Raw genomic sequence first — 57,671 nt, forward strand, 5'->3', positions numbered from 1 at the left:
TATGGCAAGCCATAAGGCGATCCCTAAGATAGCTTTCCATTAAACTTTTTTCGTTGTCGGTCAACAAAGGAAATAAAGGCACTTTTCGAAGCGCAGAGTCGGTTTTGTTATGCCCGTGGCGGCTTTCACGAATAAATAGCCAGCCGATAGAGGAAGGCTCAATGTCTTTTAGACGCAGTTTGGCGACTTCACCGGGTCTAAGACCTGTACGATAGGCTATGAGCAAATAGCACTTTAACATCCGTTGGGCTGCATGGTCTAAATCGTCTATGTAATCGATTTGGCGAAGCAGGGCTGAAAACAATGGCTCATCAACAATTGCTGCACTTACATGGGGAGTAATATTGCTACCTTCGCTGAGTGGCTGATTAAGAGGAGGGAGATCAAATCTCTGTTGTGCGAATAAATGTAGGTTCTCAAACCGACGAGCTTTATAGTGCAGTTCATGTTGACTATCAGTACGATTCATAATTTCTTGATAAAGTTCGATAAAGTCTTCACTGCTCAGGCTGTATAAGTCAATGTCTGCGGTCGCAGCCAACCAGTGGCCTCCAATTGCTCCAAAGTACCTATTCGCTGTTGATACTTCATTTTTCTCAGTAGTCAGGTGGTGAATGAGCCATTGAAGCAGGATCTCTTCGTTAGGGCAGAGGCTTGCTTGTGTTAGTTCTTGTAAATGAAGAACAACTTGGCGATTTCCTTGGGGATTGGCGTTATTCTGCTTAAATATTTCTCTTATTTGGTTAAGCAGGTATCGGTTACCTAGCTTAAAACGGTGTGATGGCGATGTTACTGAAGAGTCTGTTTGTATTGGATTATACCATTTCTTGAATTGAGCAAAGCTTCTTACGTTGCAGGGTCCTGTTGCACCTTTAAATAATCTGAACCAGTAGGCATTGGGTAGGGATGCGCTTTTTTGACGTCCCAACGAATACTCTACCAACACTTGTGGTAACTCGACATTAGGCTGAGCCTCTGCAAAACAAATCCCACCTTGTTGAAACTGTTTTTTTGGAAGAATGAGTTTAAGTTCTGACTTAATTATCTCTAAACATTGATTGATTGATTTTGGGGGCCGCCAACTTCTTGTTCGGCTGTTTAGAAATGGCTTAATTAGCCCGAGACTTATTGGATCGGGGAAAAAATGAACCTCAACCTGAGCTTTATTGGGTCCCAAATCGTCTTGAACGGTGTAGACGTTACTGGCAAACTTATGTCCTGGGGTTGGCCTCAACGTTAGCCAGCATAGGTCCTTATTGCCATTTAACGGTCTATAGTCGGTTAATGCTTTCGCCAGCGCGGGCCAAAGTGCAGGTCGATTCAGGCCCCCATAGCAAATGCAGCTCATCAGCAATCTGGCAAAGCATTGTTGGGGATCGGATGTTTTATCAAGCTTGTCTAGCAAACCGTCAATTTTTGATGCGAAGACAGAAGTATTGTGTTGCCAGGTCAAATTTCTAAGCGGTCGAACTCTACGAAGCGTGAGATAGTCTGAGGGAGGGTTGATCTGCCAAAGCCCTTGTCGGTTACCCGTTTCTAGTTGCCTGCAGATAAAAGCATATCCTCGGCGGTAAGCTGTTTCCGATTTGAGGGCCTTTCGCAGTTCTGAGTCAACCTGTGGCCAAACTGCCGAAAATCGGTCGTATTTTGGTGGTGTTTCAAACAGTTCAGGTAGATAATGTTCAAGTACGGCCAGAGCTTGTTTTATTATCGTTATATGACTTTTTTGCCGAGCAGCAGTTCTGGACTGATGCCCCAATAACCGTACTAGGGATTTCTGTTCATGTGGAAGGATCAGCGGGTTTTCCATGCGTCAACCACCGTAATTTCATGAGTGTTCAGTAGCGTTTCGATATGCTGAGCAATACGGTTGAGGTATTGAGTTGATAGCATGCTATGACGACCCATTGATTCTTCTCCAATATCTTCGTGTCCCATCCAACCATCTATTTCTGCCGGAATAACACCGAGACGCTTTAATTCGCTACGCATGTGATGCCTCCCCCAGTTGCCAGGCCAGGGTAACTGGTCTCCAAGAAATGCTTTTACTCTGGCAGGCGTGAGTTCTTGCATAATTTGGGGGATGTTGTCCTGTTCTTGATGTTTTATAAAAAATAGAAGATTTCCGCTGCCTGTCATTGCCTCGTCTGCACGTTTGAAAATATCTTTGGCGATGAGTTGACTGCGTTTTTTCAACTCTTGAAGATGTTGTAGATAATGTTCAAGTTGCTTCACTGCAGTCTGTGGAAGTATCAGCGTTCTAGCAGATATCCCATGTCGGTTTTCTTTATCGCTAATCCACCAGGTATTGTTATGGCTGTTGAAATCGGTACGTTGTCCCATTGGTGCATTAACATCGCGGTGACCGGTTGCAAACGTCAAAAGCGCCCATACGTAGCAGACATAGTGATTATGTAGTGTCGTGAGTTCTTCCAAAGATTGCTTTCGCGGGCGAGGAATTTGGCTCCTCAAAACGCGAAAAAAATTGTGTAAAGTCGATGGAGGGAGATGTAATGCACTTCCCAGTTGCTTTTTGATGGGCTTTACGTCGGGGAGTTGCGAAGCGATCTCAGCCATCTCGAAGATTGAACTCACGTATCTGTGGTGGTTTTCAATCAGTTTATCTGCATCGAAATTTGAATAGCTCAGTGCAGGCTGGTTTCGGGGAGCTCGCCCCTTTATGAGTCCGACTTCGGCACGATCTAGTCCATTATTGATATACCAGTGTTCAAGAAAACGGGTGATTCTTCCGAGACTTAAACGACATCGGTGTTGCTTGTTGATGTCATTAATGACTGACTTCAACTCTGCCGTGTCCACGTTTTGAGTAAGCTTATCTTGTAAACATTGAGGGAGCGGCAGCACCAAATGGTTTGTTATATTGTTCAAACATTTTTCTAGTCTTACATCTTGTTTGCTTGCTGGCACTGTGTGGGTTAGAGATATGCAAGGGCGATTTTTGTAATGTGTGAGACAAAATGTATTTGAAGATTGTCCTAGTGAAATAGGATCTCGACCGCATAGCAGGCACAGCAGTAGAGTTGAGCAGCTATCTGGGTTTACTCCAGTTTTAATTCCATTGGTCGTAAAACGAATGAGTTGACATATATCCCATTCGGTCAGTTGATTGTAACTGCAATTTAAAGATAACTGCATAATGCCGAGTTTTTCGGTCAAACACTTATGCTGTATAGCCCGTACCGCTCTTGAGGATGGGGAAGGAGTTGTTTTTAGTTTATTCGTTAAGGGTTTATCTTCAATACGAAATGTTCGACCAGCTGTTACCGATATAGCCTCATCTCGTTCTTGAGCCGTCGTCGGTTTTGTGGATGCGACACATAGTTCTTTAACCTCAAGGCCTGCGTCTTCAAATGCATCAACGGGATTAAGTTCGATGAAGGTGTCAGGGTCTGAAATAGGAGGTATTCTAATTCTTCTTCGTCGTCTTTTGCTCCCTGATACTGCTTCTCTAAGCACTAACTCCAAGTAGCCAAGGCCGTACTCTTGCGGGGCAGGATATTTTTCCTTTCGTAGTTCTTTAAGTTTTGACACCAGTCGTTCAACTGATGATGCGTCATCCAATTCTGGCAGTATATCTAATAGTTTTCGATGCTTGGGGTCCATCGCTACCAGACGTAGCTCGCGTAATGCATTTTCATTTCCTGAGGTTGCGAGTTGCTGGTCATGGGTATAGCGTATGAAACAACAGATAAGAACAATCGATTGGTATGCTGTGTATTTCGTTCTCCATTGTGGTGTGGCATTGGGGGGTAACACTGCACAAATGGTGGCAGCAAATGGGTATGATGTGAGAAGCTTATTTTTCTTTAAAATACCAAATATTTCAGTGTTACTGACAGAGCCTGGAGACATTTTTGTTATCAGAATTTTTACTAGCCTATCTATTAGTTCGAATTGCTCCCAATAGCCTGCTGGAAATGCTTGAATACTATAGGCTAGTTGCATTAACAGCGTTTGCTTGAGCTCTGGATTTAAATGCTCTGGCGCAAAATATTTGCTTAAAAATTCCTTTAATTTTTTGCTGGTGTTGCGTGCAGGAGGAGTCATTATTTGGGCTCCCATGGCATTGCTAATTCGGCGAGAATATCGACAGAATCAGATATTAGGCATTTAGGAAACTGGCGCTGCCGCTGCTGAACCAGAGTGCCTCTCGATATAAATAACAAATCACAAAATAGCTGGTCAGGTAGTGTATCCTTCCCAAAGAGTTCTCGTGAAAACTGCTCTGGCAGGCCTTGGCGCCAAGCATCAATAAAAGCGGCAACATATTTAGAATTGACGGATAGACTGAGCACTTGCAATAGTGATAACCATGCTTTTTTCTCGACGCTTTCAGGTGTCAATTGGCCTTGAGTATTTGTTTCTAAAACCAGAAGAGTACCTTCTGGTGGGCGACCATTTTCCCAAAAAAGAGCTGCCCAGATAGGACTATAAAACTGAAATGTTCTGGTATAGTGTTTTGCTTTATTGCTGCTTGCTTTCGAATCTATGTACTCCAAACAATATATTGTTTGGGAGGCAAATTCAGACCTGATTATTGCAGGTAAGGCATGTAGATTACATAACCCAGGTAATGATTGCATTACATCGAAAGCTTTTCTCGCTGCTGGATGTAAGTTCACCTGATGCTTCTTTTGGAGCTTCAAAATTATTTGAGCCATCAGAAATCCATTTCCTGTGATTGCGTCCTTCCTTTAATATAGGGCTCACTTTTTCATATCCCAAGTGTGATCAAAAGTTGATCAGTAAAAAGATCGATTTATGTGATCGTGATCTGATTTGTTTCCTTAATCGAATTTATAAACAAGCCACTGAAATTTTTGAATATTGAACTTCGAAATGATTTTCAGCATTCCTTGTCCTGCAAGCTGGTTTAAATCCTTAATCGTGGCGTGCGTTGTATGCTGTTTCCGTATACGCGAGCGTTGCTGTGAATTGACTAACTTTTGCCCCAAAACGGCTTAGAACAAAAAATAATTCAAATTTTGTTTAAGTACACTCCCCAAATAAATGTTATCCGAAAAACAAACTGAGAAATCTATTGATTCTAAGGGTTAGTAGGAAGAACATATCAACTAACTAAAACCCAAAATTACCAATGAGTTATGCCAAATTCTCTTTATCATTATACTGACATCAACGCTGTGCGAGGGCTACTAGAGCACAAAAAGCTATGGCTAACTGGTCATGAATTTTTGAATGATGAGCATGAGTTTATCGACGGCTATAATATGCTCCAACAGGATATCGAACAACACCTCGTAAACATCAACGCAAATAGCACCCAAAGAGCACAAGTTGGCGTTATTCTTCAGTATCTCAATGACACATTAGCCCTATCCTGTTCATTTTCTAAATCGCCTGACATGCTATCGCAATGGCGTAGCTACTGCCCACAAGAAGGTGGTTACTGCATAGAATTTGACGATGACATACTCAGAAGTTCTGTCATTAACCCTGGTATTCAGCCTGTTAGAACCTTCGAAGAATGTATTTATGATCAGAGTGAAAAAGCTCGTCAATCTCAATTGCATGCCGAACATTGCATTAACGGATTATTCCAAAATCACTCGTCGAACGCCGACCGAATTTATCAAACGTATCTGAGTTTCCTACATTTTTGTCTTAGATGTAAAAACGAACACTTCCTCGAAGAACAAGAAGTAAGGCTATGCACATATTCAAACAGCAATAGACATAATACCAATATAGTGCAGGTTGGTTCAGGTGGAACTACTCATACGACACCAATTTTTGTTAATGATCCACTCAGGTTTCGTACTAGCAAAAATCTATTGATTCCTTACTTAGAGTTACCTTTTGACATAAGAGCAATCAAATCGATCACAATTGGCCCTAACAAGAATATGGACACAGCTCTTCAAGGTTTGGAGCTTTACCTTAGAGAGCAAAGGCTCGCAGGGCAGATTATTGTTAACAAGTCAAAAATACCTTACCGTAATTGGTGAGGATTAAACTCAATATGCTCCAAAAGCTCTCATCATCGGTAGCTCAAATTAAGTTGCCGATTTTCATTTTTGGGATACCAAAAGTTATCTGAACGGTAAATTGACTCCTCTGCGGCTAGCTCAGAATTGTCCCCAAACGAGTCAATATTTGCACTAAACAAACAGTATTTGGGGTTAAAAGTATCAAAATTTGGTTGACTGCTTGTTTCTTCCGGTTGAGCAATTTGTCACCGGTGTGTTGGTGCGGTTGATGGGTTATATAGAGGTGTTCTATTACTACAGCTTTATTTCAATGTTTCTATCGATTTCAGAGACAAAGTCATGAATACACTCCTCGCTGCAGGATATGGAAAACTCATCCTTTTTGCTGCTTTAAAACATTTTGGCTACAGAGTGTAATTTCGAGTGAGCACATATTTGCTTTAAATATGAAGTTAACACTATTTTTAGCCATCAAATTGATCAAATGTTGATCAGTGAAAAGACCGTTTTTCGTGACCGTGACCATCAAATTGTTGTTAATAGTCGTTAATGTTTAGTCCGATTGTCATTCGAATAATGCTAATTAAATCAATTGACAACAATTTAGGCAAAATAGGTAACGCACTAAAATCCATATCTGCACGGCCTGTCACGCCGGGGGTCGCGGGTTCGAGTCCCGTCCGCTCCGCCAAATTGCAAAAGCCCCATCGAAAGATGGGGCTTTTTGCTTTTTACTGATCTCCTTAATTTCTGCGCTGTTCATCTTATTAGCGATGAGACTCGATTCAAATGTCAGCAAGGATCACGCTGAAATCTTAATATGATTAAGTGATAGCTACTGTGGAGCCTGTGCGGTGTCGGTGAGGATGACTTCAACCCGACGGTTTTGCTGGCGGCCACTGGCGGACTCATTATTGGCAACAGGTGAGCTTTCACCTTTACCTAGGCTACTGAGCCGATTGGATTGGATCCCTTTTCCCTGTAAAAAATGGCTAACACTATCAGCTCTTTGCTGCGATAAACCCAGATTGTATTGCTCACTGCCTACGCTATCTGTATACCCTTCAATCATGGCACCACGTGCGGGATACTTGTTCAGAAAGTTGGCTAGGTTGGTTAAATGTTGACTGGTCGATGACTTAAGATCCGCTTTGGCAGTGTCAAATAAGACATCACCTAAGGTTACGACCCAACCACGTTCTGACTGACGGGCATTCAGCAATGTGAGCTGGGCTTGCAGTTCGGTCGTTTCCTGACGCGCATCTGCAGCATCAGCACGGGCTAGGCGCGCATCTTGATGGGCTTGATTGGCCTCAGTGGTGCGAGCATCTAATCTGGCGTCATCGCGTTTTTTGGCGAGGACTTTGTGTTGATCCTCGGCAAAGCGGCTCTGCGCTTGAGCTAAGGCAATATTGACTTTTTTATCGGCAACAAACACTAGGTGCTGTGATTGTTGCTCATCTTTTACCGGTTGTTCAGCAGCGCGAACGGCTTCTTCAGCTTGTTTAATGGCAGCAGGGGCTAAAATTGCCAGTTCATTATTCGCTTGCAGTTTATTAAGTTCTGTACGGATATCACCGATGCCTTCAGCTATTTTGGGCGTACTGCTACAAGCTGCTACTGTGGTTAGGATTAGGCTATATGCCAGTAGATGGCGGCTAAAACGTAAAGGCAGACCCGATGAAACGATAGGTTTTTTCATTACTGAATTCCTCCTGAACGGCGCAACATTTCTTGCTGCAGAATGCTGATATTGTTTTTCATTTCATTATTGACGCTATTGGCTTGTGCCAGCTCAGCGCGAGCTTGTGCCAGTTCGGCCTCAAGGCTCGCCTCTATGGCGTAACGATCGGCGCTGACAGTGTCCATATTGAGTAATGCGCTGCTTGCAGATTGAAGTTTAAGTCTGGCCTGTGCCAGTTCATTTGAGGCATATTGGCCGACTCTTGCTTGCTCAGCGCGGGCAATGGTGTGTTCAGCCCGTTCCATTTCTGCGGTCTTAGTCAATGGCGTTGAACTGCAGCCCACGAGCGCTGTCGCAATACAGCCTGCCAATAAGAAGTGCTTGGCTCGCTGCAGGCCGATTGAATATTGCTGTGGTTGTTGATTTTTATTGATGTTCATTTGAAATTCCTTTCTCGGAAACAGTGTCCAGAGTGTGGTCTTTAGGTTTGTTATTCCACCATGCACAGTTAAATATGCTGGTGAATAGCCTCATTTTTGAGCCAGTTGGTATGAGTGAGTAATTTGACGCCACGGAAATTCATGATCTACTCCTCTGAGTTAAAGAGGGCCGACACAGTAAGGATTGCATCGGCTTGAGCTAAACGCAGTGTGTTACTGCAAGGTTTAGTTTTTGCACTTAATCAATGAAACTTTTCCCTGTTTGTTCGTCACGTCCTAGTCTAACGAGTGATGATTTGGCTCTTTTTCAGTCCAGTTACCTTCCTTGTCGTTTGATTTAAGTTCTTCAACCTCGCTTATTTTGTGTGCTTTTACTGGTATCCACGTCTTGTTTAGCTTTATCCGCAACTGTGGTTTTGATCATCTGACGGTTGCGGGCTACGACGGGAGGATTGGCTTTGTTGGTGTCGGAATTCTGTGCATCGTTATCGACGGATTTATGTTGTTCTGTGAATTTTTTCATATAAACCTCAAGTAACCCGGTGTAGTGCAAGAGTGCATGAACCGTACATTCAGCATGACCTGCTAAATATTGAACGTCTGTGCGTTAGCGCGCATGGGATTAGTGATGGCAATATTGGCCGCTCGGCACGTTTTTTGTTTGCTGGGTGGGTCGATACAATCAATAGTAATGCATTGATTATAAAGGTAATATTTCGGATATTAGGCAGCATCAGTTTGCGCCATGTTGGGTTGATGACTGCCTGTTTTGTTTATGCTCTGCAGTACCAGTGTGGGTTTAGTACTGAAGTGGCATATGGGATAACGATAGAATGGCTGTTGTACGAGTGGTCTAGCCATCCGTTATGTGCACAGTACGTTTATGTTTGCTGCGCTTGTTGAGGTGGCATCAGCCGTTCTGATTCCTGTCTAACGACCGTGTAACATTCACAACAGGTTTGTTCTAGTAACGCGCGATCGACCACTTCAATATTCCCACGACTGTAATTGATAATTCCCATGCGCTGCAGTTTGCCTGCCGCATCGGTGACACCTTCACGGCGTACGCCGAGCATATTAGCAATCAATTCCTGCGTCATTAACACGCGATCATCGGGCAGCCTATCTATCGAAAGCAGTAACCAACGACACAGTTGCTGTTCAATACTATGGTGGCGATTGCAAACCGCGGTCTGGGCCATTTGGGTCAGTAGCACCTGACTGTAACGCAGTAACAGGTGGAGCAGGGCGCCATGACGGTTAAATTCGTCTTTAAGCCGCTGACCAAGCAACGCCAGCACTTTGCACCACAGCGCGACTCGTGGTGCTTTCTCCTCCCATAAACAGTGCAACGCCGACCATACCATCATTGCCAACGACGGCAATTTCAGCGGATGCCCCATTTTCCATCACATATAGTAGCGAAATAATCGAGTCCAGCGGGAAATACACATAACGCTGCTTTGAGCCTGCTTCACAGACTACTTGTCCGAGTTCTAATGGAACCAGTTCCAGATGCGGGAAAATACGTTGTTTGACTTCTTCTGGCAATTCACATAACAACCGATTGGATTCTGGCGGGAAGTGAGTTTCCGGTGGCGGGCGCTCTGATACAGATTTCAGTTTTAGTGTGTCCATTATGATAGCGTGTCCTTGTTTGGTGATGTCGCTAACTCAGGTTACAGCGAGAAACACCTATGCTATGTACGGTAGCGAACATAATGGCAGGTTTTTTGAATTGTTGAGTGGAAAATATGCACTTAAGTGCGCATTGAGTGATAGCAGCTACAACAACGGGCAAGTAGAGCTTGCCGATCAAGAATATGTAATCGCCCACGATTATATGAAATGCTGCCGCGGATCTGTAAATTGCCTGCGGCCTCGGTAATACTGCTTCGCCTAACACCTAGCATGTCGGCTAAAAATTGATGGGTTAGATATAACTCATCAGTCTGAATTCGGTCGTGACTCATTAGCAACCAACGTGCTAGCCGAGACTCAATGGAGTGAAAATGGGCACAGACTGCATTTTGTGATAATTGGCATAACAAAGTGTATAGATAAGTCTCTACTATTTGCTTCAGATTGGTATTTTGAGCGAGTAAGCTTTCAAAGGATTCAATGGGGAGCCGCCAAGCTTGACCAGAACCTTGGATGATCGCCTCGGAAGGCTCTTGCCGAGTGCCCAGCAAAGTCGTCGCTCCAAGCATACCTTCGTAACCAATCAAACCCATTTCCAATGCCGGATGTTTGGGGAGTTTAGCAATCAAAGAAATAAAAGCCGTTAAGGGAAAATAGACATATTGATATGACTCGCCAGGCTTGCACAGTAAGTCGGCAAAGTTAAGTTGGACTAACTCAGCTTGCGATAATAAATCCGCTTGTTCCACCACTGGCAGATGACGGATTAATCGGTTCTGAATTTGTGGGGCTAATGTGTCTTGGTGTTGAGTGGGCATAGCGGTTCAACCTGTGGTGGCATTGACTTGGCACCAGAAAATCTGCTGCAAAAAGAAGGGCCGCAGCCCCTGAACGGGGGCTACGGAATGATGGAGATTAAACGACTAGTTGTTTAGTTGCTGTGAAGGTGCAGCTGATTTCAGTTGCATATCGTTTTTGACTGAAATGACGCCGGGGACTTTGCTTGTTAGTTTTACCGCAGTATTGATATCTTCACGCGATTTCACAAACCCGCTGAGCTGGACCACGCCTTTAAAGGTTTCAACATTAATCTCGGCCACACTTAAGTTTTTATCACCTAAAATGGCAGCTTTCACTTTGGTGGTGACCACACTGTCGTCTAAATACTCGCCAGTACCTTCTTTGTTGTATGCAGAACTGCAACTGGCCACGGCGACTAAACCTAGAGCCAGCAGGAAGATACTTAACATTTTAATTGTTCTCATCAGGTTATCCTTTTTGATAAAGAGTAAAAATGGGGCGCATTAGCTAACGCGTCCCGTTAACAGCAATATAATCAGCACCAGTAGCACTATGCCTATAAGGCCACCTGGACGATAACCCCAGTTTCGGCTATGGGGCCAAGTGGGGAGCATGCCGAGAAATAACAAAATTAAAATAATCAATAAAATAGTCGCAATTGACATGGCTAATCTTCCTGATACCGGGGCAATTTTGCACTGGGTAACATGAGTCTGTGCCGTAGCAAATGGGATGTCGGTACGCTGGCGCACTTACAGGGATCTGACGAGTCGATGTGTTTATATTCGCATTACCTGATAAGCGGTATGCCGAACAGAGCGAGTGATTGTAGAGATGCATACTCTACTTATGTCCAATGACGGACATGTTCAATTCGAAACCAACGTTTGGTATTTCACTTATTCCGTTGTCCAGTTTCATGGGCTGCGCTAATAAAGAGGTCAACAAAATGAATTATCATGATCGCGATGTTTACGGCATTTACAACAATCCACAGTTCGCTTCTCCATCATTGGCACAAGGACCCGGCCCATATCTGATGGGCGCTGAAACACTGATCGGCAATAATGTTGTTAATAATTCTGGTGAAACCTTAGGGGATATCAAAGAAATTATGCTTGAAGTGGAAACGGGCCACGTCGGGTATGCGGTACTGTCGTTCAGTACTTATTTTGGTTTTGGAGAAAAGCTGTTTGCAGTACCTTGGAAGATGCTGACACTTAATCATGAGCAAAAATGTTTTGTCATGGACATATCATTAGAGCGACTCAAAACGGCGCCGGGGTTTGATAAAGGCCATTGGCCCAATATGAAAGATGTTGAATGGGAAAACGAACTGCACGATTACTACGGTAGCCGTAGGGATTAATGGTGTTAAGCAGGGGATTTATCCCCTGCGTTATTATTTGGATTCAGTAAATATGTATAAGTGTGGTTGTGTCTATCAAGTGAGTACCACACGCATTTTAGTTATTAGGGATTTGCTCATCGCCATGGTTGACACCTAATAACGATAAAAGTTTGAGCTAGCGTATTATCGAAAGTCACTAGCGTGTATCGCTGATCAATGTCTTCGCTTCATCAAATGATTAAAGCCTTGTCGAAAGATAAGGCTTTTTTGTTTTTCTATTTTAAGTTTAAATCCCTATTTAAGGTAAATCTGATGTTTTCGGATTTGTACTACAGCTTATTTTACTTGATGTCGCTAGATTGCTCCGTTTTCTTGATTTTTCTCCATAGGTGATGAGGGAAGAGTCATATTTAACAGTGGATATATCGAATAGATAATTTCAGCTTACTGTTCATGCTGTTGTCATCTGCGTCATTAAAGCTAAGCTCATTAGTATTTAGCTCAGTTATCTAAAGGATTTATATGGTTGAACACATTACTGGCATGCTAGCGCTAATTGGAGTGCTATCGTTATTTTGTCAATGGCTTGGCTGGAAACTGCGGTTACCAGCGATTTTACCCTTGTTGCTATGTGGGCTCACTTTAGGCCCTGGGCTTGGTCTCCTCAATCCTGATGCGATTTTTGGTGATTTGCTTTTTCCGATTATTTCCCTCGGGGTCGCCGTGATTTTATTTGAAGGTGCTTTGACTCTTAACTTCAAAGAAATCAAAGATCATGGTCGTATGGTGACGCATCTTGTGACTATCGGTACCGTGATCACTTGGGCCTGTATCAGTACGGCCACCTTTTATTTACTGGATTTTAGTTGGGAAATTGCATTGCTCTTTGGGGCGCTAGTGGTGGTGACTGGGCCTACGGTTATCGTGCCAATGCTCAGAAGTGTGCGTCCTAAATCCCAGCTGGCGAGTATTTTGCGTTGGGAAGGCATAGTGATTGATCCAATAGGCGCGCTGCTCGCAGTGTTAGTCTTTGAATACATAACCGTTGCCAGCGATCAAACGACGCATGTGCTCTATGCCTTAGGCTCTATGTTGTCCCTCGGATTAGGACTTGGCGCAGTAGCGGGTTATCTAACGGGACAAATCTTAAGACACAACCTATTGCCACACTATCTGCGTAATACCGCTGTTTTGACCTTAATGCTGGGTATCTTTGTCGGCTCGAACCTATTACAAGAAGAATCGGGTTTATTGACTGTGACGGTTATGGGCATTTGGCTTGCGAATATGCGTGGTGTGGATATTGCTGAAATCCTTGAATTTAAAGAAACATTAACCGTACTGTTAATTTCTGCACTGTTTATTTTACTGGCGGCGCGATTAGATTCTAATGCCATGCTCGGCTTAGGCTGGGGTGGACTGGGTGTTTTAGCTGTGACCATGTTATTGGCACGACCGCTGAGTATTTGGGCTTCTGGTATAGGCACATCTCTGTCGAAAGCGGATAAGTGGTTTTTATGCTGGATTGCCCCTCGAGGTATTGTGGCCGCGGCGGTATCTTCTTTATTTGCAATCAAGTTAGAAGCCAACAATGTGCAGGGCGCAGATGCAATTGTGCCCTTAGTGTTCTTAATTATTATCGGCACTGTGGTGGTCCAAAGTTTAACGGCGGGACGTTGGGCACGATTTCTTGGGGTTAAAGCCGATTCTGCCCAAGGTTTATTGATCTTTGGTGCCTCTAAATTTTCCAGAGAGTTAGCTAAAATTTTAAAAGCCAAAGATGTCAAAGTGCTACTGGCTGATAATAACTGGGATAACATTCGCCTTGCGCGTATGGATAATATTCCAGTGTATTTTGGTAATCCTGTTTCGGAACATGCTGAAACTTATATGGATTTAACTGGAATTGGCCGCGTGTTGATTATTTCACCTTACCGACAGTTAAACCCGTTAGTGAGCTTTCATTTCCAAGACTTTTTTGGTGCTAAAAAAGTTTTTGGTCTTAATAATACCGAAGTTGGCAGTGCGCGCCACCAGCTCTCTGAAAGTTATAAGCAACGTTTATGTTTGTTTGGTGATGCAGTGTCTTATGCCAAGATAGCCAGCCTAATGGCGAAAGGCGCTCAACTTAAAGTAACGAATTTAACCGAAAACTTCAGCTTTGAACATTTTCGTAAACGTTACGGTGAGACGGCAATACCACTGGTTTACCTGACGAAAGAAGGTAAGGTCGTCGTTGTTTCGGGTAATGATACCGTATTTCCTAATGGCATTGAGCTTATCAGTCTATTGCCAATTGAAGCCTTAGAAGAAGCCAAAGTGCAGCAAGCGATTGCAGAGCTGGAAGCCCAAGAAAAAGCAGCAGAATCTGCTTTAGCAAAGGTAAAAGCGGAAGAGCATGAAAGCGAAGGTGATGACGCTGTTGGATAAGTTAAAGTTACCAAAAGATTTATTATCGAAATATTTTTTGACTAGCTGAAGAATATTTCTCAAATAGCACATTCAAGGCATCATAGCTGCGTAAGTTTTATGGCAAATCTTACTGCAGCTATAGATTACAGCCCAAAAAAGAGTATTAAAATGACTTTGCTAGAAAGCCATGTTTATGCAGAAAGGTCGCTGTTATACAAGCAGTCATTACACTACTGAATAAGCATTTTGCACTAAGGAACGTATGGTCGACTCTATGCATTCAACCGCGATATTGAATTGAGTGTCGTTTTCGGCGCCACCAAGGCTCAAGCGGATAAAATTGTCATGGCAATTAAAGTCATCACCATTACGGACTAATATGCCTTTTGCGGCCAGTGCGGTAACGAGATGATGGGCTTTGATATCTTCTGGCAGTTGTATCCAACCGTTTAACCCTCGCCAAGTTTGGGTTAATCCCAGCCGTTCGCCCATGGCGATACAGTGACGTTGGCGTTGACGTACGAGCGTATCTCGTTCTGCAGTGATATGACCTTTCTTTATCAACTGACAGGCTATTTCAATATTCAGCGGCGACACCATCCAGCATTGGCTATGAATAGCGAGTCGCACTTGGGCGATAAGGGGGTCAGGAACCAGAATAAAACCTTGCCTTAAGCCGCCAGAAAACAATTTTGACAGGCTGGAAATATAAATCACCCTTGGGATCGCCAGCTGTTTTGCTAATTGCCACAGGGGCGAATGCCATTCTTCAGGTAAACAATAATTCACGTCATCTTCAATGATATAGAATTGATATTGCTCTGATAATTCAAGGATTTTCTGCCGCTGTGATTCACTGTACTGAATGCAAGTGGGGTTTTGATTATTCAGTGTGAGATAGACTAATTTAGGGTTGTGGATCTGTAATAGGGCTTCAAAGCGCGGCAGATCTAATCCTTCGTGGATAAGGGGCACTCCAACGCTAGTGACACCAAGCTGTTTAGCACAAATTCTCACGCCTGGATAACTGTATTGCTCGTGTAACAGTACATCGCCAGTTGATAAAAATGCGCTCAAACAGGCAAAAATGGCTTGCTGGCCGCCATGGGTAAAGACCAGTTGCTCGGGCGTTTGCGGTATGCCGCGTTGGTTTAACCATTGGTGGAACACTTGTTGGTGTTGATCTAATGGACTGGCGCGATAACCGAGTAACTGACTCAACTTAGTGGGGTCTTTCGCTAATTGGCTGAGGCAATCGCTTAGGGTGCTGATTTGATCTGTGAGTGGCTGCTGACAGGTCGCCATATTCAATTGTACGTTACCCATTTCAGGTACAGGGGAGGCGTTGACATAGGTGCCATCTCCCACTCGTGCTTCGACGTAACCCCTTTGTTCCGCCAATGCATAGGCGCGGGTCACAGTGCCAATAGTGATGCCTAATGCATCGGCTAAACGGCGCTGCGGTGGCAGTTTACTACCTTGGGTTAACACCTTCTGCAAAATGCCTTGTTCTATGGCACTGACTAAGCGCTGATATTTCGGGCCTGAAAAAGTCGTTAGGTCTGGTGTCCAGATTGTACCCATGACAATAAATCCATTGATCTCTAATATTCTCCGTATATTATTTATTGCATCTTTTTATGTCAACAAATGTATGCATACAATTTAAGGCGAATATGAATACTGCACTGCTTTATGATCCACAATTATGGACTTTAATGGCCTCGACCGCGCTGTTTTGCGCGACGATGACAATGACTCCTGGACCGAACAATATTCTCTTAGCTAGCTCTGGAGCGCATTTTGGTGTGCTGCGTACCGTGCCACATATTGCAGGGATCCGCTTGGGTTCGACCTCTTTACATCTTGCGGTATTATTCGGCCTCGGTACCTTGTTTGAAGCATTACCGGTATTGCACCAAGTATTGAAATATTTCGCTTTAGCATATTTGCTGTATCTCGCGTACAAATTAGTGACGTCGCCAGTGCAGAGCACGCATTTGGATGATGGACGAAAACCTATGACGCTCATTGAAGCTGCATTATTTCAATGGATTAACCCTAAATCTTGGATGTCGACGATTACCCTGTGTAGCGCTTTTACATTAAGTGGCGATGGCTTTTGGTTGAGTGCGTTTCTTGGCGTATTAATGTTCAACATAGTGGGATTTCCTGCATCATTTACTTGGGTATTTGTCGGTGCCGCGATCAGTAGGAAACTCAATACCGATAGACGTAAGCGCCATTTTAATTGGTTTATGGGCAGCTTGCTCTTAGTGTCATTACCTATGATATTACGCTAGCTTGGCTTGAATTAAGTGCTAACCCTATAAATATTCTGAGGAAGACACTCGCGTAATGATTGGCTTTATGCCATAACCAACATACTATTGATGGCTTTTTAGGTAATGGCCTTTTAGCTGAACATTTTCAGTCTCAGTTATACTTGTTGCTTATCTTGATAGTGTGTATATGGAGGTTGCCGAGTGAAGTTCCCTAGTTTGATTTCGTTTATGCCGGGATTGGCGCAATTATTACAATATGAAAAGCAATGGCTTAGGGATGATGTGCGCGCAGGCTTATCCGTTGCCGCTGTGGCATTACCTGTAGCGATTGCTTATGCCCAACTCACAGGAGTGAATGCTGCCGTGGGTTTGTATTCCTGCGTATTGCCAATGTTGGTATACGCACTATTTGGCACCTCAAAACAATTAATCGTGGGTCCAGATGCGGCGACTTGTGCTGTTATCGCCGCGGTTGTCACGCCCCTAGCTGCAGGGGATAGCATGAAGCACTGGCAGTTAGTGATGACCATGACGGCCATGACAGGCTTTTGGTGCTTGATTGCGAGTCGTTTTAGGCTGGGGGTGCTCGCCGATTTTCTATCAAAGCCGATTTTGATGGGGTTGCTTAATGGCGTTGCAATTACCATTATCGTGGGACAGTTTTCAAAAATCTTCGGTTTTACCTTCGATGAGCGTTATCTAATCGAACGCCTCAGCGGTGCGCCTTCCTACTTATCCAAAACCCATTGGCCGACATTGACTATGGGGATTGTGACGCTAGCGACTTATGCCTTAGTGAAACGGTTTCGTCCCCAATGGCCAGCTTCTATGTGCGCCATGGCGATGGCGGCTTTCCTTGTTTGGGTGTTTAACCTGACGAGCTTTGATATTAGCGTCGTCGGAGAAGTGACCTCAGGATTACCTTCATTTCAAGCGCCTGTATTTGATTTAGGTATCGCCCGTGAGCTTGTGGTACCAGCGCTTAACTTAGCCATGGTGAGCTTTGTGAGCATGATGTTGACGGCTCGAAGTTTTGCGGCAAAAAACGGTTACGATATAGATGCCGATAAAGAGTTCAGGGCGTTAGGTATAGCCAATATAGCGTCAGCTATATCTCAAGGTTTTGCGGTGAGCGGCGCGGATTCCCGTACTGCGGTTAATGATGCCAATGGTGGTAAGAGCCAGTTAGTGTCTATCATTGCAGCGGTATTGATTGGTGTTGTGGCGCTATTTTTCACTGCGCCTTTGAAGTTCATCCCCAGTGCCGCCTTAGGTGTGGTGCTGGTGATTGCCTCAATCTCGCTTATCGATTTAAAGTCACTGTGGAATCTACGAGTGCGGGATAGGTCTGCTTTTTTACTTGCCTGTATCACCTTGTTCTCCGTGTTGTTTATTGGGGTTATCCCTGGGATAACCTTGGCTGTATTACTGGGTTTATTCCAGTTCCTTGCTACTGTGATGCGGCCTACGGATCAAGTGCTTGGTTTAGATCATAAGGGCGTTATCCGCAGTGTCGATGAATCGGGTAAAGCTAAATCGGTTCCAGGAGTATTTATATATCGCTTTAATTCACCGTTAACTTACTTTAATGCGACGTATTTTAAGCGCCGTTTACTGGAAAAGTTTATTCGGGAATCTGAGCCGGTCGATTGCATCATTATTGATGCAGTGCCTTGTTTTACCCATTTGGATTTAAGTGTGATGGCCATGTTGGCTGATTTACATCAACTGCTTAAAAAACGTGGCGTTCGTTTAGTGCTTGCGGGACGTAAACGGCAGATGCTGAGTTGGTTTGAGCAAGCGGGCATGCAGACAGGGGAAGGTGGTATTTTGATCCGGCCAGATTTGTATCTCGCCCTTAAAATGAATCAAAGCTATAAACAAGCCTTGGCTGAAGGGCAAGCGCCTGTGATCCAAAAAGTTCCTGATGACTCGGTATTGTTGCACAGTCATTTGTAGTTAACTGTAATGCCTTGTTTGATTAAACTGGGTCATAAAATAGCGCAGCTTAAGGTTGCGCTATTTTTTGTCTTAATTTGATAAGTAAATCAATGGTATGACTAGCTTTTTGAAGGTATTCAGTTTTACCGTTTAGTCTTTGAGAATTCTATCTAGGGGAATAAAACCGTGAAAACCATAATAACCCATAGGGCCGAGTATCAGACTCAGTAGGCACCATAAGCACTTTTTGTTGGTGCTGAGATCCACTTTACTTTTGAAGGCCCGAAGGGCAAATAGACAATGCAATAGCACCAGGCCCCCAAGCATAATAACGATATTAATATCCATATTTTCCAACTGTCTTATCCTTGTGTTCTATCATTCACGTCCTTGAGTCTTTAGGCGTGGTTACTTTTCTTGAGAATATTGTCTAGCTACGATTAGCTAAATTAGGTACCTAGTGGCAAATACCTTACTCGAATATTTTACCGATGGCTATAACATAAAATAAAAATAATCTTTAAATCTTATTGGCTTACACGTCTCCTAACAAGCAAATTGGAGAATGGCTAGCGTCCCAGATCACATATTTTTCCATCGCACGAATAAATATTTCACTCGAAATAAGTCGATTTAGCCAAGCGGCGACTCGCGGAAAATCATCACTCAGTGCACGTTTAAGATCCACTGCGGCAAACTGGCGTACAAAAGGTACGATTGCGTAGTCGGCAAGGCGAGGTGTATCGGCGACTAAAAAGGGGTGTTGCCCTAAGCATGTTTCAAGTTGCAGGAGGAAATGACTCGCCTGCTGATAATAATAAGCTTGCGTTTGCTCAGGGTAACGGTCGGCATATTTATAGCGGTCAAGCCATGGTTTAAATTGTTGATCATTTTGCGTGATAAGCTGTGCCATTTTATCTTCAATAGCAGGATTTTGCTGACACAATAGATCTAAGGGGTCTGCTTGCGTGAGTGCCCAGCGCATGATCTCAAGACTTTCGGCAATCACCTCGCCGTTTGCTAGCACTAATACCGGCACAGTACCCTTAGGTGAGGCAGCTAGCATTTGTGGTGGTTTGGCTTTAAGGGTGATTTCACGGACTTCAACATTGCATTGGGCTAACAAGAGTCCCAAACGTGCTCGCATTGCATAGGGGCAACGGCGAAAAGTGTATAAGACGGCTAGAGTCATTCGGATTTCCTCTACTGTGCGGCGCCATGCGTGGAAGTTGATGCGACTAAAGCTGACGTCAGCATGTTTATGTATGCTTATTGACGACGCGAGTATGCCAATGCGAATGTTGCGTGCCAATCATGCAATATTCAAAGGGCGCAGATGGTAACGCTTTCATACTGGGATTTCTGCTTAATTTGCCATCATAGAATGATTTTTCTCACCACTGTGCGTAAAGAATTAAAGACCCTGTATTTTATCTGTGTTTATCTTGCTGTGACTCAGGTAGAATTCCGCGCTATTTTTGGGATCTGCAGCAAGGCTGCAGATGATTGATTTGTTTATGCACTGGAAATTAAGTTCCAGCCAGCAAAGAGGGTGTTATGGCTAAAGTTGTCGTATGTGCGTTATATAAATTCGTGTCGTTACCGCATTTTGAATCTATCCGAGCGCCATTACTCGCTATGATGGAACAGGCCGAGATCAAAGGCACTCTGCTCCTCGCAAGTGAAGGGATCAATGGCACAGTTGCTGGCACTCAAGAAGCAATTGAAGCGTTATTAGTGTGGCTTAATAGCCAAAATGGCCTAGACAATATCGTTCACAAGCTGTCATTTGACGATGAAATGCCGTTCTACCGCACTAAAGTCAAGCTGAAAAACGAAATCGTGACTATGGGCGTCGAAGGTATTGACCCACTTAAAGTGGTTGGCACCTATGTGAAGCCTCAAGATTGGAATGCGCTGATTTCTGATCCGGACGTGATTTTAGTCGACACCCGTAACGACTATGAAGTGCAAATCGGCACCTTTAAGAATGCCATTAATCCTGTGACTGAAACCTTCAGAGAATTCCCTGAATATGTGAAGCAGAATCTTGATCCTGCTAAACATAAGAAGGTCGCCATGTTCTGTACTGGCGGTATTCGCTGTGAGAAATCAACTGCTTATTTAAAAGAGCAAGGCTTTGACGAGGTCTATCATCTCGAAGGTGGTATTCTTAAATATCTCGAAGAAGTGAAAGCGGAAGAAAGCCTGTGGGAAGGCGAGTGTTTCGTATTCGATAACCGCGTTGCGGTAAATCATGACTTGAAGAAAGGCCAATACGATCAATGTAATGCTTGCCGTATGCCAATCACCGAAGCTGAAAAACAGAGTCCTGCCTATGTGCAAGGCGTCAGTTGCCCACATTGTATCGATAAAATTTCTGACGAGCAGCGTAAACGTTTCGTTGAGCGTGAACGTCAAGTGAATCTGGCAAAAGCCCGTAACGAAGCGCATATCGGTAGCGATGTAAATCAAGTGATTGAAGCGCGCCGTGAGAAAAAAGAAGCGCAGCGTCGACTCGCCGCCGAGAAAAATAACGTGAAAAAATCGCAAGCGCTTTAACTTTATATGCCATTAGATGGGTCGTGAGTGAGTTAGTCATGAGTTCGTACTGAACTCGTTTCTCACTCAGGCCGCTTTCACATGGCTCTCACAGTGAATATGACTTGCACTCTGGCTCGACTCGTTCGGGCCATTTTTTTATATAGATTTTAGTTTTAGCGTGAATGTGCTTTTAGGCCATTATTTAACTCATTATTTAACTTATTATTTATCATAGCGCTATGCCGAAAACCTTAAATTTATGATAACTTTCAGTCGCTAGTATTAAAAACGTTAGTATTAACAACGCTAGCATTTCAAAAAAGTCGAGTGCTATATACGAAGGGAGCGATTCAGTGCAAGGTAGGCAAAGCGCATGAGCATTTGGAAAGAGCTATACGATATTTTCGATAAGGAACGCAGTCGCTGGCAGCAATCGAGCGCCAGTAAGCAGGCGATTGCCTTTGAGTTAAAAGCCAATTTGGGTTTTCTGGCCGATGCGTTAAGCAGCGGTTTGTCGCAAAGTGCGATCGCCAGCGGTTTAGAATGCAGTATTTTTGAGGCAAAACTGAAAGAGGGCGCAGCACTCACTGCGTTAAATCGCCGTAAAGTGACACTGAAATTTATTGGTGAATTTGCCGAGTTTAATAAATATGTCGGTAAAGAGAACGACGCTTTAGTCGAGAATGCTTACGCTAGAATCAAATCGCTGCAGAAGTTAGTCGCGGCTGAGCTCAATAAAAATCATGATCTTAAGATTAAATCCCTGTTTCGCTTTTTAGTCTTTTTAGTGGCGCACCTTGAGGAGCTGCCATTGAGTCGCACATCAGCGAAAAAAGCCTAAGGCTGATGAGTGGCATTGGCTAGCTTGTTATTTGAGAGACAAAAAAGGCGCCTGTGGCGCCTTTTCTATGTTTGCGAACGTCATTGCTCAGTGTTTATAGCGCAGTCTTTAAAAGGCGTGTTCAAGAGCCATCTTTAGACTCACTTTTAAAAGCCGCCATTGAGCTTAGCCTCTAGGTGGTTCAGTTTTGCTTTGATCTGCTTTTTTGGGTTCTGAGTCCGCAGAACTTGGCTTGCTTGAAGCCGCATCGGCATCATTCTCTGCTGCCGAAGGCTTGGCAGTATCTGACTTTATCTGCTTATCTTTACCATGTTGACCGAACTGCGGCAGTTTGAACTTAGCACTGTACTTCAACGCAGCAAGATTGCTGGCGATGACACCGACGATCAAAATAATAATGATCCAGACTTCTAAGGTCGACATACTCAGCTCCTGTTTCGAATTGACTCGCGCACACCTAACGGGCGATTAATCAACCGCTAAACGTTGCTCACATTTACGAATGTCTTCTGGCGTATCAACTTCAATAGAATCAAAGGCGCTAATGGCGATTTTGATTTTATGGCCGTACTCTAATGCACGTAATTGCTCGAGTTTTTCCAGATCTTCTAGACGACCTAATGGTAGGGCGGCGAAGGCCTGTACGAATTTGCGTGTATAAGCATACACACCTAAGTGCTTATAAACGGGGTAATCTTGAGTATCGCGGCCAAAAGGAATACGCGAACGAGAGAAATACAAGGCGTAGTTGTTGTTATCGAACACCATCTTCACATGCATAGGATCGTCAAGCTCGGCTTTATTGACGATTTCAAAGCCTAAGGTGGCCATTTCAAACTCACCAGGGTGACGCTCGAAGAGGCTGATGACTTGCTCGATAGAGGTTGGGTCAATTAGAGGTTGATCGCCCTGTAGGTTGATCACTAAGTCGTCATCTTTCAGTCCCAGTTGGTTTATTGCATCATTGATACGATCTGTACCCGAGGCAGCATCTGGGCTGGTCATGACTACTTTGCCGCCAAAACTTTCAACGGCCGCTTTAATGCGATCATCATCGGTAGCGACGTAAATATTGGTGAGGCCTTTGGCTAACGACGCGCGTTCATACACGTGTTGGATCATTGGCTTGCCGTTAATCGGGGCTAAGGGTTTGCCCGGGAAGCGGCTTGAACCGTAACGAGCCGGGATTAACAGAGTCACATTCATCAAATTATCCTACTTTTATCAAAGATATACAGTGTAGATATACAATGCATATAGACAAAAGGGCTCACAATTGAGCCCTTTTAACATGTGTTAGAGCTTAGATGCGACGGAACAGTGCAGTCAACATTTCATCTGTGACTTTCTCTTCCCAACCCGCGCCGTAAACGTTAGCCCATAATGGACCCATGCTCTTAGTCACGGCAACCATTTTCGCTATGGTTTCGTCTGGCAGATCTTTACAGATGTTCTTCGGCAGCGTGATGTTATGTTTCTTCATCATCAGACGGAACTCTTCAACGCCTTCTGGATAGAATTCTTCTAACACATCAAAGGCGATACAGTTGCCGATACCGTGGTGGTAACCTAGGATGTAAGACAGACCGTAAGATACCGCATGACAGGCACCCACTTGGCTATAAGCTATGCTCATGCCGCCCATGAAAGACGCCATCATTAGCTTGTCGTCTTTTTCTACGTGGTCGTCTAAGTACACTTGGCGACATAAATCCATGGCTTTTTCAGCGTAGGATTTAGAGAACTCGTTTAAGAAGGTACCTTGTAAAGATTCAACACAGTGGATATAGCAATCCATACCTGTATAGAACCATTGGTCCGTTTCTACGCCTTCGATTAACTCAGAATCCATGATGATTTGATCGAATACTGTGTAATCTGAGTTCAGGCCTAGCTTACGTACTGGACCACATAATACGGCGGTGCGTGACGCTTCTGCACCAGTACCAGAAATCGTTGGGATACCAATGTGGTGTACCGCTGGGTTCTTGATTAAGTCCCAACCTTGATACATAGCAGAGCCACCTGGGTTTGTCAGCATCAGCGATACTGCTTTAGCTACGTCCATGGTTGAACCGCCACCTAAACCGACGACGCTCACTGGCAGTTTGCTATTGAAAGCTTGAACTTGTTCAGTCAGGGCATCGATTTGAATTGTGCTTGGCTCTTCATCAACGTTAACCCAAATTATCATGTCTTGTGCTTTAGCTGGAATGCGGCCCTCAAGGGCTTTGCCTTGATGCACGTCATCGACTAAAAACACCACGAAGTCGTCGGCGGTTTTACGTTCAGCAGCTAACACTTCATCCAACTGGACGAATGAGCCACGGCCGAAGATCATTTTTTCAACTACTTTAAAATTCTTAAAACTCATTGCAACAAACTCCCGTAGAATTATTGGGCAAATGCTTTCTTGATGTTTTCGATACGCTCGGCGATCTGAGCATCGGTCCAAGACAACTTGATGAGCATAGAAATCGTGCGGCTCATAATGGCATCGGATTTAGGCACAGAAACTTGAGTATAGTCAGGTCTGTCGGCGATTAATGTGATTGGCAACGCAGCAGATGCCTTAAGCTCCTGAATGTGTTTCCAGTTTTTCAAATAATGCCAGTTGTTTACATACCAGTAGAAGCAGCCATCAACGCCGTTTTCAGCCAGTTTTTTGCTGATTTCTTGCGTGCGCGCTTCGGTTGGCAACATAAAGGTTAAGAAGCCAGCCGAGTCGCCTTCTGGATCTGGGATCTGGCGGAAGGTGACTTCTGGGATAGCGGCCATTGCATCTTTAATGGTCTTTTTGTTTTTACGTTGAATATCGATAATGGTATCGAGTTTACGTAACTGCGCTAATCCTAAGGCGGCATTCATTTCCGAAATACGGAAGTTCAAGCCAATAATAGGGTGTGACTCTGCACCGCGGTCTTTACCAATATGGTCATGGCCGTGATCTGAGAACATGTGCGCATTGTTGTAGATTTCTGTGTTGTTAGTGATCACAGCGCCACCTTCACCACAGGTGATGGTTTTGACTGAATCGAATGAGTAACAACCCACATCCCCGATAGTACCTAGGGCTTGGCCCTTGTAGCTACCACCGATGGCTTGGCAAGCATCTTCTAAAATCAGTAAGTTATGTTTTTTACAGACGGCTTTGATCTCGTCCATCTTCGCCATAGAACCGCACATGTGCACTAAGTTAATCGCTTTAGTGCGTGGGGTAATCGCGGCTTCGATACCTTCTGGAGATAAACACAATGTCTCATCGATTTCGGCAAAAATCGGAATAGCGCCTGCCATAAAAATCGCTTCAACTGAGGCTACAAAGGTAAAAGGTGGCACGATAACTTCATCGCCAGCACCAATGCCTGCAGCCATCATGGCCGTTTGCAGCGCAGCAGTACCGCTTGATAAAAGGTGAGCATGCTTCACGTTCATCTTCTCGCACAGTAGTTGCTCCATATCGCGCGTCTTCCAGCGATCATTACGCATATGGTCGAAGTTGTAACGGAAGGTAAAACCGTTTTCCATAACGTCAGCGACTTCCTGCTTCTCTTCAGGACCAAATAATTCAAAACCGGGCATGGAAGGTATCTCCTTAGAATTTGTGGCGCATAGGTCGCCTGCAATTAACTGGCGGATTATAACTGGCGTAATAGACCCTTGCGATGTTTTATTGCTGAAAATTGTCATGGAAAAAGAAAAACCTGCACAGGGGCTGGTTTTATCTGAGCATAGATGACACTCAGCTAAGGGTTAAAAGCCTATATTCAGGCTGTTAGCGTGGATTGGCTAAACCATGTTCACGGTCAACCGTGACATCTAAATCTGTCAGTAAACCGTTATCAATGCCGTAAATCCAGCCGTGTACCGCCACTTCTTGGCCGCGATCCCAAGCTTCTTGCACTATGGTTGAACTGGTCACATTAGCAACCTGCTCAATCACGTTTAGCTCGCACAGGCGATCAAAACGTTTGGCTTCGTCCATCTGTTGTAATTCTTCCTGATAAATACGATAGATATCACGTAAATGCCCGAGCCAGTTATCGATGAGTCCTAAGCGTTGCTGACCCATGGCCGCGCGCACACCACCACAGCCGTAGTGACCCACCACCATAATATGCTTCACCTTGAGCACATCGACGGCGTATTGCAGTACAGATAAGCAGTTAAGATCGGTATGGATCACCATGTTGGCGATATTACGGTGAACAAAGACTTCACCGGGCATAAGATCAATGATTTGGTTTGAGGGTACGCGACTATCTGAGCAGCCAATCCACAGGTATTCAGGATGTTGCTGTTTCGCTAATTGTTCAAAAAAATCAGGATTTTCTTGGCGTATACGTCCGGCCCAGCGGCGGTTATTGTCGAATAAAGGTTTGAGTAGTTTCATTTTAACCTATTGTTTTATTGACATATAAAATGTCTTCTCATGCTCTAATTCATGCAAGCAGCACATTTTTAGCAAGAGTATACCAGCAAATTTGGATCTGCTGGTCTATCCAATTAAGGTTTGAATCAGGATATTGAAAAATCGAGATTATTTTTTCTTAATAGTACTGCAAATGGATAAGCCCTCTCTGAGGGGGCAAGCACTATTTGATAGTGTGTTTGTTGCTTATATCGCGTTAATGCTGAGTGGAAATCTTGTCCGCCACAGGTTAAGGCGGACAAGGATGATGCTGTATGGGTTAGAACTTACTGATCACTTTCACGCTGTCGTTTAATTCGCTGACGTCAACAAATCCGATCATATTGGGATTGGCGGCAATCAATGCGAGCATTTCAGCGCTGGAGTCGACGACTTTGGGCGGTTGACCTTGGCCTGAAAAGACCAGTTTTGACCAATAGGCTTTTAACTGACTCTCGGTTTTATTAAGGATCTGTTTAACAAAGGCATCACGTGCGGGCGTGCCTTCAGGTTGATCGAGTGCGACGACAGTGCCACCACTGGGGAAAGACTTGAGTTTGCCTAAATAGATCCGTGAAATATCCGCCGTGCTAATTTCTGACGTATTAGAAGGGTGTACCACGACGGCAATTTCGGCTTGAACGCAGGCACTGCCAAGTAGAAGCGCACTGGCGACTAAGGTTTTTATCATCAACCGAGAACTTATTAATAGTTTCATGCTTAACTCCTTAAAAAACTAAGTCTATTGCCATACTCAGCAACTGTTCATCGGAGGACGGTTTGTCGTTACTGTAGTTGGTGTACTCTAGTTTCAGTGCGGCAGAAGGATGGAAATCCCAGCGGGTGCCTATGATGTAGTAGGCGCTGTCTTCCTGTTGTGCTTCAAGCGCTGCTTGTGTACCAAAAACAAGCGGTGCGAGTGCAGCTTGGTTTGCCGGTGGCAGACTATTGTAAACAGGTAACATAGCGTCATAGGCATCGTATTGGGGCTCACCTTTATCAATACCGTAGGTTAAGTGGAAGGTGAAATCATGATAGCGGATCCCGCCGGAAACAAAGGCTGAATCTTGAATATTAAAGCTACTGGGATCGACATCAATTCGCGTGTATTCGGCCAAAATAAACCATTTTTCAGCATCATATTTAACGTTAGCGCCAATGAGTAACGCGCTGTCATTAATCGGTAAAAGATCATCAACCACTTGCTGAGTAAAGAGTCCGGTTTGAGAAATTGCATTGCCTAAGCCAAGCAGTGCGGGTAATTCGTAGGAGAAATCGGTAACTATGCCAATATTTAAACCGTACTCAAACCCATAGGTTACAAAGTTAAAGTTCATTATGTGGCCCTCGGCGGAGAAGGGCGCAGGAGGAGTTGATGAACCGGTAGGCGAGTAGTCAGAAACTGAAGTGGTAATGTATTTATAGGTCAAACCTACTTCGGTATCGCCCCATAAATCGGCATAAACTAATCCTACACCTTCACCTGAATTAAATGGCAGGGAATAAACTCCGCGGGGCGGAGTGATCCAGTGATAGGCATAGCCTACATCAATATAATCGGAGTATTTATAGAGATTAAAACGTTGGCGACCTGCCATAAGCATAAGTTTGTCGCTGATGTCATAGGAGATATAAGCCCATTCGAATTCAGCGCTATAATCGTTACTGCCTCTGGATAGCACTTGTGCAGTCGCTCTTAAGCCACTACCAAGATCGGCGGTAAATTGTAAGGCAACTTTGGAATCATTATTAAAATCGAGTTCTTTGTCGTAACCATAATAGCTTTTATCGTCACTTAGACTTGAGCCCGCGACAATAGAGGCAAATCCATTTATTTGAACATCGGCATAAAGAGACGGCATATAAAGTGTGCTGAATACGCAGAGGGCAACTGTACTTTTTCTCATGGCAGAATACCTTGTTGAGGGAATACAGTAATAAAGGTAGTTGATAATTAGTAGATTTCACCTTTGCGCAACATTTTTAAGCCGCTTGGAACAAAAACAAGGTCTTTACTTGTTAATAGAGGTTTCACAGGTGAGTTTAATGAAACGAGGCGTGCTCAATAACAGACTTTAATAAAGTAAAGCCTAATGTATTTATCCATAAAATAGGAATTAAGTATGGGTGAGCAATATTGATATAAGCACATCTTGGTAACATGTGCTAAGTAGAAATACTCATCTTCAAGATGCGAGTTTTCGCACCTTGAAGCGTAGATTTAGCGATTGATTAATAATGTTTAGCCAGAAAATCGGCTAAATGTTGGTTAATAAATTCCGCTTGTTCGAGAGTTGATATGTGTCCTGCCGCAGGAATATGCACAAGTTGGCTGTCGTCAATGGCATCACTCATCAGGTAACTTTCCAATACGCTGCGGGCTTTATCTTCCACGCCAGCCATGATGAGGCAGGGTAGCGTCAATTGCTCGGCGTATTCCATGGTATCGCGACGACCAAAAATCATTCGTCCAAGTTTAACTATCGTGGGGATTTGCTCCGCTGTGATACTGGCAAGTGACTGTTCAAAGCCCGTAACTAGTTCGGGAGTATTATTTGCGGCATCATTGGCGAAGAATAAAGGTGAAATCGCACTGATCAGCGGCGCAGGGATCGCCTTAGCGGCGGTAATCATATCCAGCATGCCGTCATATTTCGCACGGGTGACTTCGGGTTCGAAGCCGATAAAACTGTTGAGCATAACGAGGGTTTTAACTCTTGTTGGTGCTTTCAGTACCAATTCTGCGCCCCACATAGCACCGACAGATTGTCCGACAACACTAAAGTGACTTATCTCAAGAACATCCATTAGCTCAAGCATTTGATCGGCAATATCGAGTAGCGTTTTGCAGTTATTGGGCAGTAAATCTGACTGACCATGGCCCCAAAGTTCAGGCACTATGCAGCGATACCGGGCGCTTAAGGTGGCAATTTGAGGGGCCCACATAGCACTATCCCATAAATAACTGTGCCCAAACAACAATACAGGGCCTGAGCCGACATCAAGGTAACTTAATTTTCGATCGGCAATAACAAGCTGCTGACGGTGTGAAGAAAAATCCATAAAACCTACTTTATCAAATATATCATTGTGTTAAACCGCATTTTGGCGCCAATTTTGACGATATAGCGCTATGCTTAACCTGTGTTGACTGAATCTTGGCGAGCATTTCGTGATTAGGGCTGAGCGATACGCAGCACGTATTCATCTATTAGATTGTCTAATCGGGCGAGTACTGCATCTTTTAGCAACATATCACTGTTTTCTAAAAGGATTGCCAGTTCGGCACGATCGAATTGTGGCAACAATAACTGTGCTACAGGGAAATAGCTGATGTGCCAAGGCTCAGGACTTACCGCACTTTGTCCCTGCTGAAACGGGAAGTAAAAGCCAAAATCATGGGCATTTTCTACCAGCCAAGCATGCAATTTAGCGCAGGGACCACCCTGAACATATTCAGCTTCAACAAGGCGCAGGGCTTTAACATCAATTTGAGCCGCATCGAACACATCGAGATCGGTACCCCAATGGTGGCGTGAAGCGCCGGGCAACGCCGACCAGAGCAAAATCAAGTCAACTATGGCATCGTCACTTAAGCCCTGAATATTGACCGGTAACTCATTGGCATCCAATACCGCGCGTTTACCGCTAGCCTTGGCATTCCAAATTGCTAGTTGCCGTTCAAAGGGACGATGAGCCGAGCAAATCGCGAGTTTTATGCCCGCATCTTCAGCTTTTGCCGCCATAGACTTAAAGGCGATAGCTGTGTTCTCCTCTAACCCAAAGCTATGATAACCAAGGTGATACGGGCTTAAATAATCCACCAACTCAGGGGAGCTTAAGCCGTAAAGCTTTGCGGTTTCGGGACGGATCTTCAGATGTGCTAACACAGTAATTGTTCCAAAATGACTTCATAACACAGGGCTAACTGCTCAAGGTCGTCCACTTTAACGCATTCATTCACTTTATGAATGGTGGCGTTGACAGGGCCAAGCTCTAACACTTTGGCGCCCGTTGGCGCGATAAAGCGACCGTCTGATGTGCCGCCTGTGGTTTGCGGATCGGTTTCATAACCTGTGACTTGACGGATCGCGATACGGGTTGCATCTAATAACGGGCCATCACCGGTTAAAAATGGTAGGCCATTGAAAATCCAGCTGATATCGTAATCTAGCTCATAGGCTTTCAATAGAGTTTCAACTCGCTCAATTAAGATTTCGGCGGTCACTTCGGTGGAGTAACGGAAGTTAAACATCACTTCCAGTGCGCCAGGGATCACATTTGATGCACCTGTGCCGCCATTAATATTGGCGATTTGGAAGCTGGTGGGCGGAAAGAACTCATTGCCATTATCCCAGTGCATTTGACTTAGCTCGGCCAAGAAAGGCGCGGCTTTGTGGATTGGATTATCGGCAAGGTGTGGATAGGCCACGTGGCCTTGAATGCCTTTCACGGTTAAGTTGCCGGTTAAACTGCCGCGGCGACCATTTTTGACCACATCGCCCAGCTTTAGGGTTGATGAGGGTTCGCCGACTAATGCCCAAGTGATCTTCTCGTTGCGCGCTTCTAAGGTATCAATGACTCGCGTCGTGCCGTTGATGAATGGACCTTCTTCATCGCTGGTGATCAAAAAGGCGATAGAGCCATGATGATCGGGATGTTTAGCCACAAACCGCTCGGTGGCAATGATCATCGCCGCCAGTGAGCCTTTCATGTCCGCCGCGCCGCGGCCATATAAGTAGCCATCAATGATGGTGGGCACAAACGGCGGCGTGTGCCAACGGCTCACATCACCCGTTGGCACAACATCTGTGTGGCCGGCAAAACAAAAAACCGGACCTTCATTGCCACGGCGAGCCCACATATTGGTGGTGTCTTCAAATACCATAGGTTCGATATTAAAGCCGATGGCGCTGAGTCTTTCAGCCATTAAGGTTTGACAGCCTTCATCAAGCGGTGTCACCGAAGGGCGGGCGATCAGCGCTTTTGTCAGTTCTGTAACGGGATAATCGTCGGCTGGCATCATAGTGAAAATACTCTTTTATAGGCGGCTTCATCAAAGCCAATCAGCACTTGTTCACCGACGACCAAGACGGGGCGTTTGATCAGTGTCGGTTGCGCCAGCATAAGTTGAATGGCTTTGGCTTGATCGATATTGGTTTTATCTGCGTCACTGAGGGCACGAAAGCTTGTGCTGCGCTTATTGAATACGGTTTCCCAGCCTGAGGTTTTACACCAGAATTCGAGGTCTTCTTGACGTAGGCCGTCATCTCTAAAATCATGGAAATGAACTGGAAGTTGATGATTTTCAATCCATTTACGTGCTTTACGCACTGTATCGCAATTCTTAATACCGTAGAGGGTCAAAATGATGCTCCAGTGTGGATGGACGCTTGGCTTGCAAGCATTGATTTTACTGGCATTGTGGCATTGTGCGTCGCATGTCACAAGTGGGATGTGTTGCCGATATCTGGTGATTAATAAAACGTTAATTTTCTAGAGATAATAATCGCTGGTGACTTGCTTTGGTTTAACTTTTTAACACTTGTTTAACTTAAGTGCCTTGTATATATTGTTTTTTCATTAAAATCAGTTTGATTTAAGCATTGAGGTCAATGCGCTTTTAAAGGATTAAGATGCACAGCGATGTTTCATTGCAGCGATTTAAGCAATTTCCGCGCTTGATGTGGATATTTTTGTTTGGGTCTTTTATCACCCGTGGCAGTTATTACATGGTGTGGCCATTCTTAGCCGTTATTTTATATGAGAAATTTGCGCTAAGTGCCACTGAGGTCGGCATGGTCTTGTCCAGCGCCGCGATTATTTCGGTATTTACGAGCTTTGTTGGTAGCTCATTGTCCGACAGAATCGGTCGTCATAAGCTGATGTACCTGACGGGCATCCTCTATATCATCTCGTTTTCGTTATTGGCTGAAGCCAATTCTGTCGAGGGGTATGTGGTCGTGATGACCCTATGCTCTATGGCCACCTCACTGTGGCGACCACTGACATCCGCCGCTATTGGCGACATTATTACTGATCCTAAGACACGCGAATTGGCGATGCAGTCGCTGTATTTTATCGTCAACGTTGGCTGCGCCGTTGGCCCTATGTTGGGGGTATGGCTTGGTCTTACGGGCAAGCAATCCAGTTTCTACCTTACTGCAGTGGCCTTTGCCGTATTGTTGGCCTTGTTATATTGGGGATTTAACCATCAAACCCGTCAGGAACCTGCTATGGCGGCTGGCGCCTTATCGAGTGACAATTTAAGTGGCGATACGAGTGGCAGTGAAAGTGACTTTGTAAATGACATGACAAGTGATGGTGTTAATCGTGGTGTGAATGGCTTATCGGCTGATGCAGAGGCGAGCACGAAAAAAGCGGCAGTCGTCGTGAGCCGTAAGCAAATTATCGCCATTCTATTGCAAGATAAATTGCTGCAATGTTTAATTTTTGCCAATATTTTGTGTATGTTCATTTATGCCCAAATGGACAGTTCGTTGATCCAATATCTTACTCGCGCAGGTGCGCCTGATTTGCTGACGTTAATTTCTGGCATGATTTTCACCAATGCTATGGTGATTATCTCCACCCAATTTTTGCTATTGAAACTCATGGCCCGTTTTCCGCTCGTCAAACGGATTCAAATCGGATTGCTATTACTGATCGGCTCACAAATCTGGCTGGCATTTAATCCGCTGGATCTATTTTGGGGCTGGATTGGTGCGATTGTGGTGATGAGCGTCGCCGAGACTATTTTGTTCCCCACTATGAATGTGCATATCGACCGCTTAGCCCCTGATCATCTTCGCGGCGCCTACTTTGGGGCTGCTTCATTCTATGACTTAGGATTTGCGCTCGCGCCCCTTGGAGGTGGCATCATATTGGATCATTTTGGCGGTCAGTGGCTGTTTTTGACAGGCGCTTTACTCTCGGTATTGGTGATTTATCTGTACAGTATTTTAGATAAATTGCCGCGCCCCGATTTTGCCATGTTCAAAGTAGATTAGTTTACTAGAGTCATGTAGCCGTTATTCGCAGGGAACGTGATGCTTAGCGTGAGAACGGCCGAAATAGATTCTCTTAAGCCTGTGTATCGGTGCAGCTTGGCGAATTCAAATACTGTGTATAGGCTTGGTTTTCAAAAATTTAAAAGGCTGGCTCATGATGGTGAGTCAGCCTTTTATTATTCAGAAAACAGCCGATAAACGATTTATTCGAAATGGTTAAATTAGAGCTGTACCGTAAAGATCACGTCTTTGCCTGCGGTGACACTGCCTTGGGCTTTGTCGAGGTATTTGACATCTTCCATGTTCGCCAAAACGACAGGAGTGAGTAGGCTGTCGACTTGGTCTTTTAGATAATCAATATCGAATGACAGGATCGGATCGCCGACTTTCACTTCTTGACCTTCCTGGGCTAAACGTTTAAACCCTTTACCTCTCAGCTCGACTGTACCTACACCAAAGTGAACAAATAGCTCTAAACCTTGGGGAGACTCAATACTGAATGCATGATTTGTCTCAAAAATTTTACCTATGGTGCCGTCGATAGGCGCCAGAATTAATTCGCCTTTGGGGGCGATAGCGATGCCATCACCGACAATCTTTTCAGCAAAAACCACGTCGGGGACTTTTTCAATGGCGACAATATCCCCGGAAACGGGGGCATATACCATGATACCGCCAGCTAATTGAGTCTGGCCCGATACCAAGCGCCTTATTCGGCTTAAAAATCCCATAATCTAGAGCCTCTTTTGCTTGTTTTTGTCATTGTTTTTGTTCTGTAATGCAGCATAACTAATAAATGTCTCTATTTATAGCTTGTTATACACTGCTGTAAGCTTGCAATTCTATCTTGTTGTAATGCCGTGTGCGCTAATGCCGAAAATTGTGTGATGCTGCCTTGGCAAATGGCCGCTTTCACTTCTAAGAGTGAGCTTAAGTTAACACTGAGTTCGTCCAACCCCATGCCGATTAACAGCGGCGCAATTTGCGGTGAACTGGCGAGTTCACCGCATAGAGAAACTTTAACATTAGCGGCCTTAGCTTGGGTTATTGTCATGTTAATTAAGGCTAAAATGGCAGGCGAAAGGGACGGATAGTCACGGGTAAGCTGCGGGTTTGTCCTATCGGCTGCCATTGCATATTGAGTTAAATCGTTGGTGCCAATGCTGACAAAATCAAGTCTTGGCAGCATAGCGTTGAGGTTGAATACCGCAGCAGGGGTTTCGACAACGATACCGTAGCTAAGTTCGCCATAGCCTTTCTCTTCTTCTTCCAAGGCATCTTGGCACTGGGCAATAAGTGCAAACACCTCGTCTAATTCTTCGACTTGATTGACCATAGGGAACATCAAACGGATCGGACCATGGTTAGCGGCACGCAAAATTGCCCTCAATTGGGTTTTAAATAATTCTGGGTGCGCCAAGGTGTAGCGAATGCCGCGAAGACCCAAGGCGGGATTATCTTCAATTTCTTGGCATAAACAGGGGAGTTCTTTGTCTGCACCTATATCTAAGGTGCGGATGGTAAAGGTTTTACCGCCTAGGGCGTGCAATGCATCGCAATATAAGCCGTATTGGGCTTTTTCATCGGGCAGGGTGGCGACGTTCATCAACATAAATTCGGTGCGAAACAAACCTATTCCATCGGCGCCGACATCGCTGACATGGGTGATGTCGTTGAGATTACCCACGTTTGCCATGAGTCCCACAGTATGACCGTCTTGGGTTTGCGCTGGGACATCCTTGTAAGTTTGAAGTGCTGCGCGCCTTGCTTGTTCATGGTGAAAGGTGACTGTGAGTCTTGCCTGTTGGTCTGGATTGGGATTGACACAAAGTTCACCCGCGAGCGCATCGAGCACTAAGGGCGTACCGTTGGGAATAGAGTCTGCGTCGAACTGACAACTTAAGATGGCTGGAATGCCAGCTGCTCTGGCTAAAATGGCCGTATGACTCGTTAAACCGCCCGTTTTCAGTACAATACCGCAGAGGTTTTCCCGCGGCAGTAAGGCAAATTCGGCGGGGGTCAAATCCTGCGCTAATAAGATAGTGGGCCTATCGAGTTTTTCGAGCCCTTGAGCTAAATGGCCGTTTATCGCCGCAACGACTCTTTGGCCTAAACAGCGCACATCTTGGGCTCTATTGGCTAAATAGGGATCATCTAAGGATTGTAACTCATTGGCCTGATGGGCAAAAATACGTTCCACCGCCACACTTGCCGACAATTGTAAGGTGCGAATGGCATCGTTCACTTGCTCGATTAATTCATCGTCTTCTAATAACAATAAGTCGGCTTCGATCAACTGATAATTTTCGGAGTCACTATCGAGTGCAGCTTGGCTGTGGGTCAGTTGTGCCTGTAGTTCTTGCAAGGCTTTGGCAAATTTACCCTGTTGTTGAGGGATTTTAGACAGGGGAATAGGGCGATAATCGAGGTGGTGTTCGGTGTGGAGCAGGTGAAGTGCCTGTCCAAAGGCAATTCCCGATGACACTATAATCCCCGTTATTGACATATCCCTTCCTAAATTAACCACTGAACTGAGTGTCCGTTAGCGATAGCGAGTCTAGTTGAGTGACGCTAAGCTTGTAAAGCGTTTGTATGTAAAGCATTGGCATGTCAAGACGGTCGAGACGAGTTTTTTGCGTGTCGGCTAAACCTGCAGATAAATGCACTTTAGCGTAAGAAAAGGCCTAGCTTAGAGTTATGAGCAGCTCAGAGACTTTCTCAACCGCGGCCTGTGCCTGTTCACCTTCGGCAAACACTCTTACCGTGACGCCAGAATATAAGCCTAAGGTTTGTAGCTTAAACAGACTCTTAGCACTGGCTTGCTTACCATTACATTCGACCATGACATCACAGTCAAAGGTTTTGGCTTCTTTAACCAGTAAGGCTGCTGGACGGGTGTGAATGCCATGTTTGGCGGTAATGGTGACTGTTTTTTCGTACATAGTAGATGAGCTCATATTTAAAGGGGTATTACATTTCGTCTTTCGATTCTATGATGTGATAGCCCTGTTTTTTCAAGGCGGCGACGGCACTTTTGAGGCGATTATTTTTTACTAAAATGTAATCGGTATCAAAGGTCGAAATCGCAAAAATACTGATTTGTTCGTCCGCTAAGGTGCCAGACACTTTAGATAAAATGCCTGTCATAGAAAATCCCAGTGGCCCGAGTACTTCAAAGCAACACCAGCCCGGTTCTTGCTCTAGGCTGTCGAGTTCCATTTCACTGGAAACGACTAAAGATAAACCTTCTTGGGTCTTACCAATGAAATACATGTCCTGTGCAAAAACCTCACTGGGCAATACGGCATTCGGGCTAAAGCTATGAATTGTGTACTGTTCAGGGTGAACGGCTAAGGTCATTCGCATGGCAGTGTCTCGGTTGGATTTTTAAGGCTAAAGCATACCGCATATCAAACGTTAGCGTGACAGAGAATTTGTGGTTAATGGGATTTTTTCGTTGAAATTCATTGTTGGTGAGCTAGCGGTTAATAAGCGTTACCAGAAGGTTTACCCAAAGAAAAGGGCGCCCTATGGCGCCCCAATCGACAAGTCATGCCGTTCTCATACACTTTCGTTAGATTTTAAACTGGCCTAAGGTGCGGGACATGTCTTGGCTAATGTCTTGCAGTGACTGAGCTGCATGGCTATTACTTTCGTTAGCTTTTACTGAGACTTCGGTTAATTCCGAAATATTACAAATATTTCGATTAATTTCTTCTGTCACCAGTGATTGCTCTTCAGTGGCGCTGGCTAATTGTGTGTTCATGTCACTGATATGGGCAATCAATTGCAGAATCGCCGCCATGGCTTTACCCGCTTCGTGGGCTTGGGCCTGCAGCTCATCGGATTGTAGTTGAGTTTGATTGTTGCTCTTCATCACTGAGCCAACACCGGATTGGATCTCGCTAATGATTTTTTGGATCTCATTGGTCGAGTCTTGGGTGCGAGTAGCAAGGGCGCGGACTTCATCGGCAACTACGGCAAAACCACGGCCGTGGGTCCCTGCTCGAGCAGCTTCAATGGCGGCATTGAGGGCGAGCAAGTTGGTCTGCTCGGCAATGCTGCGGATCACATCGAGAATGCTACCGATTTGCTGTGAGGCGACGCCCAGCTTTTGGGTGATGACTTCAGAGGCTTTTAATTCTGCCACCAGTTTTTCTGTGTTGCTGACTGTGTTGTCGATCACGACTTGGCTTTGCTGCGCTTGTTCTTTTACGCTGTTCGCCGCATCGGCCGCTTGCTGGGTATTGCTCGCCATTTCATGGGTGGTCGACAGCATTTGATTGACGGCTGTGGCGACGCTGCCTGTTTCTCTGTGGATATGTTCAGCACTCTGATTGGACTCTTCAACTGCAATCAAAAGTTGTTTTGCATCTTTATCTAATGCTTGGCCTAAAGGTTGTAAATGGCCGACCATGTCGCCAATTTTTTGGGCGAACATGTTGAAGGCGCGGGCGAGATGGGCAATCTCATCTTTACCTTGAGCATTAATGCGCTGACTTAAGTCGCCTTCGCCTTGGGCAATATCTTCAAGGGCATCAATAGCATCATTTAATGGTGAGGTGATGGAATGGTTAAGCACAAGGAAGAAGGCAAAAATCGGCACTGAAATCAAAAACATGATAATTAGATAGTCGATAATGACTGACTTTAAGCTCGCTTTGACATCGCTAAGATAAGCGCCTGTTATGACTGTCCAACCCCATTGTGGGTAGTAACGGGCTTCTGCGAGCTTATCTTCGATGGCACGTGTCATAGGATCGGCGATAGGGTATTCGAGGGTCGTTTTCGATTTAGCACGCGCTAATGGCAGCATAGTGGCTAAGGGATTTGTGCCATTAGGTAACTTGAAGGTTAATGCTGAGGTGCCAATAAGATTTGCGCTATCCCCGTGAGCGAGGATTTGATTATTATCATCAATAACAATGAAGTAGCCGGAACCGGAATAGCGAGTTTGATTGATTAAATCCGCGGCGATTTGTTTAGCTTCTGCTTCGCTAAATTTACCTTTGAGCGCATCCTGACGGTGCACATCTATCACGCTTAACATGCTGGCGAGCTGACCGTCTATCTGCAACCATTTCTGCTCAATTAAATTACTGTACTGTTCTTTAATTGAAAAACTGGCAAAACACACTGTTCCTATCGCGGCCATAAGGAGCATCATCATTAAGCGTTGCAAAATGGTAAACCGGCGCAAAAACGTGATCATTTGGATTCCTTAAGGACTTATTATTGTGCATCAATATACCTGCGAATCAATCTCAATTGAATCGTCTGTGACATAAATTAAGTAAAAGCCGTTATAAAATATGAGTTTCTTTGATCTAAAGCAGGGAATAGTGATAGGGAACTTTAATCTGTTGCATTATGGGGCATGTTCTTATTAAGTTAGTCCGTTTTATAAGTCGTTTCATGTTGAAGGTTTTATCTGATCTATTAAATATCAATAAGTTAGCATTATGTTAATTTTGCCATCTTGCTATATTAGGCTAATCAATTGTTTTAATTTTGATTTTTTACGCTTTTACGCGCAAGATTAATTCATTATTCAGTTTGAGAATCGATTATGACCACAAATACTATCGTAACGTCGGATGATATTTTACTGAAGTTATGCCACTCAGTCGCCCACGTCCTTTCTAGCACCAGTGCCAGCAATGTTACCCATGCGGGTATGGTACAAAGTATTGCGCGTACTCGTCTTAAACCTGATCTCGGTTGTTTCTCGATTTTCGACGGTGGTTTTTCAGGGCTGGTTGTGATCAACTTTTCAGCTTCGGCGGCGATTGAAATCTACCGTCGCTACATGCTGAACATGGGCATGCCTGAGTCTGAGCTCGCGTTTTCGCATACTTCAGATGAAGTGAGTAATGTGATGGGCGAACTGATGAACCAAATTCTAGGGGATTTTATTAATAAAATTTCTAAAGAATTGCAAACGTCAATCAGCCAAAGCCAGCCAAAAATGTTGACGATTAATAAAGAGTTAACCATATCAATCGACGCTAACTTAGACGATGCGGTTGCCCGTAGAGTGTCGTTTAGGACTGAAAATAACCATATTTTTTACCTCGAGTTTGCCATGGACAAAACCGAATTCATTCGCTTAGATGAATTTGTCTACGATGAAGAATTCGATCCCGATAGTCTGTTAGAGCAGCACAGTTCGATTGGGGGAAATAACGACTCAAATTCGAATGTTTCGCCTTGGGTTAAGATGGCCGATAAACCCGCTATTGCGACTCGTGCCATTGATAATGAAGCCGATGATTTACTCGATCAGCTCGGCATTTAACCAGAGTCTCTAATGTAAGACGGATGTTAACGCATTCGTCTATACAAGTGGGTGGAACTGTTTTAGTATCGACGCAAAATAATAATTAAGGTTAAATCCTCTTTATGGCATCGAAAGCGACCTCGATTGATATTGCTTATCGTGCTGGCGTATCCCAGTCAACGGTTTCCCGTGCCCTTAGAAACAGCCCGTTAGTCAATTTAGAAACTCGCCAACGTATTCAAACCATTGCCAAAGAGCTGAATTATAAGGTCGATAAAAATGCCAGTAATCTTCGCACCCAAAATAGCCATACCTTAGCGCTGTTATTGTGTGAAGACCCCACCAACGATGACTCGTTAATCAATCCTTTTTTCCTGTCTATGCTTGGCTCCATTACCCGAGCAACGGCGCAGCAAGGTTATGATTTATTGGTTTCTTTTCAGCAATTGTCCAGCGACTGGCACGCCGATTATGAAGACAGTAATAAAGCTGACGGCATTATTCTGCTTGGTTACGGTGACTACATGGACTACGAGCAAAAGCTGGAGCGATTGCTCGCGCAGAATACTCACTTTGTGATCTGGGGCGCTGAGCATAACAATAAGTCAGTACTTTCCATTGGTTGTGATAATCATCAAGGTGGCTTGATTGCCACAGAGCACTTGATTTCCCTTGGTCGTAAAGCTTTTGCCTTTTTAGGCGATGCCTCGAGCCACAGCCCTGAGTTTAGGGACAGATATTTAGGCCATGTGAAGGCGCTGCAAATGGCGAATATTGCTGTCGATCGCACTAAGCAAGTGTCGGCAATTAGCACTGAAAGTGCTGGTTACGATGCGGCTATGGCATTGATGGCCAAAGGCGCACAGTTTGATGCTATTTTTGCTGCTAGCGATCTGATTGCCATTGGTGCTATTCGTGCGCTGAAAGAGAAGGGCATTTCAGTCCCAGAACAAGTTGCAGTGGTGGGATATGATGATATTCCTGTGGCGAGTTTTGCCAATCCGCCATTAACGACCATTAAGCAGAATACCCAATTAGCCGGTGAAATCTTAGTCGACAGTGTACTCAAACTTATCCGCGGACAAGAGGTGAGTGCGCAGCTTATTCCGACAACCTTAGTGGTTCGCAGTTCCTGCGGCATTGATAGCACGCCGCTTAAGCCGTTATAGATGGGCCGTTATTACTAGGAGCTTGCTGTTTTTTGCTGGCAAGTCGTTGAGCACTTAATTTGCTTATTGAAACATCGCCGATAATCCTTGGATTTATCGGCTTTTTGCTTTTTGGGATCACTTAACCGCATATTGACGTAAAAACTTCGGCACATCTGCTTTGGTTTTCTTGGCGATTTTTTGCAGTAACTCGAAGGTGGGAGCATTGAGACCGAACTCTTGCTGAAGGTCTGCCAGCATTGCCAGCCACAAATGGCCAGTCATTTCGGCATCGGCTAAGGCGCGGTGAAAGGTGCCATCGCTTGGTAACTGTTTATAGCGCACTAAAGTACCTAACTGATGATTCGGTGCCGCTTGATATAAACGTCTTGCCACTAGCAAGGAGCAACCAAATTGCCCTCGATAGCGATGGCGAATTTGGGCAAATTCCGCGTCTAAAAAGCGCTGATCAAATGCCGCATTGTGGGCGACTAAGTTATGATCGACGATAAAGTCGGCAAAACGCGCCATCACTTCATTGCAGGGCGCTGCATCCCTGAGCATTTGATTGCTGATCCCTGTGTAGTCCTCAATAAAACGACTTATTCTAAATCCTGGGTTCATCAACTCTGAAAATCTTTGGGTGATCACGCCGTTTTCAATCAGCACAGCTCCGATTTCAATCGCGCGGTCCCCTTGATTAGGCGATAGCCCTGTGGTTTCAAAATCGAGCACGACCAAAGTGTTAGCTGCAGATGTAGGCATAGATCTTATGTGGACTCTATAAATGATGTGTCAGCATTGCCGTCTTTGACAGTGCAACGCTTTTAGATAAGCCGATTGTAATTCAATACGTTAGTAAATTCACTATCACATTGACGCTGATAAAAGACTTAATGCTTTGTTGATCCGGTCGAGCTTTCTTGGTTTCGCTTCCTGTTAGCATTTACCTCTATGAATAACAGTTTGGTTTGTGAGCGACCCATGCAACTCGATATTAATGGCTTAACACCCGCGCAATTTTTAGCAGAATATTGGCAGAAAAAACCTTTGGTTATCCGCCAAGGATTCAAACACTTTCAAGATTTAATCTCGCCCGAAGAGTTAGCTGGGTTAGCCATGGATGAGCTGGTGGAATCTCGGCGAGTGTACCAACAGGCAGGGCAATGGCAGGCAGAATTTGGCCCTTTTGATTCCTACGATCATCTCGGTGAACGGGATTGGACTTTGATCGTGCAAGCCTTGAACAACTGGGTGCCCGATGCAGAAGCCCTGATCCAATGTTTTGATTTTATTCCGCGCTGGCGTTTAGATGATGTGATGGTGAGTTTTGCCACTCCTGGCGGTGGCGTGGGGCCGCATATCGATCTGTATGATGTGTTTATTTGCCAAGGTTCGGGACGTCGCCGCTGGCGCGTAGGCGATCTCGGGCCGCACAAAGAGTTTGCCGCCCATCCCGCTTTGCTGCACACAGAAGCCTTTGAACCGATTATCGATACTGAGTTATTGCCCGGTGACATTCTTTATATTCCCCCAGGATTCCCCCATGACGGCATAACCTTAGAACAGTCTTTAAGTTTTTCAGTAGGTTATCGCACAGCTTCCGCCAAAGATATGGTAAGTGCTTTGGCCGATCATCTGTCTGAGCAAGATTTAGGCGCACAGCAGATTGAAGATCCAGATCGCGAGCTGACAACGCGCAGTGGTTGTGTAGATAATCGCGATTTAGCGCGGTTACGCACGCAACTGACTAATATGTTAACCGATGAACTGGTGAGCGAGTTTTCGGGCCGCTATTTAACTCAATCTAAATGCGCCCTCGATTTACCCGATGAGCCGTTGGACATCACGCAAGACGAAGTGCTCGCATGGCTCGATGAGCAGCCGCTTATTCGCCTCGGCGGACTGCGTTGTTTGTATTTTGATATCAATGTGGGACAAGGCGTTGTGTATATTAATGGTGATAAGTATCTGCTTTCAGCCGAATTGGCCGAGGTGATCCCACTACTATGTGATAGCAATCAGTTAGATAAAACCGCCTTAGCCCCCTGGTTAGCCGATGCCGATTTGCTTAAGCTGCTTACTGAGTGGGTGAACCTCGGTTACTGGTACTTTGAAGACCTGAGTGATGAAGAGTGTTAGGGCTGAATTAGCTCTAAAGCTCTACAGGTTTAAAAACTGAACAGTTTTTAAAGTGGCATGTCAGCGACTTACTGACATGGTATTCTTTTATCAATGGACTGATAGTAATGTCATTTGCATAGTACTGTTCAGTCATACTGAGCAATGAAAGCATTGGTCAAAGTCGAGGTCGTAACTCAACCAAATTCACTTAGTTGTGGCACGCCCTGCCATCGGAATAAAAAAGGAGGCTAATTAGCCTCCTTTTTGTGGTTTAAATCTTACTGAGTGGATTACGCAGCACGTTCCTGTGAAGTGGTTGAAACCACTTCTGGACGAAGTTCTGCTGGGTCAAAGTCATCAACGTTGATTGATTTCATACGACCAATTTCCGCTCTTTCCAGTAATTGCACTTCTGCATCGCTTAACACACCTAAGGCTTTACCTTCTGCGGCAACTTTATCTAACCACATAAATGGTAGACGTTTACCGCTCGCTTTACAGACTTTGTCATGCAGCGGTTCAGACGCGATGATGTCAAGTAGTGTTTGTTCTTGGATACCCACAGCATTGTGCTCAGAGTTAGTCCAGAACTGACCTTTACCTAAACGGTCACGGCTTTCACACGGTGTTTGCATGATCTTAGCAACTTTATGATCTAACACATCGCTTGGGCGTTTCAGTGGACGACCGAATGGGAACATCACCACACGTAACGCACCGCCAAGGCCCATAGGGAAGTTATCCAGTAAATCGTCTAAAGAAGCTTGTAGCTTGTATAGCGCATCTTCAACTGCCCATTGTACTAATGGCAAGTCGTCGGTTTGACGGCCTTCATCTTCATAGCGTTTCAGCGTGGCTGATGCCAGATACAGTTGGCTCAGTAAGTCACCTAAACGGGCAGAGATACGCTCTTTACGTTTAAGGTTGCCGCCCAAGGTTGCCATGGCTAAGTCAGAGAGCAAGGCAAGGTTGGCACTGAAACGGTTCATCTGTTGATAATAACGTTTGGTTTTATCTGAATAAGGCGCGTTAGAGAAACGGCTTGATGTCAGACCTAACCAGAAGCTACGGATGAAGTTACTGGTCGCGAAACCAATGTGACCAAAGATAGCCGCATCGAAGTTAGCTAAACCTTGACCCGATTCAGTATCAAACGCTGACTCCATTTCTGCGAGTACATACGGATGGCAACGAATCGCACCTTGGCCGTAGATGATCATAGAACGGGTGAGAATGTTTGCACCTTCAACAGTAATTGCGATAGGCGCAGCTTGGTAGCCACGGCCTAAATAGTTATTGGGGCCAAGACACACGCCTTTACCGCCGTGAATATCCATGGCATCGATAACGCATTTCTGCATTCTGTCGGTCAGGTGATATTTCACAATCGCAGAGATAACCGACGGTTTTTCACCTAAGTCGATACCTGTGGTGGTCAACGTGGTTACAGCATCCATCAGATAAGCGTTACCGCCGATGCGTGCCATTGGCTCTTCGATACCTTCAAGCTTACCGATAGGCAATTTGAACTGACGACGAATGCGAGCATAAGCCCCTGTTGCTAGTGCCGCGGTTTTCACGCCGCCCGCTGAGTTTGATGGCAGGGTGATACCACGACCCACAGATAAACATTCCACCAGCATGCGCCAACCTTGACCCGCCATTTTCGGGCCGCCAATGATGAAGCTTAATGGCACGAATACTTCGTTGCCGCGAGTCGGACCGTTTTGGAACATGCAGTTGAGCGGGAAGTGACGACGACCCGTTTCAACCCCTTCCATATCGGTAGGGATCAAAGCACAGGTGATGCCGAGTTCTTCTTTATCACCAAGTAGATGCTCTGGATCGCGCAGTTTAAAGGCTAAGCCTAATACTGTCGCGACAGGGGCTAAAGTGATGTAACGCTTGTTCCAGGTCAGTTTCATCCCCAGAACTTCTTCACCTTCCCATTGGCCTTTACACACAATACCAAAGTCAGGAATCGAGCCTGCATCGCTACCTGCTTCTGGGCTGGTCAGTGCAAAACAGGGGACTTCTAAGCCTTTGGCTAAACGCGGTAAATAATGGTTTTGTTGCTCTGGCGTGCCGTAATGTTGCAGCAGCTCTCCAGGGCCTAAAGAGTTAGGTACGCCAACAGTTGAAGCCAATTCACTGCTTAACCCCGCCAGTTTTTGTAACACACGAGATTGAGCATAAGCTGAATATTCTAAACCGCCGTATTTTTTCTTAATGATCATGGCGAAGAAACCGTGATCTTTCAGATATTGCCATACGTCAGCAGGCAGATCGGCAAGTTGATGTGACACTTGGTGTTGATTCACCATGCGGCACACTTCTTCAACAGGGCCATCGAGGAAGGCCTGTTCGTCTGCACTTAAACGCGCAACGGGGTAGTTATGGAGTTTTTTCCAGTTCGGGTTACCCGCAAACAGATCCGCTTCCCACCAAGTGGTGCCGGCTTCAATCGCTTCTTTCTCTGTTGAAGACATTTCCGGCATGATGCCGCGATATACCTTCATCAGTGGACGACTGATCACATTTTGTCTAAATGCACTGATATTAAACGGCAGCGCGATCACGAGGAAAACGATCCAAGAGATAGGGCCGACAACATCGAGTGTCCATCCTGCTGTCATCACAACAGCGGCTGTAATAGTGGCAGTGAGCAAAGATACCCGAAGGTAAGCTAGGGCTCCTAGCACTAAGATCATGGCGATGATCCAAAGTAGGGTAGTCACTGTAATTCTCCTTAAATATGACCGAGTGCCAACCACAGGTCATAGAGTGTTTTATTGATTGCGATCACAATTATAGTTTGTGGTCAGACCTGTGTCGCATAAAAGTTAAACCTAAGAGAATTTTAATACAAGTATTTTTCAAACAATTGTTTAAATTATTTGTCAGCTTTGATCATTCCACAAATGTCATCAACTAGTTACAATGCCAATAAGTAGTTTTTTTGATTGATGATAGGCGAGAAATATGTGCGAGTTACTGGCGATGAGCGCCAATGTGCCGACCGATATTGTGTTTAGTTTTACGGGATTAGCACAACGTGGTGGTGTAACCGGTCCCCACGTGGACGGCTGGGGTATTACTTTTTACGAGGGGAAAGGCAGCCGTACTTTTAAAGATGCTTGCCCGAGTAGCGAATCGCATATTGCAAAATTGATCAAATCCTACCCGATTAAAAGTGAAGTGGTGATAAGCCACATTCGTCAGGCGAATCGCGGTTGTGTGTCTTTAGAGAATACTCATCCTTTTACCCGCGAATTATGGGGACGTTATTGGACCTATGCCCATAATGGTCAATTGACGGACTATCTGCCCAAGTTTCATGTCTCGCGCTATCAACCCGTAGGCGATACCGATAGCGAACTTGCTTTCTGTTGGATTTTGGAACAAGTCGCCCAGAAGTTTGGCGGTACTAAACCTGAAGATATGTTGGCAGTTTTCCATTACGTCGCAACGTTGGCCGAGCAAATCCGTGCCTTAGGTGTGTTCAACATGATATTGAGCGATGGCGAGCATTTAATGAGCTATTGCAGTAATAACTTATGTTACATCACTCGCCGCGCGCCGTTTGGTAAAGCGAAACTTATCGATACCGATGTGGTGATTGATTTTAATAAGGAAACTACCGCCCATGATGTGGTGACTGTGATTGCGACTCGCCCGTTGACCGAAAATGAACAGTGGCGCGTTATGCAGCCGGGTAACTGGAAGCTGTTTAGATTGGGTGAGCTGTTAATCGATCTCTGATGTTATGCCGTTGAGCTAAATAATGAGGGCGAGCGGATTTACGGTTGATTTTGTTTTGTTCAGGTCACTTTATTAAAAAGTTCGAGTCAGTATCTAACATACCTTCTAGCAATCAGTGATGAACCATTAGCGATGAACATTAACCGAAACCGAACTTAGAGGTAGGCCCTAAGTTCAGTTAGATATAGTTCAGTTAGGTATACGGTTGGGTTTTATTCGATATGAGTTTGGCTTTAGTTCAGTATTGTTAAGCTAAGGCTTTGTATCATTGGGTTAAGTTTATACATCTTAACTCAACGCCTTACCGATTAACCTTCAGTCGTGCCGAGTAGTTTAGGCACTAGCGGTTTCTCTGCAATGTCTGCAGGTATGGTTTCTTGGTTCGGCACTTCATCGAAGTGATATTTAAGTAACTTAATATCGAGTTGCTTACTGCCTTTTTCAAAGTGAGTTAACCTCACGGGCAAATACGCTAAGTCAGGCGCCATCCAGAAGAAGGTTTGACGTTTTTTATTGTCACGCACGACTTCAATTTTGACTGTGTCGTAACTGCCGCTGTCGATGTTCATTCGTTCTTTACCGATCACATGAAACTTGTATTCATCGACTTCGTTGTCCTTGACCATCTTATAGTCGAGCACTTCTTTGCCTGCCATCATATCTAGCCTAAATTGCAACTGCACCATAAGAGGATCAAAGATTTTATCATCATAGGGAAACTTGCCTTTTTCATCTTTGTAACGTGTATGAATAAAGCCTTGAGCTTTGGCGAATGCGGTTTGCTCCGTGTAATTAGGCCCGACACCTTGGCGTTGTTGTAAGTAACGCAAAGGACTGAGCTGCGTATCATTTTGAGTAAATTCACTCAAGATGTGGCGCACATCGGTTAACAATAACAGGCTGAGATCGCTATCAAAACGATACTTAAACACGCCATCTTCGGCATTGGGTAGCGTGTATTTGGCTTTCCCTAATTCAATGTCTCCATAGTTGACTTGGTATTCGGCCGTCTGCGGTGTTAGCGGCGTTGGCGCTGCCATGGCAAACATACTTTGAGTGAGGACGGTAAAACTCACTAATAATGTGGGAATGGTACGCAAAGAATGCTCCTTGGGTCGCAGGTTTTCACCTTGTATCACAACAGAATGGTCGGTAGTGGTTGATAAAAAAGTGTCGAGTAGCATGCTTACTTACACAGTTTCTGGGTCAATCAGTTGAGCATAAATCAATTATCGGATCGACTGTAAGCAGGTTATAGCCGAGGACGACGTTTCTGTAAATAGAGATGTAAATAGTTTATAGATCAATATATTAAACTAAAATGGCATTGCCATGACTAAAGTCACCAGATCCGGGCGCCACTCGTATTCAGACAAACTAATTTTGCCGCAGTTCACTGTTATCCCTTCAATTCTTAATAATTCCATCTGTTCTTGAAAGAAGGTTGAATTTTTCTCGAAGGATATTTTGCCTTGACTATTGAGTACCCTATGCCAAGGGAGTGACAAATATTCGGGAGCTGCTTTCAGCGCTTTTGACACATAACGCGCTCGTCCCGGTAATCCTGCATAATCGGCAATTTTGCCATAGCTGCTGATTTTACCCTGCGGGATCATGGCGACGATATGCCAGATTTTCGCCATAGGAGACAAGTCCACTGCTTGGGGCTGTTTTCTCGCTACACTCTGTTTATCTTGTTCAAGATATTGATACAGTGGTGATTTTTCTTTAGGAAACGATGCCATTGAATTGTTAACCTTCAGCTTAATGGTATTCACTCACAAAGAATCACGCTCAAAAACTTTTGCTTGATGAGTTCACGCTAGTGTAACGGTAAAGCATGGCTTAGCGGAAGATGAGAGGGTATTTGACGTTTAAAGGATTAAGCACTTCTCGATATTTTTATCGGCTAGCTCGATTACTAACAAAATATTTAAACTGTTTTTAGCTTAAATATTGTGTAAATGGTCAAATAGTCCATAATAGCGCCAATTTTTTTGACTCGATGAGAGAAGATAACTGGCATGGCTGTACTCGATATTCTAACTATTCCCGATGAGCGCCTTAAACGTAAAGCGCAACCTGTAAAAGATATTGAAGCTGTTCAGGGATTTATCGATGATTTAATCGAAACCATGTATCACACGGACGATGGTATAGGTTTAGCGGCAACGCAAGTCGGCAGTATAGATGCCATTATCGTGATCGATTTATCTGACGGTCGCGACCAGCCTTTAGTGCTGATTAACCCTGAGATTGTTGAAAAGTCAGGTGAATTCGTCGGTGAAGAAGGTTGTCTGTCTATCCCAGGTTATCGCGCTAAAGTGTCACGTTTTGAAAAGGTTAAAGTGACAGCCTTAGACAGAACTGGCAAGGCTATCGAAATCGAGACCGATGAGTTTTTAGCCATAGTGTTGCAGCACGAAATCGACCATTTGCATGGCAAAGTATTTATCGAACATTTATCCATGCTAAAACAACAAATCGCCCTTAAAAAAGTGCGTAAATACGCTTAAGCCTATTGCATAAAAGCGTGCACAAAAAAGTGTATGAGCGCGCTGATTTGCGTGTTGCACCTCCTGACTAGCCGCATTTTACGATGCGGCTTTTTTGTATCTAAAATTGGTATGTAAAACCTGAGTTTGAATGTCTTCGACTTGATATGTGAACATAACAACTTGTTTTAACTGTAATGAGTGGATAAGGTAGCCAGCAATATCCGCTAGCAATAAATTCAGTAGCATCATTAGCGGCAGTGTATGGATACGGTAGGGAAACAGATGAAACTTAAGATCATAACCAGCGGCATAATCTCACTCGCAATGCTTTCACTCAGTGGCTGCAGCGCATTTTTTAACGGTAATACCACAGATAAAAAGGCGGTATCGAGTAGTTTAGTCGAATACTTATACCCAGATGAGACGAGCCGCCAAGCCCAGCAGCCATCCTTACCTGTACTGCGTTTGCCAATTACCGTCGGCATTGCTTTTTTACCTTCATCCCATTGGCAAGCCGATGCCATAGACAGTCGCGCCCAAGTCGCTTTGCTCAACAAGGTGAAACAATCCTTTATTAAATACGATTATATCGATCGTATTGAAATCATTCCGAGCACCTATCTTAAAAATGGCAAAGGTTTTAATACCTTGCAGCAAGTTGCCCGCCTGCATGACGTCGATGTGATGGCGCTGGTATCTTACGATCAATTGATGCAAAGCCACGAGAACAAATCCGCCATCCTTTATTGGACTATCGTGGGCATGTATTTAATCCCTGGCAATGAGAATGCAATCCAAACCTTTGTTGATACCGCAGTGTTCGATATGCGCAGCCAGAAGATGTTATTTAGGGCGCCGGGCATAAATCAGTTAACTGAAAGTTCAACCGCTGTTGGCGTGACGACAACCCTAAGGGAGAAATCCTATGAGGGTTTTGATCTTGCGGTGAACGATATGATCGTCAATTTAGACGATGAGCTCGCCGGCTTTAAAACACGGGTTAAAGAAGAGCAGGTTGCCACCATAGAACATAAACAAGGTTACAGCGGCGGTGGCAGTTTATCGCTATTGATACTTTCACTACTGGGGATTTTTGCGCTGCGCCGTTTAACGATTTGCCGTGAATAAGAAAATTAAGCGCCAATTAAGATCGTTAAGGATGAGCAAATTGAAGTTTGCTTTGAATCAAGACGTGGGCAAAAAGTATATAAAGTTGAGCACAGGTTCTGGTTATCAACTTACTTGTAGTTAACGTTTTGATTTTATTTTTAAAGTGGTTTGCAGAGGCTGTGGTGTTGCGTCGGACACCACTTACGCGGCCGTGATACATTACGCGTTTAACAAGGAGAAAAATTAAATGGATTTAAATTCACTATTACTGTTTGCAGTTGCTTGCCTTGCTATCAATCTTATCCCTGGACCCGATGTTATCTACATTGTATCTAACACAATGAAAGGGAAAATGATCAGTGGTCTTAAAGCTGCGACGGGTCTAGGTGTAGGTTATTTTGTTCACACGCTTGCTGCTAGCTTGGGATTATCTGCCATCATTCTCAGCTCAGCGTTGGCTTTTAGTATTGTGAAGTGGTTGGGCGCCGCGTATCTAGTGTATTTAGGCATTCAAGCGTTAATATCAATGTGGCGTGGCAACAATAAAATTGTGGTCGATGACAATAGCAAACCAAACGGCAACGTAGTTTTCCAAGGCATTGTCGTTAGTGTACTTAACCCTAAAGTCGCTTTATTTTTCCTCTCTTTTTTGCCGCAGTTTATTGACCCGTTAGCGGGTTCAACGTCAATTCAGCTGTTAACCCTTGGTCTTATTTTCAGTTTGTTAGCGACCTTGTGTAACGTCCTTTATGCGTCGGCAGGAAGCTGGGTATTTAGTCGCCCCAATTCCCTGCGTTATTCGAGAGCCTTAGAGGGGATATCAGGTGTGTTGCTTATTGGCTTGGCCAGTAAAGTCATGACCAGTGATAGATAGTGGAATAAGGTCATTTTGTTGAGTAAGACATAAGTCCTCTTTGCTATGATAGATATGAGCTTTTCAATCTAGCTATGACAGAGATCGCTTTTGATTACGAACAATGATTTTTTATTATGAGTGATGGCACTGACTCCCGTTATAACTTCACAAAATACGGTAGCGCGATGAGTGCTATGCCGATGCAGACGAGTAAGATTAGGTTGCTGACAAAATAAGGGTAGATCATCAGGGTTATCCCAACGACAAGAGGGATGGAGGACGCTTGGCGTTTGCCATAGATGAAAAAGCCAAGACCAAAGAGGCTAAAGACTAAACTCCATAGTAATAATGCTGGATTATCAAACATCTTGAGTTCCTAAATGGTTAGCCTAGGTAGGCTTTGACCTTATCACAGCGTCAAACTGGTCAATCGATTACTTAAACTATTGGTTAAACGGCTGCGTCGTTTTATTGAGTCTAATGCTGACTATCCCGTAGCGTAATTAAGCTTTATTCATCTTATTGCTGCGATGTTGCCTTATTTCACTCGTGCTATAGCTCATATAACTCTAAGGGTAAGCCGTCGGGATCGCTAAAGAAGGTGAATTTTCTGCCTGTGTATTCGTCAATGCGGACGGGTTCAACGGTAATGTTATGGGTATGAAGATGTTCGATGGCGGTTTCAATCGATGCTACGCGAAAGGCGAGATGCCTAAGTCCACAGGCTTCGGGATAGCTTGGTCGTTTGGGCGGATTATCGAATGAAAACAACTCAATTTGACTCTTATCGGCCAGTTGCAAATCAAGTTTATAGGACTTACGTGCCTCACGGAAATGCTCTGCAAGCACGGTAAGGCCAAGAATGGTTACATAAAAGTATTTGGCCTTTTGATAGTCGCTGCAAATAATCGCTGCATGGTGAATGCCGAGTAACATCGCTTTCCTTTGTGATTTTTAAAGGGTGATCAAATAAGATAGAAAGGTTTGAGAGTATAACTGTTAAAAAAAGATAGCGTCACAGTTTAGCATGACGCTATCGGTCGATTTCACTTTTTAGCTCACCTAGGCTTTTTGCTCGTTTAATCTTCTAGCTCGAATATGGCTGAAGACAGCGGTGCAAGTTGCATCTGAACTTGTCCTTCCCCTTGTTTGACAACCAACTGCGCTTTATTGTCTTCCAGCAAATCCTTAAGTGGATAGGTCCCATCCGTTAACTGCCATTGGTCGATAAGTGGCTTTGGCAGCTTAAGGGATAATGGCTTTGCTTGGGTTTGATTAAAGTTATTCACAATAATCAGTTTTTGGCCCGTTTTATTGGCTGTATTTTCCTCAAAGCGCACAAAGGCAAAAGTGCTGTCATCATAACCCGTTGCATTGCTATGAGTATCCATTGTGGCGGTTTGTGTGCTGCGGTTGGCGGCATCAAGCGAGTAATATTTTCCTAAGAGCGCAGGTACATTTTTACCTGTGCTTAGGTTCAGTAATTTTTGATAATAAGCCCGCAAAGTGACTTCCTTTACGGTTGATTGTCCACCATCAAACTTGCCATTGTTCATCCAGCGCTGATGGGCTGGGACGCCAACATAGTCAAAAATACTGGTGCGTGATGCATGACCAAATCCTGGGTTGTCGGTGGCGGCTTCTCCCACTTCTTGGCCAAAATACACTAACGTCGGTGAAGTGCCTATCGTTGCCGACACTACCATAGCGGGTAGGGCATAGTGTGGATTCTCGGCTTGGGTTGCCGTGGGCTTATTTGTGTGTAGCGATGCTAAAAATGCTGCATTACCAATACGTTGCTCGTCGTGGTTTTCTAAAAAGTGCAGCATGTGAGATTCAATATCCTGCACTTTTTCCTGATCTGCCGCGATATTAGCTGTGCTGGTTTTACCCGCCATCACGGCTTTGAGCGTGTCGTAAAGGTCAACCTTATCGTACAGATAATCCATCTTGCCAAGCTGGATATAATCTCGGTACAAGTTAGGGTTATAGACCTCGGCCAAGATAAAGGCATCGGGATTTGTGTGTTTTATCTGGCTGTTGAGATAGCTCCAAAACTCCACTGGTACCATTTCTGCCATATCATAGCGAAAGCCATCGACCCCTTTCGCTAGCCAGTACTGCGCAATCTGATTGAATTTAATCCAAGAGCTTGGGAGCTCGGCTAAGTGTTGTTGCCAAAAAGCGTAATGCTGCGCCTGCGTTAAAGTGGCGAAATTGGCTGGCAGGCGGGGGAAGTCATACGTGCCATCGGGGCGTACGCCGTAATTGATTTTGACGGTTTCGTACCAATCATTGGCATCGGGTTTGGCTAAGCGTGAGCCATTGCCGGTCCATTTTGCGGGAAATTCGTTGAATTTGCCGTCACTTAAGGGGTGAGCTTCTCCGCCCAGCGGTTTAAGTCCTGCGGGTAAGCTTGGCACTTCAAAGGCATGCGCTTTTCCCTTTGCCCCCTCCGAGCCCTTATTAACATCAACTTTATCAACGACGTAATAGAAGTTGTTATTTTTGGCATACTCCAGACTGGTATCATCATCTTCGCCAAAATCGCGCACGCCTTGGGGTTTACTCACGGATTGATAATGGCGCGCCACATGGTTTGGCACGATATCGATAATCACCTTTAAGCCGTGGTGATGGGTACGGGCAATGAGCGCTTTGAACTCGGCTAAACGGTTGGCGGGATTGACCGCCAGATCTGGGTTGACGTTGTAGTAATCTTTGACTGCGTAGGGTGAGCCCGCGCGTCCTTTGACCACATCGGGATCATCAGTACTCACGCCAATCGCGCTGTAATCACCAATCAATGCATGGTGGGGAACGCCCGTGTACCACACATGGGTAACGCCTAGGTCCTTGATACTATTGAGTGCAACATTGTCGATATCATTAAACTTACCGACGCCATTGTCGGCAATCGTGCCCCAAGGTTTGTTGGTTGGATTTTTATTGCCATAAAGGCGAGTAAAGATTTGATACACCACAGGTTTAAGCGTCATAACCTCACTCTCAGACTTTGGTAGTAACTCATTATCAAGCGTCAGCGCCGATGCATTCACATCAGCCGATAAGCTAAAAAGCGAGGCAGTTAATAAAGAGGCGCTGAATAGAGCGTTTAAACATAAGTTGAGTGATGACTGTCGGCGCTGCGGGGCTTTCGCTGCTTGGGTTATAAGTAAAGCCACTATGGGAAATTTAGCCGCTTGTTGGCTCTGAGTCACTCGGGAATAGATAGGCGATAAAAAGCTCAAGACTGAATTCCTTTTAGGGTTGAGTTTTTGATTGGGTGAGTTGTTTGAGCCTGAGTTAAATCGCTAGCTGAGTAACTCATATGATTAGAGGTTTGACGGCTAGGTAAGCCAGTATTTAGCTGCGGTCTGGCTTTAAGCTCAAGGATAGTGACACCTGCATGGGGCAATGTTATCGCTTGATTGAGTGAAACGGTTTTGCCACTGATGATGTCAGTAGCGTCGCCGCTATCGCCAAGTACACTGGCAAAGCGGTTTACATCTAGCGTGACTGCTTTGTCATTTTTATTGTAAATCACCATGACTTTATCGGCCGAGGCCTGAGTGCAGGCATTGTGTTGGGTTTGAGAATTGTGTTGAGTTAGTGACTTAAGTGCTTCGGCTTTCTGTTCAGCTGATAATGGGTCATTCAATAAGCAACGAAATTGTACATAGATGCCATCCTGCGGCACAAAGTGCAGTAAATCACCTGATTGCAGCGCAGGGGATTGTTTACGGTAATTCAGTAGGGTACGGATAAATTGCTGTGCTTGTCGTTGAGGTTCACTCAGTCCTTGGCTGGTAAAGGCATTCGTGGCACTGTTGGCAAAACCACCGGGAAAATCACTGCGCACAACGCCATCGTGACGGCCTTCTGTCGGGCTGGTCATTAACACTTCTGTACCGTAGAACAGTTGCGGAATGCGTTTGGCGGTCAGCACATAGGTGAGGGCCATCTTGTATAAGTCTATATTTTCTTTCACTAAACTGAAGATACGATTGGTGTCGTGATTGCCTTCAAATAGCACTAGTTTACTGGGATCGGCATACACAACATCGTTGGCTAACATCTCGTAAAGCTTGATAAAACCTGTGTCCCAGTTTTCTGGCTCATTGAGGCTGACAATTAATTTTTCATATAGCGGGAAGTCCATCAAACTGGGTAAACCTGAGGTATAGCCATCGGCATTGATTTTGCCCTTTTGCCAATAGGACACTGTGATGGGGTTTGCGGTCCATTCTTCGCCAACAATATTAAAATTTGGGTACTCAGCCATTACGGCCTTAGACCATTTAGCGAGAAACCCTTTGTCGGCGTAGGAGTAAGTATCTTCACGTATCCCCGAAAGTCCTGCGTACTCGACCCACCAAATACTGTTTTGGATAAGATAGGTTGCCAGTTTTGGATTGCTTTGATTCAGATCCGGCATAGTGTCGGTAAACCAGCCGTCGACAAAATCAATATGATCTTGCGCTGCCGCGTAGGGATCTTGCACTGTCGTGCGCCTATGGCTGGTGAAACGGGGGCTGGTAACGCTGGATTTAATAGCACTGGATTTAGTATCGGCAGACTGCATCAAGTCAGGCTTGGATTTGCGATTATGTAGCTGCGTTTTTGTGGCATCGTTCAGCCAGTCTTGGCTAGGTAAATCGTTGAGCCACCAATGGTTAGAGCCGATATGATTCACCACAACATCTTTAATCACCCCTAGGCCAAGCTTGTTAGCCTTAGCGACTAAGGCTTTATAATCTTCGTTGCTGCCAAAGCGGGGATCGACGCGGTATAAATTGGTAATTGAGTAACCGTGGTATGAATACTGGGCTTGATTATTCTCAAGCAGCGGATTGATCCATAACTGAGTCACGCCAAGTTTTGCCAGATATGCTAAGTGCTGGCTGATCCCTGCTATATCGCCGCCATGGCGAGCATCGGGATAGTTGAGATTACTGGGAGAGTTAGCTGCGACTTGCTCTAACATATCGGCTTGATTGTCATTACTCGTGTCGCCATTGGCGAATCGGTCCGGCGTGATAAGGTAAATCACATCCTTATTGCTAAATCCTTGGCGCTCACGGCTGCCCTTAGCACGCCCTTGCAACGTATAGGGCAGGCGATAAAGAGGCGTGTCGGCTTTTGAAGCCGAGTCAGTGTTGGAAATTATTAGTTCAAAGGTTTGCGGCGCAGCTTGACTCAGATCTAAATTGATAAACAAATAGTGAGGGTTATCAGTATGCTCAAGGCTTTTGAGTGTGATGCCTTTTCCTTGTATATCAACTTTAATCTGTTGCGGTAAGCTTGGAAGTTTGCGGCTATACAGCATCAGCTGTAACTCAGGATTGTGCATTCCCGCCCACCAAAAAGCGGGTTCAAGCTTAACGTCCGTCGATATATCTGGCTCAAAGGTGTTTGCATAGGCCGTATTAAATGAAGAGCAAACCAAGCATAAATAAAGCGCAATCATTAGGTTTTGACGGATCATAATGTAAGCCTTTTAAAGAGAAAGAAGTAAAACGTGCTGGCATGATGAATGTTAGAAATGCTGAAATCTGCATAAGCAAAAGCCTGCTTCTTAATTGAAGCAGGCTTTATTTGGGGTAGTTTATAAAGAGTAACTTAACCCTAGGAAGTACTGTCTACCGAAGTATTGGATTGTTCCTGTTTGATGTTCTTCACCAAAATAGGTTTTGTTCGGCTCATCGGTTAAGTTATTAATTTGGAATAAGAACTTAAGTCCATTTTCCAGTGCGTATGAAGCTTGATAATCCACAATTGTTTCGGCATCGAAGAAAGCAAGTTGTGATTCAACTGCCACTTGTTCTGAAACATAGCTACTACGATATCTCATGCTGACGCGAGTATCGAAACCATCCAGAGTATAGAACAAGGTGGTGTTGAGTACGCTTTCTGATAACCCTGGTAATGGAATGGTTAAGTTTGAACCACTTAAATCTGTGGTAAATTCCACTTCACTGTCTGAATACGAGTAGCTGCCAGTGAAGCCAAGACCGCTGAGTGGCGATGGTAGGAAATCAAAGACTTGGGTATAACCTAACTCAACACCACGAATGTAGCCGCCATTGTCGTTGTTGATCGCAGTTTGATATTGACCTTCATCTTTCACTACTGGGAATTCAACACCATTATCGATAATAGTATCGGGGACGATAAATCCATTACCTTCAAAATCAAATGGTTGGATTGTAAAGTTGTTGATAAAGGATTTAATATCTTTGTAGAACAAGGCTACGACAACCGCACCTTCAGAATCTTCAAAATAGTGCTCGTAAGATAAGTCGTATTGATCTGCATAGAACGGATCGAGTAGAGGACTGGTGTTACCCCAAGCATTGTACTTTTTGTATCCTGGTGTAGCAGAATCGTCATACCAAGATCCCATGCCTGACTTTAGCTTGTCGATTGGAGGACGTGACATCACAGATGCTGCAGCAAAGCGCAGTTGATCATTTTCAGTGAGGTGGAAAGTTAAGTTGAGTGACGGTAAATAATCGGTATAGGTTTTACCTATCTCGTTACGGATATAATCGGTACTG

53 protein-coding genes and 1 pseudogene (2 of these 54 cut by a window edge) are annotated in these 57,671 nt (G+C 44.7%); 16 read left to right on the forward strand and 38 right to left on the reverse strand.

All coding sequences use genetic code 11. From position 1 onward, the window contains the following. The 3 genes in view from L5M18_RS01250 to L5M18_RS01260 are tightly spaced (each overlapping or abutting the next) and all read right to left on the reverse strand, a layout consistent with a single transcriptional unit that may run on beyond the window. Window positions 1–1,810, reverse strand: the 5' portion of a protein-coding gene (locus L5M18_RS01250; protein WP_263195764.1) for a site-specific integrase. 1,265 nt of this gene lie to the left of the window's left edge; 1,810 of the gene's 3,075 nt are visible here — the first part of the coding sequence; the start codon lies at window positions 1,808–1,810; the stop codon falls past the left edge of the window. Next, window positions 1,795–4,068, reverse strand: a complete 2,274-nt coding sequence (locus L5M18_RS01255) for a hypothetical protein (protein ID WP_263195765.1) — start codon at window positions 4,066–4,068, stop codon at window positions 1,795–1,797. The genes L5M18_RS01250 and L5M18_RS01255 overlap by 16 nt, the downstream gene beginning before the upstream one ends. Further along, the gene (locus L5M18_RS01260; protein ID WP_263195766.1) at window positions 4,068–4,682 is read right to left on the reverse strand and encodes a hypothetical protein; all 615 of its coding nucleotides are present in this window, start codon (window positions 4,680–4,682) and stop codon (window positions 4,068–4,070) included. Before L5M18_RS01260 ends, L5M18_RS01255 begins: the two co-directional genes overlap by 1 nt. Window positions 4,683–5,126: 444 nt before the next feature. Here L5M18_RS01260 and L5M18_RS01265 point away from each other — a divergent pair, with 444 nt between their 5' ends. Continuing rightward, window positions 5,127–5,990, forward strand: a complete 864-nt coding sequence (locus L5M18_RS01265) for a DUF2971 domain-containing protein (RefSeq protein WP_263195767.1) — start codon at window positions 5,127–5,129, stop codon at window positions 5,988–5,990. Window positions 5,991–6,807: 817 nt separating this feature from the next. On the opposite strand, the gene L5M18_RS01270 is transcribed toward L5M18_RS01265, so the two are convergent. The 7 genes and pseudogenes from L5M18_RS01270 to L5M18_RS01300 all read right to left on the reverse strand — a co-directional run bounded on the left by L5M18_RS01270 (window position 6,808) and on the right by L5M18_RS01300 (window position 11,203). Then, window positions 6,808–7,674 (reverse strand): OmpA family protein, encoded by an 867-nt coding sequence (locus L5M18_RS01270; RefSeq protein ID WP_263195768.1) that lies wholly within the window; start codon window positions 7,672–7,674, stop codon window positions 6,808–6,810. After that, window positions 7,674–8,096 (reverse strand): DUF4398 domain-containing protein, encoded by a 423-nt coding sequence (locus L5M18_RS01275; protein ID WP_028760080.1) that lies wholly within the window; start codon window positions 8,094–8,096, stop codon window positions 7,674–7,676. Before L5M18_RS01275 ends, L5M18_RS01270 begins: the two co-directional genes overlap by 1 nt. A 346-nt stretch (window positions 8,097–8,442) precedes the next feature. Continuing rightward, window positions 8,443–8,619 carry a hypothetical protein gene (locus L5M18_RS01280; RefSeq protein WP_263166319.1) on the reverse strand — a complete coding sequence of 59 codons (177 nt, stop codon included), beginning with the start codon at window positions 8,617–8,619 and terminating at the stop codon, window positions 8,443–8,445. 358 nt (window positions 8,620–8,977) lie between these two features. Beyond that, window positions 8,978–9,734, reverse strand: a pseudogene (locus tag L5M18_RS01285) (Crp/Fnr family transcriptional regulator). A 122-nt stretch (window positions 9,735–9,856) separates the two neighbouring features. Further along, window positions 9,857–10,555 carry a Crp/Fnr family transcriptional regulator gene (locus L5M18_RS01290; protein ID WP_263195769.1) on the reverse strand — a complete coding sequence of 233 codons (699 nt, stop codon included), beginning with the start codon at window positions 10,553–10,555 and terminating at the stop codon, window positions 9,857–9,859. A 105-nt stretch (window positions 10,556–10,660) separates the two neighbouring features. Beyond that, the gene (locus tag L5M18_RS01295) at window positions 10,661–11,002 is read right to left on the reverse strand and encodes a BON domain-containing protein (RefSeq protein ID WP_263195770.1); all 342 of its coding nucleotides are present in this window, start codon (window positions 11,000–11,002) and stop codon (window positions 10,661–10,663) included. Between the two features lie 39 nt (window positions 11,003–11,041). Continuing rightward, window positions 11,042–11,203 (reverse strand): DUF3309 family protein, encoded by a 162-nt coding sequence (locus tag L5M18_RS01300; protein ID WP_081729035.1) that lies wholly within the window; start codon window positions 11,201–11,203, stop codon window positions 11,042–11,044. A 284-nt stretch (window positions 11,204–11,487) separates the two neighbouring features. Between L5M18_RS01300 and L5M18_RS01305 the strand changes: the two genes are divergently transcribed. Then, window positions 11,488–11,907, forward strand: coding sequence for a PRC-barrel domain-containing protein (locus L5M18_RS01305; protein WP_028760076.1), 420 nt, complete (start codon window positions 11,488–11,490; stop codon window positions 11,905–11,907). 504 nt (window positions 11,908–12,411) lie between these two features. Continuing rightward, a complete protein-coding gene (locus tag L5M18_RS01310; RefSeq protein WP_263195771.1) occupies window positions 12,412–14,319 on the forward strand; it encodes a cation:proton antiporter in 1,908 nt (635 codons plus the stop codon). Window positions 14,320–14,526: 207 nt separating this feature from the next. Here L5M18_RS01310 and L5M18_RS01315 read toward each other — a convergent pair whose 3' ends face one another. After that, on the reverse strand, window positions 14,527–15,885 hold the full coding sequence (locus tag L5M18_RS01315) for a PLP-dependent aminotransferase family protein (RefSeq protein ID WP_263195772.1): 1,359 nt from the start codon (window positions 15,883–15,885) through the stop codon (window positions 14,527–14,529). 92 nt (window positions 15,886–15,977) lie between these two features. Here L5M18_RS01315 and L5M18_RS01320 point away from each other — a divergent pair, with 92 nt between their 5' ends. Together L5M18_RS01320 and L5M18_RS01325 are read left to right on the forward strand one after the other, a co-directional pair. Continuing rightward, complete coding sequence (locus tag L5M18_RS01320) at window positions 15,978–16,604, forward strand: LysE family translocator (RefSeq protein WP_219233654.1); 627 nt, start codon at window positions 15,978–15,980, stop codon at window positions 16,602–16,604. Between the two features lie 183 nt (window positions 16,605–16,787). After that, complete coding sequence (locus L5M18_RS01325; protein WP_105252613.1) at window positions 16,788–18,545, forward strand: SulP family inorganic anion transporter; 1,758 nt, start codon at window positions 16,788–16,790, stop codon at window positions 18,543–18,545. A gap of 132 nt (window positions 18,546–18,677) precedes the next feature. On the opposite strand, the gene L5M18_RS01330 is transcribed toward L5M18_RS01325, so the two are convergent. Continuing rightward, window positions 18,678–18,875 (reverse strand): hypothetical protein, encoded by a 198-nt coding sequence (locus L5M18_RS01330; protein ID WP_028760072.1) that lies wholly within the window; start codon window positions 18,873–18,875, stop codon window positions 18,678–18,680. A 187-nt stretch (window positions 18,876–19,062) separates the two neighbouring features. Further along, entirely contained in the window at window positions 19,063–19,719 is a 657-nt protein-coding gene (locus L5M18_RS01335) for a glutathione S-transferase (protein WP_263178398.1), read from the reverse strand. A gap of 144 nt (window positions 19,720–19,863) precedes the next feature. Between L5M18_RS01335 and L5M18_RS01340 the strand changes: the two genes are divergently transcribed. The 3 genes from L5M18_RS01340 to L5M18_RS01350 all read left to right on the forward strand — a co-directional run bounded on the left by L5M18_RS01340 (window position 19,864) and on the right by L5M18_RS01350 (window position 21,912). After that, window positions 19,864–20,037, forward strand: coding sequence for a hypothetical protein (locus tag L5M18_RS01340; protein ID WP_198573292.1), 174 nt, complete (start codon window positions 19,864–19,866; stop codon window positions 20,035–20,037). Between the two features lie 47 nt (window positions 20,038–20,084). Continuing rightward, window positions 20,085–21,089: a rhodanese-related sulfurtransferase gene (locus L5M18_RS01345; RefSeq protein WP_263185438.1), complete on the forward strand. Its 1,005-nt coding sequence runs from the start codon at window positions 20,085–20,087 to the stop codon at window positions 21,087–21,089. 355 nt (window positions 21,090–21,444) lie between these two features. Beyond that, window positions 21,445–21,912: a hypothetical protein gene (locus L5M18_RS01350; protein WP_263195773.1), complete on the forward strand. Its 468-nt coding sequence runs from the start codon at window positions 21,445–21,447 to the stop codon at window positions 21,910–21,912. A 165-nt stretch (window positions 21,913–22,077) separates the two neighbouring features. On the opposite strand, the gene L5M18_RS01355 is transcribed toward L5M18_RS01350, so the two are convergent. The 11 genes from L5M18_RS01355 to L5M18_RS01405 all read right to left on the reverse strand — a co-directional run bounded on the left by L5M18_RS01355 (window position 22,078) and on the right by L5M18_RS01405 (window position 31,690). Then, the gene (locus L5M18_RS01355) at window positions 22,078–22,335 is read right to left on the reverse strand and encodes a DUF2897 family protein (RefSeq protein WP_198573290.1); all 258 of its coding nucleotides are present in this window, start codon (window positions 22,333–22,335) and stop codon (window positions 22,078–22,080) included. A gap of 45 nt (window positions 22,336–22,380) precedes the next feature. Beyond that, complete coding sequence (gene kdsB / locus L5M18_RS01360) at window positions 22,381–23,118, reverse strand: 8-amino-3,8-dideoxy-manno-octulosonate cytidylyltransferase KdsB (RefSeq protein WP_028760067.1); 738 nt, start codon at window positions 23,116–23,118, stop codon at window positions 22,381–22,383. Between the two features lie 97 nt (window positions 23,119–23,215). Continuing rightward, window positions 23,216–24,286 (reverse strand): 3-deoxy-alpha-D-manno-octulosonate 8-oxidase KdnB, encoded by a 1,071-nt coding sequence (kdnB, locus tag L5M18_RS01365; RefSeq protein WP_028760066.1) that lies wholly within the window; start codon window positions 24,284–24,286, stop codon window positions 23,216–23,218. A 20-nt stretch (window positions 24,287–24,306) separates the two neighbouring features. After that, entirely contained in the window at window positions 24,307–25,494 is a 1,188-nt protein-coding gene (gene kdnA / locus L5M18_RS01370) for an 8-amino-3,8-dideoxy-alpha-D-manno-octulosonate transaminase KdnA (protein ID WP_028760065.1), read from the reverse strand. Window positions 25,495–25,687: 193 nt separating this feature from the next. Beyond that, window positions 25,688–26,305, reverse strand: a complete 618-nt coding sequence (can, locus tag L5M18_RS01375; protein WP_028760064.1) for a carbonate dehydratase — start codon at window positions 26,303–26,305, stop codon at window positions 25,688–25,690. Between the two features lie 298 nt (window positions 26,306–26,603). Then, window positions 26,604–27,041 (reverse strand): phosphate ABC transporter substrate-binding protein, encoded by a 438-nt coding sequence (locus L5M18_RS01380; protein WP_263195774.1) that lies wholly within the window; start codon window positions 27,039–27,041, stop codon window positions 26,604–26,606. 10 nt (window positions 27,042–27,051) lie between these two features. Continuing rightward, entirely contained in the window at window positions 27,052–28,230 is a 1,179-nt protein-coding gene (locus tag L5M18_RS01385; protein ID WP_263195775.1) for a porin, read from the reverse strand. 325 nt (window positions 28,231–28,555) lie between these two features. Further along, window positions 28,556–29,386, reverse strand: coding sequence for an alpha/beta fold hydrolase (locus L5M18_RS01390; protein ID WP_263195776.1), 831 nt, complete (start codon window positions 29,384–29,386; stop codon window positions 28,556–28,558). A 113-nt stretch (window positions 29,387–29,499) separates the two neighbouring features. Further along, complete coding sequence (locus L5M18_RS01395) at window positions 29,500–30,213, reverse strand: M15 family metallopeptidase (RefSeq protein WP_219233650.1); 714 nt, start codon at window positions 30,211–30,213, stop codon at window positions 29,500–29,502. Beyond that, complete coding sequence (gene dapE, locus L5M18_RS01400; RefSeq protein WP_263195821.1) at window positions 30,207–31,346, reverse strand: succinyl-diaminopimelate desuccinylase; 1,140 nt, start codon at window positions 31,344–31,346, stop codon at window positions 30,207–30,209. Before dapE ends, L5M18_RS01395 begins: the two co-directional genes overlap by 7 nt. Then, window positions 31,346–31,690 (reverse strand): ArsC family reductase, encoded by a 345-nt coding sequence (locus tag L5M18_RS01405; RefSeq protein ID WP_263195777.1) that lies wholly within the window; start codon window positions 31,688–31,690, stop codon window positions 31,346–31,348. Before L5M18_RS01405 ends, dapE begins: the two co-directional genes overlap by 1 nt. A gap of 269 nt (window positions 31,691–31,959) precedes the next feature. On the opposite strand from L5M18_RS01405, the gene L5M18_RS01410 reads away from it, so the two are divergent. After that, entirely contained in the window at window positions 31,960–33,333 is a 1,374-nt protein-coding gene (locus tag L5M18_RS01410; RefSeq protein ID WP_263195778.1) for an MFS transporter, read from the forward strand. Between the two features lie 221 nt (window positions 33,334–33,554). Here L5M18_RS01410 and crr read toward each other — a convergent pair whose 3' ends face one another. The 5 genes from crr to L5M18_RS01435 all read right to left on the reverse strand — a co-directional run bounded on the left by crr (window position 33,555) and on the right by L5M18_RS01435 (window position 38,545). Beyond that, complete coding sequence (crr, locus tag L5M18_RS01415; protein ID WP_006081821.1) at window positions 33,555–34,064, reverse strand: PTS glucose transporter subunit IIA; 510 nt, start codon at window positions 34,062–34,064, stop codon at window positions 33,555–33,557. Window positions 34,065–34,135: 71 nt separating this feature from the next. Continuing rightward, the gene (ptsP, locus tag L5M18_RS01420; RefSeq protein WP_263195779.1) at window positions 34,136–35,839 is read right to left on the reverse strand and encodes a phosphoenolpyruvate--protein phosphotransferase; all 1,704 of its coding nucleotides are present in this window, start codon (window positions 35,837–35,839) and stop codon (window positions 34,136–34,138) included. A 178-nt stretch (window positions 35,840–36,017) separates the two neighbouring features. Further along, window positions 36,018–36,275 carry an HPr family phosphocarrier protein gene (locus tag L5M18_RS01425; protein ID WP_028760055.1) on the reverse strand — a complete coding sequence of 86 codons (258 nt, stop codon included), beginning with the start codon at window positions 36,273–36,275 and terminating at the stop codon, window positions 36,018–36,020. 28 nt (window positions 36,276–36,303) lie between these two features. Next, window positions 36,304–36,699, reverse strand: a complete 396-nt coding sequence (locus L5M18_RS01430) for an ACT domain-containing protein (protein WP_219251547.1) — start codon at window positions 36,697–36,699, stop codon at window positions 36,304–36,306. Between the two features lie 208 nt (window positions 36,700–36,907). After that, complete coding sequence (locus tag L5M18_RS01435; protein ID WP_028760053.1) at window positions 36,908–38,545, reverse strand: methyl-accepting chemotaxis protein; 1,638 nt, start codon at window positions 38,543–38,545, stop codon at window positions 36,908–36,910. A gap of 357 nt (window positions 38,546–38,902) precedes the next feature. Here L5M18_RS01435 and L5M18_RS01440 point away from each other — a divergent pair, with 357 nt between their 5' ends. Together L5M18_RS01440 and L5M18_RS01445 are read left to right on the forward strand one after the other, a co-directional pair. Next, window positions 38,903–39,631: a DUF3334 family protein gene (locus L5M18_RS01440; RefSeq protein ID WP_028760052.1), complete on the forward strand. Its 729-nt coding sequence runs from the start codon at window positions 38,903–38,905 to the stop codon at window positions 39,629–39,631. Window positions 39,632–39,735: 104 nt separating this feature from the next. Continuing rightward, on the forward strand, window positions 39,736–40,782 hold the full coding sequence (locus L5M18_RS01445; RefSeq protein ID WP_263161049.1) for a LacI family DNA-binding transcriptional regulator: 1,047 nt from the start codon (window positions 39,736–39,738) through the stop codon (window positions 40,780–40,782). Window positions 40,783–40,899: 117 nt separating this feature from the next. Here the strand turns inward: L5M18_RS01445 and L5M18_RS01450 are convergent, their stop codons facing one another. Continuing rightward, window positions 40,900–41,526 (reverse strand): PolC-type DNA polymerase III, encoded by a 627-nt coding sequence (locus tag L5M18_RS01450; protein WP_168827531.1) that lies wholly within the window; start codon window positions 41,524–41,526, stop codon window positions 40,900–40,902. A 219-nt stretch (window positions 41,527–41,745) separates the two neighbouring features. Between L5M18_RS01450 and L5M18_RS01455 the strand changes: the two genes are divergently transcribed. Beyond that, window positions 41,746–42,903, forward strand: a complete 1,158-nt coding sequence (locus L5M18_RS01455; RefSeq protein WP_263195780.1) for a cupin domain-containing protein — start codon at window positions 41,746–41,748, stop codon at window positions 42,901–42,903. 272 nt (window positions 42,904–43,175) lie between these two features. On the opposite strand, the gene fadE is transcribed toward L5M18_RS01455, so the two are convergent. After that, window positions 43,176–45,623, reverse strand: a complete 2,448-nt coding sequence (gene fadE, locus L5M18_RS01460; RefSeq protein ID WP_263195781.1) for an acyl-CoA dehydrogenase FadE — start codon at window positions 45,621–45,623, stop codon at window positions 43,176–43,178. 244 nt (window positions 45,624–45,867) lie between these two features. Here fadE and L5M18_RS01465 point away from each other — a divergent pair, with 244 nt between their 5' ends. Then, window positions 45,868–46,647 (forward strand): class II glutamine amidotransferase, encoded by a 780-nt coding sequence (locus L5M18_RS01465; RefSeq protein ID WP_263195782.1) that lies wholly within the window; start codon window positions 45,868–45,870, stop codon window positions 46,645–46,647. A gap of 308 nt (window positions 46,648–46,955) precedes the next feature. On the opposite strand, the gene L5M18_RS01470 is transcribed toward L5M18_RS01465, so the two are convergent. Together L5M18_RS01470 and L5M18_RS01475 are read right to left on the reverse strand one after the other, a co-directional pair. Then, complete coding sequence (locus tag L5M18_RS01470) at window positions 46,956–47,747, reverse strand: DUF3108 domain-containing protein (RefSeq protein WP_198573280.1); 792 nt, start codon at window positions 47,745–47,747, stop codon at window positions 46,956–46,958. A gap of 216 nt (window positions 47,748–47,963) precedes the next feature. After that, the gene (locus L5M18_RS01475; protein ID WP_263195783.1) at window positions 47,964–48,392 is read right to left on the reverse strand and encodes an MGMT family protein; all 429 of its coding nucleotides are present in this window, start codon (window positions 48,390–48,392) and stop codon (window positions 47,964–47,966) included. 279 nt (window positions 48,393–48,671) lie between these two features. Between L5M18_RS01475 and def the strand changes: the two genes are divergently transcribed. The 3 genes from def to L5M18_RS01490 all read left to right on the forward strand — a co-directional run bounded on the left by def (window position 48,672) and on the right by L5M18_RS01490 (window position 51,129). Further along, on the forward strand, window positions 48,672–49,163 hold the full coding sequence (gene def, locus L5M18_RS01480; protein ID WP_263195784.1) for a peptide deformylase: 492 nt from the start codon (window positions 48,672–48,674) through the stop codon (window positions 49,161–49,163). Window positions 49,164–49,427: 264 nt separating this feature from the next. Continuing rightward, window positions 49,428–50,273: a rhombotarget lipoprotein gene (rhlP, locus tag L5M18_RS01485; RefSeq protein ID WP_263195785.1), complete on the forward strand. Its 846-nt coding sequence runs from the start codon at window positions 49,428–49,430 to the stop codon at window positions 50,271–50,273. Window positions 50,274–50,502: 229 nt separating this feature from the next. Next, entirely contained in the window at window positions 50,503–51,129 is a 627-nt protein-coding gene (locus tag L5M18_RS01490; protein WP_263195786.1) for a LysE family translocator, read from the forward strand. A 139-nt stretch (window positions 51,130–51,268) separates the two neighbouring features. On the opposite strand, the gene L5M18_RS01495 is transcribed toward L5M18_RS01490, so the two are convergent. The 5 genes from L5M18_RS01495 to L5M18_RS01515 form a co-directional block, all read right to left on the reverse strand. Beyond that, entirely contained in the window at window positions 51,269–51,478 is a 210-nt protein-coding gene (locus L5M18_RS01495) for a hypothetical protein (protein ID WP_263195787.1), read from the reverse strand. 185 nt (window positions 51,479–51,663) lie between these two features. Beyond that, window positions 51,664–52,047, reverse strand: coding sequence for a VOC family protein (locus tag L5M18_RS01500; protein WP_263195788.1), 384 nt, complete (start codon window positions 52,045–52,047; stop codon window positions 51,664–51,666). A 143-nt stretch (window positions 52,048–52,190) separates the two neighbouring features. Further along, entirely contained in the window at window positions 52,191–54,362 is a 2,172-nt protein-coding gene (locus L5M18_RS01505; RefSeq protein ID WP_263195789.1) for an alpha-amylase family protein, read from the reverse strand. Next, entirely contained in the window at window positions 54,359–56,599 is a 2,241-nt protein-coding gene (locus tag L5M18_RS01510; RefSeq protein WP_263195790.1) for a glycoside hydrolase family 13 protein, read from the reverse strand. Before L5M18_RS01510 ends, L5M18_RS01505 begins: the two co-directional genes overlap by 4 nt. Window positions 56,600–56,719: 120 nt before the next feature. After that, on the reverse strand, window positions 56,720–57,671 hold the end of the coding sequence (locus L5M18_RS01515; RefSeq protein ID WP_028760039.1) for a TonB-dependent receptor. Its footprint extends 1,871 nt past the window's final position; only the last 952 of its 2,823 coding nucleotides appear in the window; the start codon falls outside the window, past its right edge; the stop codon is at window positions 56,720–56,722.

Origin of the sequence: Shewanella sp. SM20 (assembly GCF_025654545.1) — a bacterium.
GTDB classification, from domain to species: domain Bacteria; phylum Pseudomonadota; class Gammaproteobacteria; order Enterobacterales; family Shewanellaceae; genus Shewanella; species Shewanella oncorhynchi.

Excerpts from the sequence above, each read along its gene's own strand:
- L5M18_RS01255 (WP_263195765.1), bottom strand. The coding sequence starts at position 4,068 with ATGACTCCTCCTGCACGCAACACCAGCAAAAAATTAAAGGAATTTTTA.
- L5M18_RS01260 (WP_263195766.1), bottom strand. The coding sequence starts at position 4,682 with ATGGCTCAAATAATTTTGAAGCTCCAAAAGAAGCATCAGGTGAACTTA.
- L5M18_RS01265 (WP_263195767.1), top strand. The coding sequence starts at position 5,127 with ATGCCAAATTCTCTTTATCATTATACTGACATCAACGCTGTGCGAGGG.
- L5M18_RS01270 (WP_263195768.1), bottom strand. The coding sequence starts at position 7,674 with ATGAAAAAACCTATCGTTTCATCGGGTCTGCCTTTACGTTTTAGCCGC.
- L5M18_RS01275 (WP_028760080.1), bottom strand. The coding sequence starts at position 8,096 with ATGAACATCAATAAAAATCAACAACCACAGCAATATTCAATCGGCCTG.
- L5M18_RS01280 (WP_263166319.1), bottom strand. The coding sequence starts at position 8,619 with ATGAAAAAATTCACAGAACAACATAAATCCGTCGATAACGATGCACAG.
- L5M18_RS01290 (WP_263195769.1), bottom strand. The coding sequence starts at position 10,555 with ATGCCCACTCAACACCAAGACACATTAGCCCCACAAATTCAGAACCGA.
- L5M18_RS01295 (WP_263195770.1), bottom strand. The coding sequence starts at position 11,002 with ATGAGAACAATTAAAATGTTAAGTATCTTCCTGCTGGCTCTAGGTTTA.
- L5M18_RS01300 (WP_081729035.1), bottom strand. The coding sequence starts at position 11,203 with ATGTCAATTGCGACTATTTTATTGATTATTTTAATTTTGTTATTTCTC.
- L5M18_RS01305 (WP_028760076.1), top strand. The coding sequence starts at position 11,488 with ATGAATTATCATGATCGCGATGTTTACGGCATTTACAACAATCCACAG.
- L5M18_RS01310 (WP_263195771.1), top strand. The coding sequence starts at position 12,412 with ATGGTTGAACACATTACTGGCATGCTAGCGCTAATTGGAGTGCTATCG.
- L5M18_RS01315 (WP_263195772.1), bottom strand. The coding sequence starts at position 15,885 with ATGGGTACAATCTGGACACCAGACCTAACGACTTTTTCAGGCCCGAAA.
- L5M18_RS01320 (WP_219233654.1), top strand. The coding sequence starts at position 15,978 with ATGAATACTGCACTGCTTTATGATCCACAATTATGGACTTTAATGGCC.
- L5M18_RS01330 (WP_028760072.1), bottom strand. The coding sequence starts at position 18,875 with ATGGATATTAATATCGTTATTATGCTTGGGGGCCTGGTGCTATTGCAT.
- L5M18_RS01335 (WP_263178398.1), bottom strand. The coding sequence starts at position 19,719 with ATGACTCTAGCCGTCTTATACACTTTTCGCCGTTGCCCCTATGCAATG.
- L5M18_RS01340 (WP_198573292.1), top strand. The coding sequence starts at position 19,864 with ATGGTAACGCTTTCATACTGGGATTTCTGCTTAATTTGCCATCATAGA.
- L5M18_RS01345 (WP_263185438.1), top strand. The coding sequence starts at position 20,085 with ATGGCTAAAGTTGTCGTATGTGCGTTATATAAATTCGTGTCGTTACCG.
- L5M18_RS01350 (WP_263195773.1), top strand. The coding sequence starts at position 21,445 with ATGAGCATTTGGAAAGAGCTATACGATATTTTCGATAAGGAACGCAGT.
- L5M18_RS01355 (WP_198573290.1), bottom strand. The coding sequence starts at position 22,335 with ATGTCGACCTTAGAAGTCTGGATCATTATTATTTTGATCGTCGGTGTC.
- kdsB (WP_028760067.1), bottom strand. The coding sequence starts at position 23,118 with ATGAATGTGACTCTGTTAATCCCGGCTCGTTACGGTTCAAGCCGCTTC.
- kdnB (WP_028760066.1), bottom strand. The coding sequence starts at position 24,286 with ATGAGTTTTAAGAATTTTAAAGTAGTTGAAAAAATGATCTTCGGCCGT.
- kdnA (WP_028760065.1), bottom strand. The coding sequence starts at position 25,494 with ATGCCCGGTTTTGAATTATTTGGTCCTGAAGAGAAGCAGGAAGTCGCT.
- can (WP_028760064.1), bottom strand. The coding sequence starts at position 26,305 with ATGAAACTACTCAAACCTTTATTCGACAATAACCGCCGCTGGGCCGGA.
- L5M18_RS01380 (WP_263195774.1), bottom strand. The coding sequence starts at position 27,041 with ATGAAACTATTAATAAGTTCTCGGTTGATGATAAAAACCTTAGTCGCC.
- L5M18_RS01385 (WP_263195775.1), bottom strand. The coding sequence starts at position 28,230 with ATGAGAAAAAGTACAGTTGCCCTCTGCGTATTCAGCACACTTTATATG.
- L5M18_RS01390 (WP_263195776.1), bottom strand. The coding sequence starts at position 29,386 with ATGGATTTTTCTTCACACCGTCAGCAGCTTGTTATTGCCGATCGAAAA.
- dapE (WP_263195821.1), bottom strand. The coding sequence starts at position 31,346 with ATGCCAGCCGACGATTATCCCGTTACAGAACTGACAAAAGCGCTGATC.
- L5M18_RS01410 (WP_263195778.1), top strand. The coding sequence starts at position 31,960 with ATGCACAGCGATGTTTCATTGCAGCGATTTAAGCAATTTCCGCGCTTG.
- crr (WP_006081821.1), bottom strand. The coding sequence starts at position 34,064 with ATGGGATTTTTAAGCCGAATAAGGCGCTTGGTATCGGGCCAGACTCAA.
- ptsP (WP_263195779.1), bottom strand. The coding sequence starts at position 35,839 with ATGTCAATAACGGGGATTATAGTGTCATCGGGAATTGCCTTTGGACAG.
- L5M18_RS01425 (WP_028760055.1), bottom strand. The coding sequence starts at position 36,275 with ATGTACGAAAAAACAGTCACCATTACCGCCAAACATGGCATTCACACC.
- L5M18_RS01430 (WP_219251547.1), bottom strand. The coding sequence starts at position 36,699 with ATGCGAATGACCTTAGCCGTTCACCCTGAACAGTACACAATTCATAGC.
- L5M18_RS01435 (WP_028760053.1), bottom strand. The coding sequence starts at position 38,545 with ATGATCACGTTTTTGCGCCGGTTTACCATTTTGCAACGCTTAATGATG.
- L5M18_RS01440 (WP_028760052.1), top strand. The coding sequence starts at position 38,903 with ATGACCACAAATACTATCGTAACGTCGGATGATATTTTACTGAAGTTA.
- L5M18_RS01445 (WP_263161049.1), top strand. The coding sequence starts at position 39,736 with ATGGCATCGAAAGCGACCTCGATTGATATTGCTTATCGTGCTGGCGTA.
- L5M18_RS01450 (WP_168827531.1), bottom strand. The coding sequence starts at position 41,526 with ATGCCTACATCTGCAGCTAACACTTTGGTCGTGCTCGATTTTGAAACC.
- L5M18_RS01455 (WP_263195780.1), top strand. The coding sequence starts at position 41,746 with ATGCAACTCGATATTAATGGCTTAACACCCGCGCAATTTTTAGCAGAA.
- L5M18_RS01465 (WP_263195782.1), top strand. The coding sequence starts at position 45,868 with ATGTGCGAGTTACTGGCGATGAGCGCCAATGTGCCGACCGATATTGTG.
- L5M18_RS01475 (WP_263195783.1), bottom strand. The coding sequence starts at position 48,392 with ATGGCATCGTTTCCTAAAGAAAAATCACCACTGTATCAATATCTTGAA.
- def (WP_263195784.1), top strand. The coding sequence starts at position 48,672 with ATGGCTGTACTCGATATTCTAACTATTCCCGATGAGCGCCTTAAACGT.
- rhlP (WP_263195785.1), top strand. The coding sequence starts at position 49,428 with ATGAAACTTAAGATCATAACCAGCGGCATAATCTCACTCGCAATGCTT.
- L5M18_RS01490 (WP_263195786.1), top strand. The coding sequence starts at position 50,503 with ATGGATTTAAATTCACTATTACTGTTTGCAGTTGCTTGCCTTGCTATC.
- L5M18_RS01495 (WP_263195787.1), bottom strand. The coding sequence starts at position 51,478 with ATGTTTGATAATCCAGCATTATTACTATGGAGTTTAGTCTTTAGCCTC.
- L5M18_RS01500 (WP_263195788.1), bottom strand. The coding sequence starts at position 52,047 with ATGTTACTCGGCATTCACCATGCAGCGATTATTTGCAGCGACTATCAA.
- L5M18_RS01510 (WP_263195790.1), bottom strand. The coding sequence starts at position 56,599 with ATGATCCGTCAAAACCTAATGATTGCGCTTTATTTATGCTTGGTTTGC.